Origin of the sequence: Acetobacter malorum (genome assembly GCF_002153605.1) — a bacterium.
Taxonomy (GTDB): Bacteria; Pseudomonadota; Alphaproteobacteria; order Acetobacterales; family Acetobacteraceae; genus Acetobacter; species Acetobacter malorum_A.
Genome location: NZ_JOPG01000005.1, coordinates 230,687 through 288,357, shown reverse-complemented (window position 1 = coordinate 288,357; position 57,671 = coordinate 230,687). Strand labels below are relative to the sequence as shown.

Below are 57,671 nucleotides of genomic sequence, written 5' to 3'. Positions count from 1 at the left end.
CCTGACGCAAGAACCCGGTCCGGCCCTGTGCCTGACCGGGTTTTTTGATGGCCAATGCGCTTCCTCTTTTCAGCACTGTATGAGCGCAGTAGGCTGGAGACCATGACGCGCAAAGCCTCCTCCCCCGCACAGTCTGCGGCCCCTGATCCTGCCATTCTGCGCCGGGCGCTGAGTGAGATCAAAGCCGGGCATTTTGAAAGCACTCTGAAGGCCCTTAGTCCCTACGCCAGCAGTAGGGAGAACTCCGTCGAAATCTTACGTGCCTTCTGTCTGGCAGGAACCGGCAAGCCCGAACAGGCTGCGGAAATTCTGTGCCGCGTTGCGCAGCAAAGCCCCACCTCAGTGCACCCGCTGCAAGACCTGAGTGACATCATGGCCGAACTGGACCGGAGGCCGGACGCTGTTGCAACCTGCCGTGCGGCGATCAAGGTCACCCCGCAGGATGCCCGTATTTATGATGTGCTGGGCGGCGTGCTGACCCAGATGGGCCTGTTTGACGAAGCGGTTGAGACCCTCCGCCACTCCATCGCCCTCCGGCCCAATGCCACCTATTCCTACAACATGCTGGCCATGGCGCTGACGGAGCGCGGGGATATGGCCGAGGCTCTGAGCGTGCTGGAAGGGGTGCTGGCTGAAAACCCGGACCATGCCGGCACTCTCTCCAACATCGGCTGCATTCTAGCTGGTGAAGGCCGATTTGAAGACGCCCTGAATGCCTACCGCCGCGCCATTGTCTACCGCCCCACAGATGCCCAGATCCGCCTGAACCATTCCATCACTCTGCTCAAGGCCGGGCGCTATGCGCAGGGCTGGGCCGAGCATGAATGGCGGCTGAAACTGCCGGGCCATAGCAGCCTGCCGCAGGACCGCCTGCTCCCGTCTCTCGGCCCGGATACAGACCTGACGGGCCAGCGCGTTCTGGTCACGCAGGAAGAAGGTCTGGGCGATACACTGATGTATCTGCGCTATGTCGAGCCGCTGGCCCGCCGGGGGGCGCATGTTCACCTCTGGGTGCCGGATACGCTGGAAGCTCTGTGTCGCCGCCTTGAAGGCGTTGGCACCGTACAGGTGGGTGGCGAGGTGCCGCCCTATGACTGGCATTGCCCCTTTATCAGCCTCCCCCGCGTTTTTGCCGCTACGCCGGACGCCATGGGTGCGCCTGTCCCGTATCTGAAAGCCGACCCTGACAAGGTGAAGGAATTTGCCGAACTCCTGCCGGACAATCACAAGCTGAATGTCGGGGTGATCTGGGGCGGTGCGCCGCGCCCCAATTTGATTGGCCCGCATATGGTGGACCGTAGGCGCTCCATGAGCCTGAAAACACTGGAGCCGCTTAGCGCCATCCCCGGTCTCAATCTCATCAGCCTGCAAAAAGGACCCTATGCGGACCAGATGCTGAACCCGCCGCGCAACATGACGCTGTATGACCCCACGGATGACCTCCACACCATGGACGATACAGCCTCGCTTATGATGTCACTGGATGTCATTGTCTCTGTTGACACCTCGTCCGTCCATCTGGCCGGGGGACTGGGCAAGCCGGTCATCATGATGGATCGGTATGACAATTGCTGGCGCTGGCTGCATGGGCAGGACACCAGCCCGTGGTACCCGACCATGCACATTGTCCGTCAGACAACCCCGCGCAAGTGGGATGATGTGGTGCAGAAAGTCGCTGAACGCCTGCGCGTCATGGCCGCCTACCGCGCCTGACGCAGCGACGAAGCCTGAAACAAAAACGGGGCACCGGGAATTTCTCCCCGGTGCCCCGTTTGCTTTTTCAAGCCGTGTTCAAATCAGCCTGAAACAGCGCTTTTGGTGGTCGCCGGAACCAGCAGTTTTGCACCGCCACCATTTTCCAGAACTTCAAACACACCCAGAGCACGACGCGTGCGCCCATCCGGCAACAGCGTGAAGGGACCATCCACCCCGGCAAACCCTTCCGAACGGGTCAGCACATCAGCCGGGTAACCATTGGGCGCCACGCGCGCAACGGTGGTGGCAACTTTTGCGGCGTCGTAGGACAGATCAGCCAGCGGACGCGGCATATGGTGGTTACGCGCCATAAAGCGGCTGGCAAAGCTCTGGCGGGATGACGGATCCGGCGCTGCATACCAGGCCCCTTTCAGAGCGCCCAGCTTGGTCGCAAACGCAGCCCACAGACCCGGCCCCATAATCCGCACATTTGCGGAAGACACCTGACTGTCTGCCAGCGCGCCAATCACGTTTTTCAGGCCAAGGCCGGTATCACCCAGCAGCAGCGCATCAAACGGCGGCGGCGCAAGTTTGGGCACAGCCGGTGCCTGCGCGGCACCATCAGCCGAAGCGGTTGCAGACGTATCAGACCCACCTTTGAGCGCAGCAGCCAGATCAGACGGCAGCGTCTTATCTGTTGCATCCGCGCTACCCGTAGCAGGCGCTGCAGGCGTGCTTGCAGGAGCCGTCGCATTGCCATCCGGCTGTGCGTCTGCACGGCGCGTGTCATAGGAGGACAGTTCCCGCATCATCTGCGTGATGCTGGCCTGAGAGCCGGTGTGGTACACAATGGTGGGGGACATCAGGCCCTGATCCCGGCAGGATGCCAGCAAACCATTGCCCAGCGCATGGCCCAGAGGGTTATCCGGCAGGAAGGCCGCAAAGCGATGCCGCCCTTCCTGACGCGCCGTGGCGACCAGACGCTCCACCTGATCTTCCGGCGTAATGCCCATCACCCACACGCCATTCCGGGCCTGACCAACATCACTGGTAAACGCCAGAACCGGCATGCTGGCAGACTGCGCGGCGGGGGCTGCGGCAGCGGTGTCCACTGCCGTCAGCGGGCCGAGAATAATACCATCGCCAGCTTCCGCCGCAGCCGTGGCCGCAGCGGAGGCGCCCCCAACGGCTGCTGTATCATGCACATCCATTTGCAGAGCAGAGGCCTGCCCCTGCGCCGTGGACGCACCATTTTCTGAAAGAGCAAGCTGCGCTCCGGCCAGAAGCTCATGCCCAAGGGCTGCATTCGGCCCCGTCAGCGGCAGCAGAACGCCAATCTTGTGGCTGGTCGCGGCCTTTGGTGCCTGCGGGCCTGTGGCTGCACCGGGGCCGGACTGGTCTGCACATCCCGCCATTGCAAGGCCAACTGCACCCAAAACAACCATTCCGGTCTTGCGTCCTGCGCCATTTCCAGCCAGACCTCGCGTGGATGCCTTTGACAGGAAAGAATATGTGCGCGTCATCATCCAGATCGTCCTCCGCAAACAACCGGCCTGATGAAGCTTATGACCGGACTTCCACACTCCATAGCGAAGGAAAGGCCTCTCGTCATGCCTTCTCTTCCTCCGGTGGTGCGGCAGGCCTCACTCTGGTTGCGACTCCCATAGGAAATCTGGGAGATTTCAGCCTGCGTGGCGCGGAAGCTCTGGCCGAAGCCGACCTGATTTTGTGTGAAGATACCCGCATGACAGCCCGCCTGCTGTCTGACCGGAATATTACAACCCGCACGGAAGCCCTGCACGAGCACAACGAACGCCAGCGCGTTCCGGCCCTGATCGAGCGGATGCAGAACGGCACCCGCATGGCGCTGGTGTCCGACGCAGGCATGCCGCTGATGTCTGACCCCGGCTTCCGGCTGGTGCGGGCAGTTATTGAGGCAGATCTGCCACTGACCGTCATCCCCGGCCCTAACGCTGCTTTGACCGCGCTGGTGCTCTCAGGCCTGCCGCCACACCCCTTTATGTTCATCGGCTTCCCGCCCCCGCGCTCCGCAGCCCGCAAGGAGGCCTTCGCCAAACTGCGCGCAGCAGAACGGGCGGGCCTGAGCGCCACTCTGATCTGGCATGAAGCCCCGCACCGTCTGGCGGATACGCTGGCCGACATGGCCGAAGTTTTTGGGGAAGACCGCCCGTGCGCAGTGGGACGGGAACTCACGAAACGCTTTGAAGAAGTCAAACGCGGACCCGTAGGCACCCTCGCTGCATTCTATGCGGAAACAGCGCCGCGAGGGGAAATTACTCTCCTGCTCGGCCCGGCAGAAGCCGAGGAAAGCAGCGCGGATGATCTGGACACCACCCTGCGCTCCCTCCTGAGCACACACTCTGTAAAAGACGCCGCCGCCCTCGCCGCCACCGCCATCGGCTTGCCCCGCCGCACGGTTTATGCCCGTGCGCTGGAACTGGCGGCGGAACTTAAAAACAGCGCGGACTAAATCCGTCCCTCAGGCGGCAGCGCTTTCTCCAAGCGCTTCGCCTGCGGCATGCCCGCTGGCCCATGCCCAGTGGAAGTTATAGCCACCCAGCCAGCCGGTCACGTCCACGGCCTCGCCAATTACATAGAGGTTCGGCACAGTCTGCGCTTCCATGGTTTTGGAAGACAGCTTCCGGGTATCAACCCCGCCGCGCGTCACTTCCGCCTTGGCAAACCCTTCCGTCCCGGTTGGATGCAGGTCCAGACGATGGATGCGGTCAGCCAGTGCGCGCAGCGTGCGGTCCGGCCATTCCACAACGGGGCGTTCCTCCGGCGCACTCTGGCGCGCCAGTTCCTGCGCCAGACGGTGCGGCAACCAGCGGCCAAGTGCCGCCGGGCCTTTCATCTGCCCTTTGGCTTTTTTCAGGCCAGCCAGCAGAGCGTTCAGATCTTCACCGGGCAGCAGATTGATCCGTACCGCCTGCCCCGGTTCCCAGTAAGACGAAATTTGCAGCAACGCCGGGCCGGACAGGCCCCGATGCGTAAACAGCAACGATTCATCAAACCCGACTTTTCCGCAGGACGCCCGCACCGGCAGGGAAACACCCGCCAGAGACTGCACCCAATTCTCGTCCGGCTGGCCAAACACCAGCGGCACAAGCGCAGGCTCAGGGGAGACAACCGACAGGCCAAAATAACGGGCAATATTATAGCTGAAGCTCGTGGCACCCAGTTTGGGGATGGAGAGGCCACCCGTTGCCAGCACCAGCGCTTTGCTGGTGAAGGTTCCGGCAGACGTCTGCACACGGAAATCCTGCGGCTTGGTGACATCCGTAATGCGCACATCCGTCAGAATGGTCACATTGGCGGCGGCACATTCCGCCAGCAGCATCTGCACAATGTCGCGCGCGGAATTGTCACAAAATAACTGCCCCAGCTTTTTCTCGTGCCAGGGGATTTTATGCTTGGCCAGCAGTTCCAGAAACTGCGCAGGCGTGTACCGGCTGAGGGCTGAGCGGGCAAAATGCTTATTTTGCGAAATAAAGCGCTCAGCACGCATTTCAGTATTGGTAAAGTTGCAGCGCCCGCCGCCAGAAATCAGGATTTTACGCCCAACCTCCGGCGCATGATCCAGCACCACAACCCGCCGCCCGCGCCGGGCGGCTGTAAACGCTGCCATCAGTCCGGCAGCACCGGCCCCAATAATCAGCACATCGGGCGCACGACGCGATGCGTCGCCGCCATTATGAAAGGTCACGCTCTTCAGAAATCCAGATTGGCGTAATAATCCGGCGGGGTAATGCCAGACACGCGGTCACCCAGCAGGGGGCGGAAACAGGGGCGAGACTTCATGCGGGCGTACCAGTCCCGCACCGCCGGGGCTTTGGACCAGTCGATATCCCCAATAAAATCGAGGCTGGACAGATGGGCGGCTGCCGCAAAATCCGCCAGAGAGAGGAAGTTGCCAGCCAGCCAGTTGCGGTTTTCCGCAAGGAAATTGATGTATTTCAGGTGCGGCTTCATGGCCGCATAGCCTTCCCGCAGGATGGTGCCGTCGGGATTGCCGCGGCCACTGATGCGCTTCATGACGCGCTCACCAATAAAGCGGCGGGACACATCGCGCGCAAAGCGCTGGTCAAACCACGCCACCAGACGCCGCACTTCCACACGCTCGGCCAGTGTGCGGCCCAGCAGCGGCGTATCGGAATAGGCTTCTTCCAGATACTCGCAGATTACGGAGGAATCCGGCACAACCAGCCCGTTATCTTCCACCAGAACCGGCACTTCACCCGCCGGATTCATGGCGTAGAATTCCGGGCGTTCTTCCCACACCCGTTCCACGATGGCTTCAAACGGCAGACGTTTTTCACCCAGCACAAGCCGGATCTTCCGGCAGTAGGGGGAGAGAGGGAGATGATACAGGGTACGCATGCAAAAGATTTATGACATTGTCTGCCAACGCGCCAGAGGGTAATCGGGCCCGCGAGCATCAAATAATGCACAGGGTCCCTGCACGCTTTGCACAGATGCTCGACAGACCGCCCTTCCAGCGTGTACCACTCTGGTCTTTCCCGTCCGATCCTACGCAAGCGAGATCACACGTCCTTGTCCGCCACGACATCCCCCCTGCCCCGCATCCGTATTTCCGGCCGGTCCTTTCTGGCGCTCACGCTCACACCGGAAGCCCCGCTGGAAGACTGGCTGAGCGCACTGGACCACCAGATCGCCCGCTCCGCCGGGTTCTTTGCCGGCAAGCCGATTATTCTGGATCTCGGGATGCTGGATGCTGAAACGCAGCATCTGGCTGATCTGCTGCCAGCCCTGAAGGAACGTGGCATCCGTGTCATGGGCATAGAGGGCGGGGACCGCACCTGGCCTGCGCTGGCAGACTGGGAGTGGCCGGAAAATTTTGCAGGCGGCCGCGCCTCTGCCGAGATCGCCATACCCGAAGATGACGTGCCCGAAGCCCCCGGCCCGCGCACCCTGATCCTTGAAAACCCCATCCGCTCCGGGCAGCAGGTTGTGTGGCCGGATGGTGATGTGATCATCCTCGGCTCCGTCGCCTCTGGCGCGGAAGTGTCCGCCGGTGGGTCCATCCATGTTTATGGCCCTCTGCGTGGCCGGGCCATTGCGGGCATTGGCGGCAATGGGGAAGCCCGCATCTTCACCCGCGCGCTGGAAGCCGAACTGGTGGCGATTGACGGTTTTTACGCGACCGCGGAAGAAATGAATGCGGACCAGACAAGTAAACCGGCTCAGGTTGCACTTTCCGGGGAAACACTCACCTTCCTTCCTTTAACGTAACATTTTCGCGCAAAAGACTTCGCTTATTGCGAATATTCTGCGTTCCATTTTTGATGACAGATTGTAAGGTTGCTTTCCTACACGGCTGTCGTACTAAGCTGACGGCAAAGCAGCCTTAAAGACCAAAGAGGAATAACACGGATGTCAAAGGTTCTGGTCGTCACGTCCGGCAAAGGTGGCGTGGGTAAGACCACCACCACCGCAGCCTTAGGCGCAGCGCTGGCACAAAATGGTCAGAGCGTTGTGCTGGTTGATTTCGATGTCGGCCTGCGGAACCTTGATCTGGTAATGGGCGCAGAACGCCGCGTGGTGTTTGACCTGATCAACGTCATTCAGGGCGATGCCAATCTTGCACAGGCGCTCATCAAGGATAAGCGCGTTCCCTCCCTCTCCCTGCTGCCGGCCTCCCAGACACGGGACAAGGATGCCCTGACGTCTGAAGGCGTGGCCAAGGTCATTGCGGAACTGCGCAAGAAGTTTGACTGGGTGATCTGTGACAGCCCGGCCGGCATTGAGCGCGGCGCACAGATGGCCATGTACCACGCCGATATGGCCGTGATTGTCACCAACCCGGAAGTCTCTTCCGTGCGTGACAGTGACCGGATTATCGGCATGCTCGACAGCACAACGGAAAAAGCCAAAAAAGGTGAGAAGCTGGAGAAACACCTCCTCCTCACCCGGTATGACCCGCAGCGCGCCTCCCGGGGCGACATGCTGGGGACAGACGATGTGCTGGAGATCCTTTCCATTCCGCTTCTGGGCATCATCCCGGAAAGCGGCGACGTACTGCGGGCCTCAAACGTGGGAGCCCCGGTTACGATAGCTGAGCCTGAAAGTGCAGCGGCGCGCGCCTATAACGATGCAGCGCGGCGTCTGGCAGGTGAGAAGCTGGAAGTCACTATTCCCACGGAACGCAAAGGCCTGTTTGACTGGCTGTTTAAACGGAGAGTCTCATGACCTTCCTCTCCAATATCTTCAAACGCCGCTCCTCCGCACCCGTCGCGCGCGACCGTTTGCAGATTCTCCTCGCTCATGAACGGATTTCCGGTGGGGAAGGCAAAGATGACCTGCTGGCCCAGCTGCACCGCGAAATCATGGAAGTGATCAAACGGCACGTCGCCGTGGATCAGGACAAGGTGCAGATCAAGCTGGATCGTGGCGCTCACTGCTCCACGCTGGAAATTGACGTGGAAGTGCCCGGCCTGACGGACGTCAAACCGGGTGAAAAACCCGCCATTCAGGCAGCCAAGGCAGAACCTCAGGCTAAAAAAGCCTGAGACCTTCGGCCATCACGGCATGAAAAAACCCGGCCCGCTCTTGCAGCGGACCGGGTTTTTCTTTGCCCGGAATATATCCAGCAGGTTCAGGCCGGTAAAAGCGGTTCCAGCCAGCTCCGCGCCTGCTGGAAATCCTGACGAATTGCAGCAACAGCCGCTTCGGCATCGTGCCGCCGGAACGCCTCAAGCAGCAACATATGCGGATGATTGGCCTCCACCGGGCTCGCAGGCGGCAGGCCGTTAGTCCCCGCGTAAAACGGACCAATCCGCGCCCAAAGACGCTGCATGATGCCCGCTGTAATGGTCATGCTGGAAAATTCGGCAATCGCACTATGGAAGGCCGCATTCCCGACCGCAGACTGATGCGGGTCTCCGGCCAGATAGCCATCAATAAAGGACTGATGGCACGCTTCCAGCACTGCAATCTGCTCCGGGGTGATGCACCCGGCAACATTGCGTGTCAGGCGTTCTTCCAGATCCCCGCGCAGCGGATGCACTTCCTGAAAGACCTCCCGCGAGAGTTCGGGCACCCGCGCTGTATTGCGCTCATCCAGCTCCAGAGCCTGCTCAGACACCAGCCGCAGCAGGGCCTCACGCACCGGGGTCGGGCTGAGTTTGAGAGACGCCGCCAGCGGACGCAGCACCAGACGTTCCCCACCCTTATAGGTGCTGAGGATCAGACGCTCTCTGATCTGCTGATAAGCATAAGCGGCGAGAGCCCCTTTGGCTGCCGCCGGACGATCAGAGTCCAGAGCGGGCGCATCGTCATGCAACATCATGGGTATGGGTCACCTGCTGGTTCAAAAAATTCTTGTACGGGCCGTCCTGCTGCTCAAGCAGAGTGGGAGAGCCATCCTCCACAATCCTGCCGTCCTGCATCACAACAATTCTATCAAAGTTACGCAAAGTTGAAAGCCGGTGCGCTACGGCAATCACGGTCCGTCCCACCATTAACCGTTCCAGCGCCTTTTGCACATGCGCTTCACTTTCCGTGTCCAGCGCACTGGTGGCTTCATCCAGAATAAGAATGGGCGCATTGCGCAGAAAGGCCCGAGCAATGGCAATCCGCTGCCTCTGGCCGCCAGACAGCTTGACGCCTCTGTCACCCACCAGCGTCTGGAATCCCTCCGGCATAGCTTCAATAAAATCCGCACAACCGGCTGCCGCTGCTGCGGCGCGCACGGCCTCATCCGTCGCATCAGGGCGGCCATAGCGAATGTTTTCCATGACGGTGCGATGCAGCAGAGAGACATCCTGCGGCACAATGGACAGGCAGGCCCGCAAGCCATCATCCGTCAGGCTGCAAATATCCTCCCCGTCAATCAGAATACGGCCAGCCTGCACAAAGCGCAGACGCTGTAACAGCGCCAGAACCGTACTCTTCCCGGAGCCGGAGCGGCCCACCAGCCCTACGCGGGTGCCGGCAGCAATATGTAGATTAAAGCCATCCAGCACCTTCGCCCCACCGGGATAGGCAAAGCCCACATCCTCAAACACAATCTCGCCATGCACCGGGCCGGGATGCGGCACAGCGTCGTCCCGGTCCGGCATATCGTGCGGCACCAGCAAGGCAGACAGCACTTCAGAAAGACGCGCATTGTGCTGAATGGTCTCCACCAGCGCCATCGCCAGATCCCGCGTGCCATGCAGAATGGCAAAACCGAGAGTGATGACCATCACCACCTCCCCCACGCTGGCCTCACCATGCTGCCAGAGCAGCACCGCCCAGATCAGCAAGCCCGCCGTCAGCACAGCCGTCAGCACGGCATGCACCATGCGCAGCCTTTCCATGTAACGCAGGGAACGCAGGCGTTCGCCCATCTCCTTGCCGGCAAGCGCATTAAAGCGCAGGCGCTCCTGCGTACGCATCCCAAAGGCGCGCACCAGCGCGATATTGCCCATCACATCCAGCGTCTCGCCTTCAAGCCCGGCGGCAGCGGCGGCATAGTCCCCGTGCAATGTGCGGCCACGGACTGCCAGACGGAACATCAGCAGACACAGCGCCGCTGCCAGAACCACCGTCACGCCCCCCATCAGCCAGCTAACAGACAGCATGAGCGTGACGGACAACACCACATTCAGCGCAGGCGGCAGAACACTCCACGCCAGAAGATTTTCAAGGGTGAAGCAGACATTTCCAGCGGTGGTAATCCGTGCGGCCAGAGAGGTTGGCATCCGCTCAGAAAAATATGCCGGGGAATGCCCCGTCAGAAACCGGAACAGATCGCGCCGGATGTCCCCGGTCATCTCAATAAAGGTGCGCGAGGCAAACCAGCCCGCAATGCGCCAGCCCATATTATCTGTGGCAATCAGCACCGCCAGAATGGCCACGGCCTGCCAGACAGCCTCGACCGGCCCATCATGCGCTGTGGCCGTCATCACATCCACCAGATGCCGGATGGCGTAGGAGGCCAGAACCGCACAGCCAATGGCCAGCCCGACCGAGCCAAACACCATCACATGCGCCACGGCCCGGTTACGCATGTAGCGCAGCAGAAAGGCGACGGGCCGCCCGGCATACAGATGCAGCTCCCGGTCTGGCACCACGATGGTTTTATCGGCCTGATTGCTCTGCATGCCAGACTGTGTGACCGTTCCTGCCATTCTGCCCTCTTTGTGATGGTGGAGCCTGCGTTACCCCACACTTTTTGTGTCCTGTCTCTTGGGAAGACGGCGCTATCATGGCAACAGACCACGGAAACGCAGAAAGATTAAAAAAGCTTTTTTGTGCGCTCAGTGCATTGCGGCTCTTGCGTCCTGCGCACAAGACTGCTTGCTGAGGGTGTTATGCAGTCGTCTTCTGAAAAAACCAGCTGGTTTCCCATCATGCTTCGCCTCGACGAAGCCCGTGTCCTCGTCATCGGTGGTGGGAACATCGCCGCCAATAAGGTGCGCCTTCTGGTGCCCACCGGGGCACGGATTGAACTCCTATCCCCCACGCTCTGCCCGGAATTGCAGCAGCTGGCGGATGACGGCATTCTGACGCATGTGCCGGGTCTGGTGTCTGAAGACGATGTGCGCGCCCACCTGCCGGGCTGCCGTCTGGTCTATATCGCCACCAATGATACCACGCTGAACCGCAGCCTCGCCGCCCTGTGCCAGCAGCAGAACGTGCCGGTCTGCGCGGTGGATGACCCCGGCAATTCCAGCTTCATCACTCCGGCCCTCAGCACGCGCGGCGCGGTACAGGTGGCCGTCTCCACAGGGGGGGCTGCGCCCGTGCTTGCCCGCCGCCTGCGCGCCAAGATTGAAGAAATTCTGCCAGCTGGCCTGCATCTGCTGGCCGACTTTATGCAGAACGCCCGCCTGCCGCTGCGTGCACGCCTGCCCGACCCGTCTGACAGGCGGCAGGTCTGGGAACGATTTCTAGACGGGCCCGGCGGCACTCTGGCCATGAGCGGGCAGACAGAAGCCGCCCAACACGAACTGAACAATCTGCTGGAGGGCCACACCCGTCAGGGCGAGGTCTGGCTGGTCGGTGCCGGCCCCGGAGACCCGAACCTGCTCACCCTCGCCGCTCTGCGCCTGATGCAAGACGCGGATACGGTTTTGTATGACAATCTGATTGGCCCGGACATTCTCAATTATGTCCGGCGCGATGCCGAGCTGATTTTTGTTGGCAAGCAACGCAACCGGCACACCCTGCCGCAAGAAGGGATTAACGCCGAACTCGTCCGCCGTGCCAAAGCAGGTGAACGCGTACTGCGCCTGAAAGGCGGAGACCCGTTTATTTTTGGCCGTGGCGGGGAAGAAATTGAAACGCTGACGCAGGCTGGCGTGCCGTTCCGCATTATTCCCGGCATTTCCGCCGCCAATGGTTGCGCAGCCTATGCCGGTATTCCGCTCACGCACCGGGACTGCGCACAGGCCTGCCTGTTTATTACCGGTCACGCCAAGGCCGATGGCACGCTTGATCTGGCATGGGAAACCATCGCCCTGCGCAGCCAGACGGTCGTGATCTACATGGGCCTGACCATGCTGCCCCAGCTCAGCGCGCAACTGACAGCGCATGGCCTGCCTGCCGACTGGCCCGCCGCCCTTGTGGAACGCGGCACGACCCCGCAGCAGCGCGTCATTACCGGCACGCTCGCCACCCTGCCGGAACAGGCCGTTGCTGAAAATGTGACAAGCCCTGCCCTGATCATTATTGGCGAAGTTGTGCGGCATCGGGTGCGCCCAACGCTTCCGGGAGCATAACAAGTTCGTGACCTGAGCGACGTATTCGCTTGGCGTTTTCCGTTATAACACCAGCGGTTTTTACGTTCCCTCTCACCGGACAAGTTCTATTCCAGCATAGCACCCCTCCGCCAGAAGCGTGCGAGAGGGCATGCTCGAGGGATTTCATTGCGCTCTAAAATCGTTCCGCGCTTCAGAATAAATCCGCGTAACAGTTTGAGAACAAACAAAAACCACTAAAATGCCACACAAATCAGCCTGCTTGCGCTGCATAAGAGCCTCCAGAAACGCTCACGGCTCTGCGGTCTGTGATCAGCCGGCCGCCCCTCTGCCTCAGCCCCGTTTCCTTGCTGTTCAGGGCTTTTTACTGGCAGGAATGCCCTCATAACCGGGTGTTGACGGAGGGAAGTCCAATCTCTCAGAGATAGCAAACGACGTGAGGGAGCAGACTTTTATGGCATCGAGAAAACGGGCACTTCTATTACCTGTTGTGGCAACATCTGTTGCCTGTGCGCCATTTATGACTGCGCCATCTGCTCTGGCTGATGATTATAGTGACCTGCTGGATATTCTTCAGCTCAAAGGCAGCCTGACCAAACATGAGCATGATACGCTTCTGGCCAAACATCTGAGCCACACGACCGGAGCAACACAGCACACGGCGCCCGCGCGTACTGCCCGCCCTGTCCGCACCGCCACGGCCTCCGGCGCGCATCATGCCGGACAGGCAGCCCACACCCTCGGTTCAGGCTATGAAGATGGCATCCGGTTTGATCCGGGCGCACCGGATGAAGGCTCATCCCGTGCCGAACTAGCCGCCAACCGGGCCGAGGCCAGCGCCCGCTCCGCGCAGGAAGCTGCCCAGTCCACCCGGGATGCACTGAACAGCAACAGCATTGTCCGGGTTGCCAAGTATGTTCCGGGCAAGGGCCTGACCTTCAAGGCCGGCCCGATCGACATCAACTTCTCCGGCTTTGTGAACGGCTTCTACACCTACAACAGCCCCGCAGGCGGTCGCCCGGTGGCGGGTGGGGTTTCCACCGGCTCCAGCGGGTTTGATTCCTCCTCCGTGCGTAACGGCCTGCTGCCCGCTGGCTTTATCCTCAAGCTCAGCACCACTCAGTCGGGCATTGATATGTCTGCCGTGCTGGGCATGTATCCGGGCGTGGACAACGCCAAGAACGGGGCCTTTAACGCCAATACAGGTGGTAGCCCCGTCGGACTGGGCACGGCCGGCATTGATCTGCGACAGGTTTACGTGACCGTTGGCACCAAGGAAGTCGGGACGTTCAAGTTCGGGCGTGACCTTGCCATCTTTGGCAGTGACGCCATTCTGAATGACGCCACCCTGCTCAGTGTTGGTTCCACCGGCAGCAATGCCGCGCCGGGCAATACGTCGCTTGGTCGTATCGGTGTCGGTTATGTCTATGCGGACTGGATCCCGCAGATTTCCTACGTCTCTCCCAAATATCACGGCCTGCAGGGCTCCGTTGGCGTCTTCCAGCCGCTTGATGAATTCAATTTTGCCGGGGGAGATGCCTCAGGCCGGGCGCTCTCCGCCTCCTCCACCCAGCACTCCTCTCCCATGGTGCAGGGGAAAGGCACCTACGATTTCTCAATCGGCGGCGTTCAGACCCGCATCTGGGCCAGCTTCCTGGTGCAGCATCAGCAGGCTCTGACCAGCCCCGATCTTGATGCAGGCAGCCGCCGGGGCGCGATGGTGGAAGCCGGGGAAGTCGGCACCAAGGTCACCTATAAAGGCTTTCAGGGTGTCGCCTATTACTACCGGGGCAGCGGGCTGGGCACCACAGGGCTGTTCTTTGACGGCATTGCCAATAATGGCCGCAAACGGACCTCGGAAGGCTATTACGTGCAGGCCATGTATAACTTCACCAAGAAGTTCAAGCTGGTCGGCAGTTATGGTGTGAGTAATCTCTATCAGGCTCCGGGGGAAGACAGTCCCCTGCTGGTCCGCCGCAACCAGTCCGAGGTGGGCGCCGCCTTCTACAGCCTGACCGACTGGCTGAACCTTGTGGCCGAATATGCCCATACGGAATCTGCCGCCCATGGTCCGAACAAGGAAAGCGACAACTCTGCCTCCGCAGGTGTGATCCTGCTGTTCTGAGGCGGGCTGGTTTTTCTGAACCATCCCTACCCCGGAACGTTAGGAAAGAAAGCCGCGCCCTGCCTCCCGGCCCAGTCTCGCCTGCTGGCAGGTCAGCGCCTCTGACATTCTGACAAGACTTTCAAGGATTGCGCCCCATGCCCACAGCTCCCCTTCTTACCCTGAACGATGGCCATAAAATTCCCGGCATGGGGTTTGGCACCTACCCCATGAATGATCAGGAAGTGGAAGCCGCCGTGCAGGCTGCCCTGCTAACCGGTTATCGCCTGATTGACACTGCCGCCAGCTACGGGAACGAAACCGGTGTTGGCCTCGCGCTGCAAGATGCTGAAGTTGAAAGAAAAGACATCTTTCTGGCCACCAAACTGCGCGGGGCTGATCAGGGTTATGATGCCGCGTTAAAAGGGCTGGATGGCAGCCTCCAGCGGTTGAATGTGGACTATGTTGACCTCTACCTTATCCACTGGCCTCTGCCGGAAAAAGATCTGTATGTGGAAAGCTGGAAGGCACTGATTGCCGCACAGAAGGACGGCAAGATCCGCTCCATCGGCGTCTCAAACTTCAAGCCCTCCCATCTTGAACGTATCATTCAGGAAACCGGCGTGGTGCCCGCCGTCAACCAGATTGAAATCCATGCGGATTTCCAGCAGGCCGACATGCGCCGCTTCAACGCTCAGCATGGTATTCTGACGGAAGGCTGGAGCCCTCTGGGCAAAGGGCTGATGGATAACCCCGTGATTGTGGAACTGGCGGAAAAACACAACCGCACCCCGGCCCAGATCATGCTGCGCTGGTTTACGCAGAACGACATCATCCCCATCCCCAAATCCAGCAACACCGAGCGAATGCGCGCCAACCTGAACATTTTCAACTTCACGCTGGATGAAGGCGACCTTGCCGCCATTGCCGGGCTGGAAGCCGGAAACCGTCTGGGCGGTGACCCGGATACCCACGTGGAAGAATAATTTTTTATACATGTCAGAGGGGTCCTGTCTGCCCGTCTGACAGGCGTAATCCGGCCTGCGGCGGGCTTCTCTGCCCTCATAAAGCCGTAAGCCGGAACCACTCTCCCTCTTCCGCCTCCATTATTCTGTCACAGGGGGGTGTTGCTCTGAGAGAGGGAGGGGGTAGATAAGACAGATATGACCGTCCGTTCATTTCCATCATGGCTGAAAGCACGCGTTTCCACACTGGATCGCTACGTGTTTCATCAGCTTCTGATAGCCCTGCTGGCCACGACCGGCGGGCTGGCGGCGCTTATCTGGCTGATGCAATCGTTGCGCTTTGTCTCGCTGGTGGTGGATCGCGGGTTGTCCCTGCGGGTCTTTATCGAGCTGACCAGCCTGCTCATTCCCTCCTTTGTCGCCGTTGTGCTGCCCATCACCACCTTTGTGGTCAGCCTGTTTGTCTATCAACGCCTTGCCGGAGACCGGGAACTAACGGTGATGCGCGCCGCTGGGCTTTCGCCCGTGGCTCTGGCCCGTCCCGGCCTGACCTGCGCTCTGATGGCAACGCTGATCGGGTTTTTGCTCAATCTGTGGGTAGTGCCCGTCTCCTATCATCACTTCCGGCAGTTTGAATTCCAGATCCGGAACAAGATGGCCGCCTTCATGTTGCAGGAAGGCGTCTTCACCAAAGTCTCCGATGTGATGACGGTCTATATCCGTGAACGCAGCCATGACGGCACCCTGCATGGGATTGTGGTGGAAGATGACCGCCAGCCCAACAGCCGCGCCACCATTCTGGCCAATCGCGGCACCATGATGATTGTCAACGACACACCCCGCGTCATCCTGTATGACGGCTCCCGTCAGGTGATCGACCATAAAACGGGGCGTCTGGACATGCTGATTTTTCAACAGGATTCCATGGATCTCTCCTCCACCCATCAGGAAGACTCCCGCTTCCGCGATGCGGCGGAAATGTCCCTGCATGAACTGCTGAACCCGGACCCCAAAGAAGTCGCCCCACGGGATACCGGCAAGTTCAAGGTGGAAGGCTGGCGCAGGCTCACCTCCCCTCTCACCTGCTTCTCCTTTGCGATGGTCGGCCTGTTTGCCGTGCTGCGCGGGGTGTTCTCACGCCACGGCAACATTAAACGACCGCTGGCCGCTGTGCTCAGCGTGGTCGGGCTGCTGGCCTTCAACCTGCTGCTGCAAAATCTTGCCAGCCGGAACATGGCGCTTATTCCGCTCATCCCGCTGGTGGCCCTGCTGCCCGGTGTGGTGTGTGCGGCCATCCTGTTTGTGCCGGAGCTGCGCCTCCGCTCCAGCACCCGCACGGTCTGAGGAAGAACGCGCTCCTTATGGTTGTCTCCGTCACACTCTCGCTCTACATCGCGCGCCAGTTCGTCTTTTCCGTACTGGCCATGATCGCGTCGCTGACCGGCATTGTCTGCCTGTTCGACTTTATCGACCTGCTCCGCCGCGTGGCGACCCGGCCTGATGTCTCCACGAACGTGGTGACGGAAATTGCAGCCCTGCACGTTCCCTATTTTTCGGTGGAAATCCTGCCGTTCGGCATTCTGCTGGGCGGCATTATCTGCTTCTGGCGGCTGACACGTTCTTCCGAGCTCATTGTGGCCCGTGCCGCTGGCATCTCCGCATGGCAGTTTCTCGCTGGCCCGCTGGCCTGCGCCATGCTGATCGGCACCATTGCAACGGCACTGATCTCCCCGCTCTCCTCCGCCATGTATCGCCGGGCGGAAGAGCTGGACCAGCAGTATCTGCGCACGGGTGGCGGCCCGCTCAGCCTCTCCAGCGGCTCCCTCTGGCTGCGACAGGCAGATAGCCAGTATGACCCTAAAGGCGTGGCCATTCTGCATGCCCGTGGCGTGCAGTTGCAGGCTGGCATCCTGCACATTCACGATGTCAGCGTTTTCCGGCTGGACCATAATGACAAGCTGGTCATGAGAATCGAATCGCCAGACGGCATTCTGGCTGACCGTGTCTGGGAACTGAAAAACGCCCAGACCGTGCGCCCGAATGAAATTCTTCACCCCATCGGCCAGATGAACCTGCCAACCGATCTGACTGTAGCCCGTGTGCAGGAAAGTTTTTCCTCGCCGGAAACCCTTTCTGTCTGGGCGCTGCCCAGCTTTATCGCACTGCTGGACCGGTCCGGATTTTCTTCCATCCGCCACCGGATTCACTTCCAGTCTCTGCTCGCTCTCCCTATGCTGGCGGGCACTATGGCTCTTGTGGCGGCAGGTTTTTCCATGCGTCCAACACGGCGCGGCGGCGTGGCTCAGATGATCGGGTCTGGCGTTGCGGCAGGATTTCTGCTTTTCACAGTATCAAAAGTTGCGGAGCAGTTTGGTAACTCCGGTGCCCTCCCCCCCGTTCTGGCGGCGTGGGCGCCCACCGTTGCCGGGCTTTGCCTCGCTATTTCACTGCTTCTTCATCTGGAGGATGGCTGATTGACCGTGGCCTCTCGGCCTTCCCGCTTCCGGCTTCTGCACCGCCGGCGCACGCTTGCCGCCGCTACGGCGCTGGGAGGCATGACCGCGTGCATTCTGGTGGCCGCCCCCAAGCAGGCGCATGCCCAGTTCAGGCCGCAGCCTATGCACCTGAACACCGGTGCCAAAACATCCCCTGATGAACCGGCAACCTTCCAGTCTGACAGCGTGGACTATGATGACCACGCTAACACCGTCACCTGGACTGGTAATGTGCAAGTCTGGCAGGGCGACCATGTCCTGCGCGCGGACAAGATTGTTTTTGACCGCGATACCGGCATTGTCGCCGCACGCGGCAACGTGGCGACCATCCAGCCGGACGGCTCGGTCATGTACGCCAACTATGCGGAACTGACGGGCAATATGCGTGACGGCATCATGCTGCACGTCAATGCGCGCCTGCCGGAAAATGCCAAGCTGGCGGCCAACGGCCTGCGCCGCACCGGCGGCAAGGTCAACGTGATGAGCCGCGCGGTCTATACGGCCTGCGAAATCTGCGAAAAAGACAAGACGCGCGCGCCGTTCTGGCAGTTCCGCGCCTATGACGCCACGCAGGATCTGCAACACGAGCGAATTGATTTCCGGGATACGTTTATCGACATCTTCGGTATCCCGGTGATCTACCTGCCCTACTTCTCAATGACGGACCCCTCGTCCAAACGGCACAGCGGCTTCCTCATGCCCGGTATCACCCCGCATGACCGCTATCTGGGCACCTACTTCACCATCCCCTATTACTGGGTACTGGATGACAGCTCAGACATTACCGTGCAGGGGCTGTTCTCGACCAAGACCGGACCGCAGCTCAGCGCCCAGTACAGAAAGCTCTTCAACTTCGGCATGCTGAATGTGCAGGGGGGGATCGCCTATGATACCCACCGCTCCAGCAGCTACACCAACAACTTTGGTGAACCTGTCGGCCGCGGCAACGGCCACGGTATGCAGGGCTATATCTTTGCCAACGGCCAGTTCTCCATCAACAAATACTGGCGCGCCGGGACCAACATCAATCTGGCCACCTCCGCTGACTATATGCGGGATTACCGTGTGCAGGGTTATGGCTCGGACACCCTGAATTCCAACGCCTATCTTGAAGGCTTTGGCACCGGTGCCTACAGCCGTGTGGACGCCCAGTATTATCAGGGCCTGAACCAGGGTGTTATCCGCAACTCGGACCTGCCGTTCGTGCTGCCGCGCTATACCTATAGCTACCTTGGCCAGCCTGATGCGTGGGGCGGCCGGTTTGGCGTCTCCACCACGGACTTCAACGTCCGGCGTGACAACGGCACCTCCGACATGCGCGGCCAGCTTGCACTGAACTGGGATCGCCCCTTCACCAACCGTCTGGGCCAGAAGTTCCTGCTCACCCTGCATCTGGATTCCATGGTCTACCGGGCCCGTAAGCTCTATCAGCAGCCCAATTTCTACAAAACCGGCGCAACATCCGTCAGCGGGCAGGTTCTGCCGACAATTGCGCTGAAGACGAACTGGCCGTTCATCCGCACCTTTGAACATGGCCACGGCACGCAGATTCTCGAACCCATCGTACAGGCCATCTACGCCCCCAACTCCGGTGCCGGCACAAACGACAACATCCCGAACGAAGACAGTCTGGCCTACGAGTTCACGGACTCAACCCTGTTCTCACTCAACCGCTATCAGGGCACGGACAGGCTGGATGGCGGTCTGCGCGCCAATGTGGGCGTGCATGCCAACTGGACGTGGGATGGTCATGAAATCGACCTGCTGGCTGGCAGCAGCTTCCAGGAACATATTACGCATGACCGCCTGCCCTATTCCGGGCTGGACCACCATGTGTCGGATATCGTGGCCCGTGCCCGCGTTGCCCCCAACCAGTATTTTGACTTCACGGCCCGTATGCGGCTGAACCCCTACACCTCCAAGTTTGACTTCGGGGATGCGCTGTTCAGCGCCGGGGTGCCGCACTTCCGGGTCCGGGGCGGGTATATTTATGAGCCGGTGACCCCGTATTACTATTACGCAACCGATTACCGCTCTTCCGGCCCGACGCAGCTCTATTACGTGCGCACCAGCGAACTGAGCGGTGGCTTCTCAACCGACTGGGCCAACTGGCACCTGTCCGGCTTTGCCCGCCGCAGCCTCTCCCGCAAGGAATTTGTCTCTCTGGGCGGTGATGTCGGCTATAACAACGACTGCTTCGGCCTTGATTTCATGTATCTCAAACAATACACGTCCATTGGTGGTCAGCAGCGTAACTCGACCTATCTGTTCACTGTCAGCTTCAAAACGCTTGGGGCGTTTGGTCTCAAATGATCAGTGCTTCAAAAAACCTGTCGTCTCCGGTATTCAAGATTATTCCCGTTCTCCGGCGGAAAGCTGAAAGACTGTCCTGCATGCGTCTGCGCTCTCTTACACTGGCCTGCTCCCTTACGGCTCTGACACTGGCCTCCGTTGCCCATGCGGCCCCTCATCGCGGGCAGACGCAGGAAGCTGCGGCCTCATCAGCGGCCGCCAAAGCCCCTCGCCCGGACGACACCATTATTGCCGTGGTCAACAGCATTCCGCTGACCACGCGTGATGTGGATAATCGTGGCAAGCTGTTCGCTCTCTCAACTGGCCTTCCGGTCAATGACGAGCTGATGCAGCGCCTGCGTCCGCAGATTATCCGCCAGTTGATTGATGAACGCCTGCGCACGCAGGAAATTCTCTCCCGCCATATCAACACGCCGCCTGAGCAGATTGCCGCCGCCATTGCCGGCATTGAGCGCCGCAATGGCATGCCGGAAAACGCCCTGCGGGACCGGCTGGCACAGGATGGCGTCTCCCTGACGACGCTGATCGACCAGATCCGGGTCCAGATTGGCTGGGTGCAGGTGTTGCGGCAGGAGCTGGGGGCGCGTGGCCGCGTTTCCGCCAAAGAAATTGCTCAGCGTGAAGACGCCCTGAAACGGCAGGACGGCCGCACGGAATATAACCTGAGCGAAATCTTCGTGAAGGTAGACGATCCGCGCCATGCGGAAGAAGAACTGGCCTTTACCAACACGGTTATTCAGGAACTGCGTAAAGGTGCGCCTTTCCCGATTGTGGCGGCCCAGTTCTCCCAGAGCCAGACCGCGCTTGATGGTGGCTCCATGGGCTGGGTGCAGGAAGATGAGCTGGACCCGGCTGTGATCGACATGATCAAACAGATGCCAGTCGGCGCTGGTGCCATCTCCAACCCCATCAAAGTGCCCGGCGGGTTTGTGATCATCACCGTTAATGGCAAGCGGATTATCGGCCACCAGCCGGGGCATGTCATTAGCATCCGTCAGGCCTTCCTGCCGTTTGATGCCGAGCTCAACCCGGAGCACATCACGCCCCAGCAGCAGCAGACCCTGCAAAAAGCCGTCAAGATTGCGCAGACCGTGCATTCCTGTGACGAAGTGGCCGCCATCAACCAGCAAAATGGGGAAAGAAGACCGTCCGACCCCGGTGAACTCCAGCTGGAACGTATGAACCCGCAGATGCGCGGTCTTCTGGAATCCCTGCCGCTGAACAAGGTCTCCCGTCCGCTGGTTTCCACGGATGGGATTGACCTGATCATGGTCTGCTCCAAAAAAGAAAAGAACTTTGCTGACCGCTCGCCCAGCGAAATTGCTGACCAGCTGATGAATGAGCGCGTGGAGCAGACAGCCCGCCAGCTGGACAGTGACCTGCACCGCAAAGCCATGATCGACATGCGTATCAAGCTGAAGGGCGTATGACGGCTCTCTCCGGTCTTGAAAGCCTAAAGGACGTTATCAGCCGGCACGGGCTGGACGCCCGCAAGGCGCTTGGTCAGCACTTCCTGCTTGATCCTGACATTACCAACCGCATTGCTGCTCTGGCTGGCTCACTGGACGGGCGGCATGTAGTGGAAGTCGGCCCGGGCCCCGGTGGGCTGACGCGCGCTTTGCTGGGCACCAAGGCCGCCTCGGTCACCGCCGTGGAAGTTGATCCACGTGCCGCCGAAATTATTCGGGAACTCATTGCCTTCTATCCTGACCGCCTCAAACTGGTGGAAGCGGACGCGCTCAAACAGGATCTGACAACCCTGTGCCCTGCCCCTCGGCACATTGTCGCCAACCTCCCCTACAACGTCGCCACCCCTCTTCTGGTTGGCTGGCTACGACAGGGAAATGCGTGGGAACGGCTGACCCTCATGTTCCAGCTTGAGGTTGTCGAGCGGATCTGTGCACAGCCGGGCTCATCTCATTACGGGCGGCTCGGTGTTCTGGCGCAGTGGTGCGCACAGTGTGCGATTGTCATGAAGCTGCCACCGGGAGCATTCTCCCCCCCGCCTGCGGTCTGGTCTGCTGTTGTCAGCATCACCCCGCACGCCCAGCAGCCTGAACCTGCTCTGTTCAAAGCCATGGAACGGGTCACCGCCGCCGCCTTCGGGCAGCGTCGCAAAATGCTGCGCGGTTCTCTGAAAGGCCTGCACGGCGAACGCCTGCTGGCCGAGACCGGCATTGACGGCACCCGCCGGGCCGAAACGCTTACCATCGCGGAATTTGACAGCCTCGCCCGCACGCATCTGGCTCTTTCCGCCAAAGGCTGATCAGTCCGCCCCGAACAGAATTTTCTGCTCCAGAACCAAAAAAAAGCGTCTGCCCTACAGAGGGACAGATGCTTTTCTTTTTTGGGCTGGATGAGCCTGCAAATAAGATCTGACCGTCAGGCCGGACCTTCCGCCTCCGCCATGTAATCCCGCGTCAACGGCACGGCATCAATGGAGCGGGCAATCTGCATCTGGAAGTTCATGTGGCCCTGCACGCGGAAAGACAGTTCTGCGGCGTCCAGATAGAACTCGAACATCCGCGCAAACTGCTCATCATACAGTGCCACTGCTTTGGCACGGTTCGCAGCAAACCGCTCCCGCCAGATAGCAATGGTCTTGGCGTAATGCAGACGCAGGATTTCACAATCCGTCACCCACAGGCCAGACCGCTCTACGGCAGCAAATGCTTCACTTAGAGACGGTGAATACCCACCGGGGAAAATATATTTGTTGATCCACGGATTGGTCGTGCCGGGACCGTCATTCCGCCCGATGGAATGCAGCAGCGCCACACCATCATCCGTCAGGCTGTTTTTGAGAATCTCGAAAAACTGGTGGTAGTGATGCACGCCCACATGCTCGAACATGCCAACGGAGACAATCCGGTCAAACCGACGCTGAAGGTTGCGGTAATCGAGCATTTCAAAGCGCACGCGGCCTTCCAGCCCTTCTTCCTGCGCCCTGCGGCGGGCAATGGTTAGCTGCTCTTCCGAAAGGGTGATGCCGGTAACAATCGCACCGTAATCCCGCGCCAGTGTCAGCGCCATACCGCCCCAGCCACAGCCGATATCCAGCACTTCCAGCCCCGGTTTGTTCAGCAGCAGCTTGGAAGCAATATGCTTTTTCTTGGCTTCCTGCGCCTCATCCAGCGTCTCATCGCCCCGCCGGAAATACGCACAGGAATATTGCCGGTCCTTGTCCAGAAACAGATCATACAGGCGGCTATCCAGATCATAATGATGCGCCACATTCTGGCGGGCACGTTTGATCGGGTTGAACTGGATCCAGTTCCGGCAGGCATAGCGGAACGTGCTGGCAATCTGCTCCGGCAGGTGACCGGGTGACATGGCATTGAGCATCAGCAGGTCCAGCAGCTGATATAGCGTGCAGTCCATCGGCTGGATGCCGCCATTCATGTAGCCTTCACCAAAACCCAGACCGGGGTTCATGGCCAGAGCACGTGCGCTGGCGTTATCCAGCAGCTTCATGCCCGCCTCAGGGCCCGGCTTGCTGCCGCTATAATGCGTCTGGCTTCCATCGGGCCAGGCAACATGCAGCCGCCCCGAGGAAATAAAGTGCCGTAATATCCGGTCCAGAATGCGGTTCATGCACTTACTCCGTCATGGCCATGAAAATACCTGATAATAAAGCACAAAAAAGGGCCCGGAAATACTTTCCGGACCCTTTTGAAAGCATAGCAGAAAAAAGACGACGATCAGGCGTCGGCTTTGTTTTCTTCTGCTGCCGGTGCTTCCGCGTCGTCAGCGACGATGTCGCCTTCGATCACGGCTTCATCACCAGCCATTTCTGCTTCTTCTTCAACGCTCACGGCTTCACCGCGTGCCTGACGCTCAGCTTCTTCAGCAGAACGGGCAACGTTGACCACAACCGGCACAACAACTTCCGGGTGCAGAGCAACCTTGACTTCATACAGACCAAGAGACTTGATCGGATGAGCCAGGAAGACCTGCTGACGGGAGATGGTGAAACCAGCTTCGGTCACAACCTGAGCAACGTCACGGGTGGACACGGAGCCATACAGGCTGCCGCTGTCACCAGCCTGGCGGATCAGCACAACGGCCAGACCTTCCATGCGCTCGGAGAGACGCTCGGCTTCTTCACGACGTTTGATGTTCTGTGCCTCAAGCTGGGCGCGTTCACGGTCGAAGCGTGAACGGTTGGCTTCGTTTGCACGAATAGCCTTGCCCTGCGGCAGCAGGAAGTTACGGGCATAACCCGGACGAACCTTCACCACATCGCCCATCTGACCCAGATGTTCAACGCGCTGAAGCAGGATCACTTCTGTAGCAGCCATGATCGCCCTCTCAGCTCATCACGTAGGGAAGCAGAGCAAGGAAGCGGGCGCGCTTGATAGCCTGGGCCAGCTCACGCTGCTTCTTTGCGGAAACCGCCGTAATACGGCTCGGCACGATCTTGCCACGTTCGGACAGGAAACGGCTCAGCAGACGTACGTCCTTGTAGTCGATCTTCGGCGCATTCGGGCCGGAGAACGGGCAGGACTTACGACGACGGTAGAACGGACGACGGGCACCTACAGCAGGGCGACGTGCGGCGGGATTGATTTCGGTCGTTTCAGACATGCTGCTCACTCCGCTTCGGTGCTGGCTGCTTCAGCCGGCTTTTCATCACGGGCGCGATATTCTTCACGATCTTCGGAAGAACGACGGCCACCACGGCCGCTTTCAAAGCGTCCGGCCGGCTTCGGGCCACGGAAACCACGGTCGCCGCGGTCATCACCCTTGCGGGACAGAACCGGGGACGGAGCTTCATCAATTTCATCAACGCGCAGCGCCAGCAGACGCAGAACGTCTTCATTGATGGCGAGCTGACGCTCGATTTCCTTGAGCATCTCGGCTTTCATTTCAAGACCCAGCAGGACGTAGTGGCCCTTGCGGTTTTTCTTGATACGGTAAGCGAGCGTGCGCAGACCCCAGTATTCGCGCTTCTTGACGGAGCCGCCGTCGGCTTCGACCTGAGCAATGATGCCGTCGATGATAGCATCGACCTGCTGCTGGGAAATGTCATTACGTGCAATAAGCACGGTCTCGTAAAGTGGCATGGGTACTCCCTTCGGATCGTATCAACCCGACTGCGCCAGACCGTTCCGGCAAACAGCGCCCTGCACAGGCAGAGCAATGGGTATAGCCGGAGCGATGCCGCGCACCCGGCAGGGAAGATGGCGTGTCAACCACATTTCCGGCCAGAAAGCAAGAGTTCAGACCAGAAATCTCTCAGGAATTGTCAAACCGAGCCTGTTGGGCACATCCCACGTTTCTTCCACCGTGCGCACAGGCTCAAACCCAACCTGCTTATACAGCGGCAAAGCGCGGGGATGGTCGGCCGTGCAGGTATTGACCCGCACACAGAGCGGCCCAAGCGACCAGGCATGACGAACCGCCCTGTCCAGAAAGGCGCGCCCTACCCTGTGCCCGATAGCTTCCGGGAACAGGCCAAAATAGGACAGATTGATATCCTGCGGGTTGGACAGATTGAGCTCATAAAAGCCGCGGATTGCCTGCCCATGACGGAGCAGAGCAATGCTGGCAGGTCCTTCTTCCAGAAAATGCTGCAAATCGCGATCAGACGCAGCCTGACGCATCCACCAGCAATAATCCCGGCCCACCTTGTCTTGCAGCAGACGATATCCGGCCACATCAGGCCGGACATTGGTCTCGACTGACCAGCCTTCCGGCAGAGCCAGACCTTCCCCTACAGGAGGGCGCAGCATCCGCATGAAGGTCACATCAACCTTCATGCGCGTCACAGGCTCAGCCTGCCGGATGAGAACCTCAGTTATCATCCAGGAAGGACCGGAGCTTGCGGCTGCGGCTGGGGTGTTTGAGTTTACGCAGAGCCTTGGCTTCAATCTGACGGATACGTTCACGCGTCACGTTGAACTGCTGGCCAACTTCTTCCAGCGTGTGGTCCGTGTTCATGCCGATACCAAAGCGCATGCGCAGCACGCGTTCTTCACGCGGGGTGAGCGAGGCCAGCACGCGGGTTGTGGCTTCACGCAGGTTGGTCTGAATAGCAGCATCCAGCGGGATAATCGCCGTTTTATCCTCAATGAAGTCACCCAGATGGCTGTCTTCCTCATCCCCGATCGGGGTTTCCAGAGAAATCGGCTCTTTGGCGATCTTGAGGACTTTCCGCACTTTTTCCAGCGGCATCCCCAGCTTTTCAGCCAGTTCTTCCGGTGCCGGTTCCCGACCAATCTCATGCAGCATCTGGCGGGAGGTCCGCACCAGCTTGTTGATGGTCTCGATCATGTGGACGGGGATACGAATGGTCCGCGCCTGATCCGCAATGGAGCGGGTAATCGCCTGCCGGATCCACCATGTTGCATAGGTGGAGAACTTGTAGCCACGGCGATATTCAAACTTATCCACGGCCTTCATCAGGCCGATATTGCCTTCCTGAATCAGATCGAGGAACTGCAACCCACGGTTGGTGTATTTCTTGGCAATAGAAATCACCAGACGCAGGTTGGCCTCAATCATTTCCTTCTTGGCGCGCGCGGAATCGCGCTCACCCCGCGCAACGGTGGCGTAAACGCGGCGGAACTCGCCAATCGGCAAACCAGTATCCTGAGCCAGCTCAGCCACCTGATTCCGCAGGCCGATCACGGTTTCAGAATGTTTGGCGACAAAGTTCTTCCAGGACTTGCCCGGCAGGGCTGAGACCATGTCCATCCATGCCGGGTCCAGCTCGCGGCCACGGTATTTCAGGAGGAAGTCTTCACGCGATACGCGGCAGCTTTCCGCCAGACGCAGCATACGGCCTTCCAGCACGTTCAGGCTACGGAACAGCTCTTTCAGCTGGATGACCAGATCTTCAATCCGGTTATTGTGCAGATGCACCTGCTCAACCTTACCCACCAGCTCATCGCGCAGCGCGGCATAGATCTTCTCAGAGCGATCCTGCACTTCCTCACCCGTGGTCAGCACATCAATGCGCTTGACCTGAAGCTTGCGCAGCTTTTCGTACAGCGGCTCAATTTCTTCAAAATGGGCGAGAATTTCCGGCTTCAGCTTTTCTTCCAGCGCGGAAAGAGACAGGCCACTGCCTTCTCCCTCAACTTCGCCTTCAGCTTCGTTTTCCGGCTCGTCGCCCTCTTCGCTCTCGCCTTCTGCGTTTTCAAACGCATCGCCGGTGCCTTCTTCCCCCATGGGGTTGGTCGCGGCCTGCATGGCTTCCAGATCCACAATGTCACGCAGCAGCATTTCATTGTTACGGATCTTCTCGTGCCAGGAGATGATGGCGCGGAAGGTCAGCGGGCTTTCGCACAGCCCGCCGATCATTTCATCCCGGCCAGCCTCAATGCGCTTGGCAATGGCAATCTCACCCTCGCGGGAGAGCAGTTCCACCGTGCCCATTTCGCGCAGATACATGCGCACCGGGTCATCCGTGCGGCCAAGATTTTCTGCGTTGACGTTGCCGGACGCGGTTTCGGTTTCAGCCTCTTCGGCTTCCTCCGCCTCTTCGCCCTCGGCTTTCTCAGTCTTCTGAGACTCGGCCTCTTCGTTCTCTTCGTTCTCGACGACCTGAATACCCATTTCGGACAACATCGCCATGATGTCCTCAATCTGCTCGGAGGACATCTTGTCCTGAGGCAGCACAGCATTCAGCTCGTCAAACGTGATGTACCCGCGCTCACGCCCCTTCGCGATCAGCTTTTTGACCGCGGCAGACTGCGTATCCAGGGTGGTTGTATCACCATCCTGCTCCGCTGAGTGCGCTCCGTTACCCGATGCTGTCTTTGTTGCCATGCCAGACCTGCTCCTCCCCCCGCTGCATTCTGACAAGTTGCAGAACGACCAGCTCAACACAAATTGTTCAGTTTTCCAGGGCGGGCAGGACGTGGGATATACTGCCCCCGAAGTCAAGAGGAACGCGGGCCGAACATTCCCCACGCCTCGTAAAAACTACTCGTCTATCTCCCCACGCCGCAGCGCCGCCAAAGCCTCCAGCCTCGGCTGTAGCCGCTTCCATTCCGCCATATCTGCCCCATCCTGTGCGAAGCGCGCAACCTCCTGCTCCACTTCTTTTCGAAACTGACTAAAATTTAGCAATCCGTAAAAATGCCACCACTGTGTTCTTATAGCCACAGCCAGTGAGGTGTCTTTTTCTTCCAGATTCAAGGGCAAAGGCCCTTCTGTGAGTACAGAACGCACCAGAGCTTCCTCTTCCCGTCCGGCCAGTTCCTCCAGCAGCGTCTTGCCATCTTCGGGCAGCAGCCCTTCTGCGGACATATCCAGCAGCAGGGCACGCAGCTCGGAATAATCCTCCGGCAGACTCAGGCGGCACAGCGCCTCCTCCACCTCTGGCACCAGTTCCGGGTAACGCAACAGGAGGGCAAGAAGGATACGCTGCCGCTCGCGCACAGGATCCACACGGGAGGGCTGCATATCCTGTGGCACACGGCTACCACTGCCGCCCGGGGAAGAATTTCCCTTCCCAAAAGACCCGCCGCCTTTCTTCCGCCGGAAGGTTTCAAAAAACCGATCCAGCAGCGTGGAGCGATATTCTGCCGCCAGAGTCTTCTCAGGAATGAGCGCCGCGGCTTCCACCAGCTTGCGGCGCAGCGCCGCCCGCTCTTCCGGCCCCGGATTACTCACCCCTCCGGCCAGCAGATCAAACAGCACATCAGACAGCGGACTGGCCGAAGCGAACAGATCCCCCACCGCCTGCGCACCCCGTGAGCGCACCAGACTATCTGGGTCTTCCCCTTCCGGCAGGAGGCAGAGACGAAGCGAGCGCTCCTCTTTTAACAGCGGCAGAGCGGTTTCCGCCGCCCGTGCTGCGGCACGACGGCCAGCAGCGTCCCCGTCAAAGCACAGCACAGGTGCGCGATCGACCTGCCACAGCACTTCAAGCTGCTCCGGCGTCAGCGCGGTGCCCAGCGGAGCGACTGCCCCACCAAACCCGGCCTGATGCAGGGCGATGACGTCCATATAGCCTTCGACCACAACCAGATCCGTCGCAGGCGTTCCCTTAGGTCGGGGCGCCCGCACCGCCGCCCGCGCCCGATCCAGCCCGAACAGCAAGCGTCGCTTGGAAAACAGGGCCGTTTCCGGGCCATTCAGATATTTAGGCTGACCATCCCCCAGAATACGGCCCCCAAAGGACACCAGCCGCCCTTTCCGGTCCCGGATGGGGAATGTCACGCGCCCCCAGAACAACTCACCCTTGGGGCGACCATCCTCGTCCAGACGCATCAGCCCGGCTTCTGCCATCATCTGCGGCGTCACACCTTTGGCCGCCAGCGCCGTCGTCAGGTTCCCGCGCCCATCTCCGGCCCAGCCCAGCCCGAAGGTCTCAATCGTCTCACGGGTCAGTCCCCGCCCCAGCAGATAGTCCAGCCCTGCACGACCTGAAGGCGAATACAGCGCGGAAGACCAGATCTCCTGCACAAGTTCCAGCACCTCACCCAGAGACCGGGTATGCGCCACCTCTTCCTGAGAGCGTCGATTGTCTTTGGGAACATCCAGCCCGGCCGCAGATGCCAGTTCTTCCACCGCTTCCGGAAAGCTTTTGCCTTCCATCTGCATGACAAAGGAGATGACATCCCCATGCACACCGCAGCCAAAGCAGTGGAAGTGATCATCATACACATAGAAAGACGGCGTTTTCTCACCGTGGAACGGACAACAGCCCTTCCAGTTCCTGCCGGACCGGGCGAGCTTAACCCTCCGCCCCACCACTGAAAACAGCGGCGTGCGGGCGCGGAGTTCATCCAGAAAGCCTGCCTCAATTGCCATAGGCGCGTGATATCATTTGCGGATCAAGAACACACCATATCGCCGACATGGTTTTGAGAGCGAGAGCGCCCACACCAGAAGAGTCACCGGTAGCTGTCAGGATTTTTACTGACTGTATGGGAGGACTTCGAAACGAAAGCACCCCGCACTGCCTGCCTAAATATTTTTTAGGATGACGCTTTGCGCCCTGCCGGAGACGCTGGCGAAGCTTCCTCCAGCATACCCGGGGCGCTGACAGAGCCAAACTCCACCAGCGATAGTCTCAACGCGGACCGCCGCCACACGGAACAGCAGTCCGCATAGAGAGCCTCAGCTCAGGCTGGCTTTCACCACCGCATTGGCACGCCCCATATCGAGGCCTGCACCGAATTTAGCTTTCAGCGCGCCCATGACCTTGCCCATGTCTTTCATGGTTTCGGCTCCCGTCCCGGCAATAGCTTCCTTCACGGCAGCTTCCAGCGCGGCATCGTCCATTTCCGGCGGCAGGTAGCCACGGATCACGGCGATTTCCGCCTCTTCCTTCTCGGCCAGTTCCGGGCGCCCAGCATCCCGATACATGGTGGCCGATTCGGTACGGGTCTTGACCATACCGCGCAGCGCGGACAGGCCTTCATCCTCGCTCAGCCCTTCGCCACCCTTGGCGCGGCCCGCAATCTCAACATCCTTGAGTTTGGCCGTAATCATGCGGATCGTGCCCACACGCGCACTTTCTCCGGCTTTCATTGCCGTCTTGAGATCAGCCATCAGGCGTTCACGCAGGGACATAACCACTCATACTCCATATCATGTACATCAGAGGCCACAGCACGCAGGCGTGGCATAAAATCATCAGGTGGGAAGAAATTTCCCACCCCACCTCAAAACCAGCATAAGCTGGTGGGAAATTTCTTCCCACCCACTCCGCAGACTGCTAAACCATGCAGAACGGGAGGCACAGTCTTACCTTATGCCCATTTCAATCGATACCATCATTGCCCGACTTGGCGGGCCGGACGCAACAGCACGCCTGACCGGCGTTGGCACAGAAGCTATCCGCAAATGGCGGCAGGCTCAGGCCATTCCATCCCGCCACTGGCCCGTCATAGCACGGGCTACAGGTCTTTCGCTGACAGATCTGGACCCCGCAAGCCCCACATCCCCAGACCAATCCTCCCCGGTGTCGGGAGGCAGCACAACAGGAATATCCATGCCCGATGCCCGCCCGGACGGCGCAACAGCCGCCCTTGTTCTTGCAGACGGAACCATTCTGTGGGGGAAAGGCTTTGGCGCCTTTACACAGAAGCCTGCGCTTGGTGAAATCTGTTTTTCCACCGGCATGTCCGGCTATCAGGAAACGCTGACGGACCCGTCCTTCGCGGGCCAGATCATCACCTTCACCTTCCCGCATATCGGGAACGTGGGCACTACCCCGGAAGATGATGAAGCCTCACGCATTGCTGCCCTTGGCCTTGTAACCAAGGAAGACCTGACGGAACCGGCTAACTGGCGCGCTACGGAAAGTCTGGACGCATGGCTGAAGGCGCAGGGCGTTCCGGGCATTGCCGGGATTGATACCCGCTCCCTCACCCTGAAGATCCGTGACCACGGCGCGCAGACCGCTGCTCTGTATTTCCCGGAAAACGGGCAGTTTGATCTGGCCGCCCTGCAGGAGGCCACCCGCGCATGGCCGGGGCTGGAAGGCATGGATCTGGCGAAGACCGTGACCTGCAAAGCGCCTTACACCTGGAGTGAGAGCGTGTGGGAATGGCCGAAAGGCACCCGCCCCGCCCCGGAAAACCGCCGCAAGGTTGTGGCAGTGGATTACGGCGCGAAACGCAACATCCTGCGCTGTCTGGTTGCTGCGGGCTGTGACGTAACTGTTGTGCCCGCTACGACCACGGCAGAAGAAATTCTGGCGCTCAAGCCCGCCGGCGTTTTCCTCTCCAACGGCCCCGGTGACCCGGCCGCAACGGCTGAGTATGCCGTGCCTGCCATTCAGGGCGTGCTGAATGCCGGCCTGCCGCTGTTTGGCATCTGCCTTGGGCATCAGCTTCTGGCCCGCGCTCTGGGCGGCAAGACCTACAAGCTGGCCCGTGGCCACCGTGGCGCGAACCAGCCGGTGAAGGATCTGGACACAGGCCGCGTGGAAATCACCAGCCAGAACCACGGTTTTGCGGTGGATGCGGACAGCCTCCCGGACGACGCCCATGTGACGCATGTCAGCCTGTTTGATGGCTCGAACGAAGGTCTGGCGTCTGACCGCTTCCCGGCATTTTCCGTGCAGTATCACCCGGAAGCCAGCCCCGGCCCGTCTGACAGCTTCTATCTTTTTGAACGGTTTGTCGCGCTGATTGATGCGCACGGCAGCAAGGACTAACGCATCATGCCAAAACGGACAGATATCCGCTCCATCCTCATTATTGGCGCTGGTCCCATTGTCATCGGGCAGGCCTGCGAGTTCGACTATTCCGGCGCACAGGCCTGTAAGGCCCTGCGGGAAGAAGGCTACCGGGTTATTCTGGTGAACTCCAACCCCGCCACCATCATGACGGACCCCGGCCTTGCGGACGCCACCTACGTGGAGCCCATCACGCCGGACTGCGTTGAACGCATTATTCTGAAAGAAAAGCCGGACGCCATTCTGCCCACCATGGGCGGCCAGACAGCACTGAACACCGCCATGGCGCTGGATGCCTCCGGCTTCCTGCAAAAGCATGGCGTGGAACTGATTGGCGCGAAGGCCGACGTGATCGACCGTGCGGAAGACCGCCAGAAGTTCCGTGAAGCCATGGATGCCATTGGCATTGAAAGCCCCCGCAGCTTCATTGCGCACAGCATGGAAGAAGCACGGGAAGCCTTCAAGAAAATCGGCTTCCCCACCATCATCCGTCCGTCCTTCACCATGGGCGGCTCCGGCGGTGGCATTGCGTACAATCGTGAAGAGTTTGAGCAGATTGTTGCATCCGGTCTGGATGCCTCCCCCACCACGGAAGTGCTGATTGAAGAATCTCTGCTGGGGTGGAAAGAGTACGAAATGGAAGTTGTGCGCGACAAAGCGGACAACTGCATCATCGTCTGCTCCATCGAAAATATTGACCCGATGGGTGTGCACACCGGGGACTCTATCACTGTCGCGCCGTCTCTGACGCTGACGGATAAAGAGTTCCAGCGGATGCGTGACGCCTCCATTGCCTGCCTGCGCGCCATTGGCGTGGAAACGGGCGGCTCGAACGTACAGTTCGGCGTGAACCCGAAAGACGGGCGCATGGTGGTCATTGAAATGAACCCCCGCGTGTCCCGCTCTTCCGCGCTGGCCTCCAAGGCAACCGGCTTCCCGATCGCCAAGATCGCCGCCAAGCTGGCTGTGGGCTACACGCTGGATGAACTGAAGAACGACATTACCGGCTCCACCCCGGCGTCCTTCGAGCCGACCATTGACTATGTGGTCGTCAAAATCCCGCGCTTTACGTTCGAGAAGTTCCCCGGCGCCCCGGCTCTGCTTTCCACCTCCATGAAGTCCGTTGGTGAGGCGATGGCCATTGGCCGCTCCTTCACGGAAGCTTTGCAGAAGGGCCTGCGCTCCATGGAAACCGGCCTGCACGGGCTGGACCCGGTGGACGTACCCGGCGATGGCGGCGAGGACGCTTTCCGCGCAGCACTCTCCCAGCCGCGTCCCGAGCGTATTCTGATGGCCGCTCAGGCTCTGCGTGCCGGTCTGTCTGTTGAAGACGTTAACGAAGCCTGCCGTTTTGAGCCGTGGTTCCTGCGGGAACTGGAAAAAATCGTCCACGCGGAACGCGCGATCCAGAACCACGGTCTGCCGCGTGATGCACAAGGCCTGCGCCGCCTGAAAGCCATGGGCTTTTCTGATATCCAGCTGGCCCGCCTGTCCGGCCTGCAGGCAGACGAAGTGTCTGCCCTGCGGGATCAGGTTGGCGTCAATGCCGTCTACAAGCGCATTGATACCTGCGCCGGTGAGTTCGCCTCCAGCACGCCCTATATGTATTCCACGTATGAAGGCGTGTTTGCCCCTCCGGCCTGTGAATCCGACCCGACCGACCGCGAGAAGATTATCATTCTCGGCGGCGGCCCGAACCGGATTGGTCAGGGCATCGAGTTCGATTACTGCTGCGTGCACGCTGCCTACGCGCTGCGTGAGGCCGGGTTTGAGACCATCATGGTCAACTGTAACCCGGAGACGGTCTCCACCGATTATGACACGTCCGACCGTCTGTATTTCGAGCCGCTGACGGCAGAAGACGTAGTGGCGCTGATCCGTCGGGAACAGCAGAACGGCACCGTTAAAGGCTGCATTGTGCAGTATGGTGGCCAGACGCCGCTCAAGCTGTCTCACGCGCTGGAAAAAGCGGGTATCCCGCTGCTGGGCACCCCAGCTGATGCTATTGACCGCGCGGAAGACCGGGAACGCTTCCAGGCGCTGCTGCATAAGCTTGGCCTGCTTCAGCCTGCCAACGGCATTGCCCGCTCCCCGGCAGAAGCTGAGGATATTGCAGAACGCATTGGCTACCCGGTTGTGGTGCGTCCGTCCTACGTGCTGGGCGGCCGGGCCATGGAAATTGTGTATGACCGTGCAGGCCTCCAGCGCTATATGCGTGGCGCGCTTCAGTTGGCCGGGCATGACATTGCCTCCGGCCCGGTGCTGATTGACCACTACCTGAACGAAGCCATTGAAGCGGACGTGGACTGCATTGCAGACGGCACGGACGTGTATGTGGCCGGTGTGATGGAGCATATTGAGGAAGCTGGCATTCACTCCGGTGACAGCGCCTGCGCCCTGCCGCCCTACACCCTCTCCCCTGCCATTGTGACGGAACTGAAAGCACAGACCGAAGCCATGGCGCGTGAGCTGGGCATCGTCGGGCTGATGAACGTGCAGTACGCCATCAAGGATCAGGAAATCTTCGTCCTTGAGGTCAACCCGCGTGCCTCCCGCACCGTACCGTTCGTCGCCAAAGCAACGGGCGTTCCGGTGGCCAAGATTGGTGCCCGCGTCATGGCTGGTGCCAAGCTGAGCAGCTTCAATCTGGATGACCGTGCCGTGGTGCCGCATGTGGCCGTGAAGGAAGCCGTCTTCCCCTTCAACCGCTTTGCGGAAGTGGACATCATTCTGGGGCCGGAAATGCGGTCCACGGGTGAAGTCATGGGGCTGGATACGTCTTTCGAGCGGGCTTTTGCCAAGTCTCAGCTGGGTGCCGGTGTGCGCCTGCCCACCTCCGGCACGGTCTTCCTGTCCGTGCGGGAAAGCGACAAGCCGCACCTCCCCGCCCTTGGCCGCCAGCTGGCCAGCATGGGTCTCAAAATTCTGGCCACCCGCGGCACAGCCAAAAAGCTGCGCGACGCCGGGATTGAGGTCGATGTGGTAAACAAGGTGCTCGAAGGCCGCCCGCATTGTGTGGACGCCATCCGCTCGGGTGAAGTGCAGATGGTCATCAACACCGCCCGTGGCGCACAGTCCGTGGCGGACAGTTTTGACATCCGCCGCTCTGCCCTTGTGCTGGGCATTCCGCACTACACCACCATGGCTGGCGCACGGGCTGCAACCTATGCAATTGCGGCAATGCGTGAAGGACCGCTTGAAGTTGCGCCACTTCAGTCATACTTTAGTGGATCGTTCTGAACAGGAGGGCGGGCCTTCGGGCCTGCCTTCCACGTTCCGCGGGGCAAGCGGCCTGCCTGAGGGCATGGCCGCCTGTACCCGTGTTTTTTTATAACTTCCATGCCGGCCTGATCGTCCGGCAGATTTATTCTGGGGACATGTCTTGCAGAAAACTCCGATGACGGAAAAAGGTTTACGGCGGCTCGAAGACGAACTGCGTAATCTGAAATCTGTAGAGCGTCCGGCCATCATCCGCGCCATTGCGGAAGCCCGCAGCCACGGCGATCTTTCGGAAAACGCGGAATACCACGCTGCGCGTGAACGGCAGTCCTTTACCGAAGGTCGCGTTCTTGAGCTGGAGAGCATCATCTCCACGGCTGAGGTGATTGACCCCACAACCCTGTCTGGTGATCAGGTCAAGTTCGGTGCAACCGTCACCGTGGTTGATGAAGATACCGACAAGGAAGCTACCTACCAGATTGTTGGTGTGCATGAAGCGGACATCAAGCTGAACCTGCTGTCCATCTCCTCCCCGCTCGCCAAATCCCTGATTGGCAAGCATGAAGGCGATACCGTTTCAGTCCCCGCGCCAGGTGGTGACCGGACGTATGAGATCCTGTCTGTGAAATTCATCTGAGATGCTGAAGTTTGAGGATATCACCGCCGCAGCGGCGCGGATCAACGGGAGTGTACTCCGCACCCCCACGATTTCCTCTCAGTCTCTCTCGAAAGCGACCGGCGCTGAGATTACCCTGAAGCTGGAAAATCTTCAGGCTGTCGGCTCGTTCAAGGAGCGCGGAGCGGCCAACAAACTCGCACTGCTGTCCGAGGATGAGCGCAAGCGCGGCGTAATTGCCGTCTCGGCTGGCAACCATGCGCAGGGCGTTGCCCGCCATGCCAGCCTGCTGGGCATTGATGCCGTGATCGTCATGCCCAAATTCACGCCGGCCGCCAAAGTGGTGCGTACCCGCAACTGGGGCGCACGGGTTATTCTGGAAGGCGAAAGCTTTGCAGAAGCCCTGCTGTTTGCACAGGACCTTCAGGCGCGTGAAGGCCGCACCTTCATCCATCCGTATGATGATCCCGCTATCATGGCTGGTCAGGGCACCTGTGCGCTGGAACTGTTTGAGGATGCTGGTCCGCTGGACATGCTGGTTGCCCCCATTGGCGGCGGCGGACTGCTGGGCGGTTGCTCCGTTGCAGCCAAAGCCATGCGCCCGGATGTGGAGCTGATTGGCGTACAGGTGGAAAGCTACAACTCGCTCTCCGCCTTCCCCGGCCCGGCCACCCATCCTTCGGGCGGCTCCACCATTGCCGAGGGCATTGCCGTCATGCAGATCGGCCAGCGCCCGGATGAAATTATCCGCAAGCTGGTGTCCCGCGTGCTGGTCGTGCCGGAATGCGCGGTGGAAACCGCCATTACCCTGCTGGCTGAAGGCGCCAAGCAGGTGAGTGAAGGGGCTGGCGCAGCTGGCCTTGCTGCCGTCATGACCTACCCGGAACTGTTCCGGGACAAGAAAGTCGCCCTGCCCGTCTCCGGCGGGAATATCGACAGCCGCATTCTGGCCAACACCCTGCTGCGCGCCATGCTGCGTGATGGCCGCATCCTGCGCCTGATTATGGAAATTCCCGACCGCCCCGGCGTGCTGGCTGATATTTCCAGAAGCATTGGGGAAGCAGGCGGCAATATCATTGAAGTCTCTCATCAGCGCCTGTTTGCAGCCCCCTCCGTGCAGGCTGCTGAACTTGAAGTGATGATTGAAGCACGGGACCCGGAACACGCGGCCCTGATTACCAAAGCACTGGGCGAACACTACATCGTTCGCCGCGCTTAACACTTAGGAACCATGCCTGCCCGGCTCTTTGTGTCCGGCTGTTTTAGTGGCATAGTCACGCCATAAAACAATAAGAAGGCATGGTTCTATGAGTGCTTCCGCACCTTCCCAGACGAAACGCCCTGTTATGCTGGTTATTCTTGATGGCTTCGGCTGGAGAGAAGACTCGTCAGATAACGCAGTCCGGCAGGCCCACACCCCGGTTTTTGATGCGCTTTGGAAAAATGGTCCCCGTAGCTTTCTGCGCACGAGCGGGGAAGATGTTGGCCTTCCCAATGGCCAGATGGGCAATTCCGAAGTCGGGCATCTGAATATCGGCGCAGGCCGCGTCGTCATGCAGGAGCTGCCGCGTATCACCACCGCCATTCAGGATGGCAGCGTGGCCCGCAGCACCGCCATGACCAGCTTTATCGACACCCTAAAGAAAACCGGCGGCACCTGCCATCTGCTCGGCCTTGTCTCACCCGGTGGTGTGCATGCGCATCAGGACCACGCCGCAGCCCTTGCTCGCATGGTGGCGGAAGCAGGCGTGCCGGTCGCGTTCCATGTGTTCACCGATGGGCGAGACACCCCGCCCCGCTCCGCTCAGGGCTATCTGGAAACCCTGCGCGCCGCACTGCCCGACAGCGTGAAGATCGCCACCGTGTCTGGCCGCTATTACGCCATGGACCGCGATAAACGCTGGGACCGGGTGGAAAAAGCCTACAACGTGATGGTCAGCGCGGAAGGCCCGAAAGCCGCCACGGCGCAGGATGTCATCACCAAAGCCTATCAGGCCGACATCTCAGACGAATTTATCGAGCCAACCGTGCTGGAAGGTTATACCGGCATGAAGGATGGAGACGGCCTGCTCTCCTTCAACTTCCGGGCAGATCGCATCCGCCAGCTTCTGGACGCCATGCTGGAACCGGGTTTTGACGGCTTTGCCCGCCATAAGGTGGTGCACTTCGCCTCCGTTCTGGGCATGACGCACTATAGCGACACGCTGGCCGAGCGCCTGACAGTGCTGTTCCCGCCGGACTCGCTGGAAAACATTCTGGGGGAAGTCGTCTCCCGCGCCGGGCGCACCCAGCTGCGCATGGCCGAGACGGAAAAATATCCGCACGTTACGTACTTCCTGAATGGCGGACGCGAAAAACTGTTTGAAGGGGAGGACCGCATCATGGTGTCGTCCCCCAAGGTCGCTACCTATGATCTTCAGCCGGAAATGTCCGCGCCGGAACTGACGGACAAAGCCGTCGCCGCGATTGAGAGCGGGCAGTACGACCTGATCGTCCTGAACTTCGCCAATCCGGATATGGTCGGCCATACAGGCGTGCTGAAAGCAGCCATCAAGGCGGTTGAAACGGTAGACGCAGGCACGGGCCGCATTATCGACGCCCTTGAAAAACAGAATGGCGCCCTGTTGGTCACCGCCGACCACGGCAACTGTGAGACCATGAAGGACCCGGAAACGGGCGTGCCACACACAGCCCACACCCTGAACGTGGTCCCGCTGGTGGCCTTTGGGGTTGGCAACAAAAAGCTGAAGGACGGTCGTCTGGCCGACCTTGCCCCCACCCTGCTGGACATGATGGGTTTACCCAAACCTGATGACATGACAGGGACTTCCCTGCTAACGGACTGAATGCTTTTCGCCCCGCCTCCCGCACCGTTTCCCCCTTCTCTGCCCGCTCATTATGGGCAGGGAGGTCGAGGCTATGGGAGGCGGGGTTTGAGCATCCTGCCTATCGGGATCTTCGCCTGTCTCACCTGTATCCCGCCAGCACAGGCCGCCACCGCTAAGAAAAACACAACACACACGACGCATAGTGCGTCAAAAAGCACGAGCCGTCGCTCGTCCACGCACACAAGCGGTGCACACACGTCCACTTCAGCCAAACGGTCCGCGTCATCCTCAGCCGGCTCGGCCTCTACCCGCGCAGAGGCCGAAGCAGAGCGCTCCGTCCGGCAGGCGCAGGCAGCCCTTGCCGCCACGCAGGCGCAACGGGCCGCCATGGATAAGCAGAAAGCTGCACAGGCCGCCGCCGTCACCGCCTCGCGCGCTAAAAATGAGGCTGCTCAGGCCGTCGCTGTGCAGAGTGCCGCCAAGGCATCGGCGCTGTCTGCCGCCACCGTCTCGGCCACAGCGCAGCTTCAGACCACGGAACAGCAGGTCTCGGACCTCGATTCCCGCATTGCCGATCTCCGTAAGGAACAGGCCAGCCTGCGTGACGCGCTGACGGCGGATGCCAAAGCCCTTGCCCCGGTTCTGCCGCTGGCCGAACGCTTGTCCCTTTATCCTTCCGACACATTGCTGGCTGCCCCTGTGCCGCAGGGGGAGGCTGTTACCGGCTTTCTGGTGCTGCGGGGGCTGTCTCGCGGGCTGGAACATCAGGCGGAGGACATGCGCGCCCGGCAGGAAAAGCTGACGGCGCTGGATGCAGACCTCACCGCTAAACTCGCCACACTCGGCCAGTTGCAGGAAACCCAGAGCCGCCAGCGTGATCAGGTCCGGCAGCAGGCCTTAAAAGCGCGTGCAGCCCAGCAGCAGGCCAATGCCGCCGCCCGGGCCGCCGCCGTGCGCCTGCAAAATGCCACGCAACGCGCATCCAGTCTCCAGGATGCCGTCTCCCGGCTGGATGCGCTGCAAGCTGATGCAGAATCCGCACTGCAAAAAGAAATTGCCGCCGCCGAAAAAGCTCATCAGGCCGCACGGGATGAAGCTGCCAGACGCCGCGCGCAGGAACGGGCCGACGCCGCCCGGCGCAAAATGGCGGCCATGGCGTCTGCCGCAGGTCCGGGCCTGTCCGACCACCCGCCAGCAGGCGGCGGGACGCGCCCCGTGGTGGGCACGCTTGTCAGCACATGGGGCTCCGCGACCGAATCTGGCCCCGCCACCGGCATCACCTACCGCACCGCGCCCGGCGCCAGTGTGCGTACCCCCTGTTCTGGCCGCGTTGATTTTGCAGGGCCGTTCCGCACCTACGGGCAGATGGTCATTCTGAATTGCGGGCAGCATTATCGTTTTGTGATGGCAGGATTTTCCGGGCTGGATGTGGCGACGGGGCAAGGCTTATCCAAAGGCGCGCCCATCGGGCACATGGGTTCCTCCGGCAGCTCCGGCACACTGTTCATTCAGCTCCGCCACGGGCAAAAACCCGTCAACCCGGCGCCTTTCCTGTAAGGAAAAGCGGACAGACAGTTTGCCTGCCCGGCGGAAGCGGCTAATCTCGCCCTACTGCATGGCGGACACAGGCAGAGCTTTGCGCTACAAGGCAAAGTTAGCCATACGCTGTAACATTCGACAGGACACGACCGCACGGGTTTTACACCCGGCGACAGGAGACGAGATCGCATGAAGTTCCGCACAGGTCTGATGCTTGGCGCCACTTTCCTGGCAGGCCTTGCCCTGGCCTCCCACCCCGGAGTGCTGCCCGGCGCAGGCATGCTCGCCTCCCCCGCCATGGCGGAAAAGGCTCCAGACGCCTCTCCCACCAGCAACCATGCCGAAACCTATCGCCTGCTCACGCTGTTCGGCACCGTGCTGGACCTTGTGCGCGCAGATTATGTCGAGCCGGTTTCGGACAAAGACCTCATCACCAATGCCCTCAACGGCATGCTGACAGGCCTTGACCCCCACAGCTCCTACATGACCGAAAAACAGTATGCGGACATGATGGTGCAGATGAAGGGTGAGTTCGGCGGCCTTGGTCTGGAACTGCAACAGCAGGACGGGCACATCCGCGTGGTCTCCCCGGTGGATGGCACGCCGGGCTTCCGCGCTGGCATCAAGCCGGGTGATTACATTATTGCCGTGGATGGCCACCCCGTGGATGGCACCCCGCTGGATGAAGCCGTGAAGAAAATGCGCGGCAAGCCCAACACCAAAATCACCCTCACGCTGGTGCGCGAGAAAACGCCAAAGCCGATTATCCTGACGCTGACGCGTGAGAACATCCATATCGAGGTGATCAAATCCGCGCTGTATGACCGGATTGGCTATATCCGCATTGCACAGTTCAATGAGGAAACGGAAAAAGGTCTGCTCAAGGCCTATAACCAGCTCAAGCAGCAGGCTGGCGGCAAGCTGGCCGGGCTGGTGCTGGACCTGCGCAATGACCCCGGCGGGCTGCTCAATCAGGCCATTGATGTCTCCTCCAGCTTTATCCGCTCGGGCGAGATTGTCTCCACCCGAGCCCGTCACCCCAAGGACAGCCAGCGCTGGGATGCCCACGGCACAGACATTACCGATGGTCTGCCGGTTGTGGTGCTAATCAACGGTGGCTCTGCCTCCGCATCTGAAATTGTTTCTGGCGCATTGCAGGACCACCACCGCGCTGTGCTGCTGGGCACAAAATCCTTTGGTAAGGGGTCTGTGCAGTCCATCATGCCTATTCCGGGCAACGGGGCGATCCGCCTGACGACAGCGCGGTATTACACCCCCTCCGGCCGTTCCATTCAGGGGCTGGGCATCACGCCCGATATCGCCGTGAAAGAAACGCGGGAAGACCCCGGCTTCAGCCTGCATGAAGCAGACCTTGAACATATCCTGAAAAATCAGGGCGGGAACCAGACCAAGTCCTCTCCCCGGACGGACCTGCCGGCCATTGCCAAGGATATTCCGGGTGAACCGCCGGCAAACTGGCCGGAGTTTGACTACACCAAGCCTGCCACGGACTTCCAGCTCCAGCAGGGTCTGCGGGTTGTGCGCTCCATGGCCGGACTGCCTGCGCCGGATCCGTCAGCCTCCCTGCCCGCCGCCAAGCCTCCGGCACCGGCGGCGAAGGATGACCACGCGCACCACTAACCCAAACCGGAGCCAACGCCCTTATGTCCAGCCCATCTCCTGGCACGCCCGGGAAGCCCTCCGGGGCTTCTCTGTGGCAGAAGATGCCTGCATCTGGCCGCGCCTTTTTCTACTTCTGGGGCGGATGCACGGCGCTGGCGGGGGTTGTCGTCCTCACCCTGCAAATCATGGGGCCGCCCTATGCTGAGGTGAGCGGGGAAGATATTGATGTTGGCACCACCTCCCCTGCCGCCATTGCGGCGCTGGCCGGCAAGACAGAAATTCCTGCCCCTATGGGGGATCTGCTGACAAGCGACCTTGGCCCCGGTGGTTTTGCTCTGCCCAAGGTGGGCCCACATGGCCTCCTGCCCCGGCAGGTTTATGCCGCACCGGTCGTGCCTGTTCCCGCAGGCAATGCACAGGTTGCCCTGCTGATTGATGGTATCGGGCAGTCGGATGATGAACTGAGCAATCAGGCTATCGATGCTCTGCCCGGCCCGGTTTCTCTGGCCATTTCGCCTTATGCATCAGACCCGAGCAGCCTGATGGACCGCGCCAGAGCGCATAACCATGAAACACTGCTCTCTCTGCCGATGCAGGACCGCCCTGCCGATGGCAAGGCAACGGGTGAAGAGGCTTTGCCAAATGCTCTGCAAGCCTCTCTCTCTGAGCGAAAAAACATTGAGAACCTGAACGAGACGCTTTCCCATCTGGCCGGTTATGCCGGGGTGACAAATGCGTTTTCCGGCGAGAATGGCGGTGAATATCCGCATTCTGCGGCATTCAAACCCATTCTCTCGGCCCTGCATCAGCGTGGCCTGTTCTATCTGAATGCCACCCCCGCCACGGCCTCCGACGGACCGGGGGCAATTGGGACGGCTGATGTCGCCATTAATACGGATGCGGATATCGTCACGATCGACATCCAGCTTCTCAAGCTCCAGCAGCTTGCCCGTAAAAACGGACACGCCATTGGCGTTATCGGCCCGTTGCGCCCTGTGGCCCTCTCCTGCCTCAAGGCATGGATTCCGCATCTGGCCAATGTCGGCATTACGCTGGTGCCTGTCAGTATGCTGGCAGCTCCCGTGCCTGCGCCGCCACCGGCTCCTGCCCCCGCACAACCGCCTGCACCACCGGTGCCCACAGCCTCAGCGGGTGCCATGCATGTGAATGTTCACAACGCCACACCCCACGCCCAGAACACCCCCACATCCCTCGGACTTCCACAATGAGCACCAGCCCTAAAGCAGAAAGCCTGCCCTACCGCCCGAATGTCGCCGCCATGATTTTTCGGGGCGATGGCCGGATCCTTATCGCACGCCGCACGGACCAGCCTGGCGCAGGTGGCCCGCTTTCCGAGGGCGTCTGGCAATGCCCGCAAGGCGGGATTGACGAGGGGGAAGACCCGACAACAGCCGTCTTTCGGGAAGTGCAGGAAGAACTGGGGCTGGATGCCAGCACGCTGCGTATCCTGCAGGAACACCCAGACTGGATTACGTATGATCTGCCCGACTATCTGATTGGCAAGGCGCTGGGTGGCCGCTTCCGCGGGCAGACACAAAAGTGGTTTGCCTTGGCCTTTACCGGCACGGACGCCGATATCCGTCTGGACGCTCAGACACCTCCGGAATTTGACGCTTTTCAGTGGATTGAACTGGCCGACCTGCCCTCTGGCAATGTCGGCTTCAAAAAGCCGATTTATGAGCGTCTGGTGCAGGATTTTGGACCGCTCGCAACGCCTGCCTGAGCCTCATTTCCCGCTAAACACATATCTCCCCTGCCAGCACCGCCCGAGAGTTTTTCGGAACTCCCGGCGGTGCTGTGCGTCCCTTTAAGCAACGGGGCTGTGCCGCTTCAGACGATTATCCTGAATGCGGACGCAGGCAAAAACAGCCGAGCCTCACTCTTAAGCTTAAAGGAAAACACCATGACGACAGTCCTGATTACAGGCGCAGGCACGGGTTTTGGCCGTGAAGTTGCATTCCGTCTTGCTGCCGAAGGCTTTGACGTCATCGCTGGTGTGGAAATTGCCGCGCAGGTTTATGAGGTGTCTGAAGAAGCCCGCAACCGCAATGTCACACTTCAGGTTGAAAAACTTGATGTCACGCATGATGGCGACCGCCGGAAAGCCGAAGGCTGGGATGTCGATATTCTGTTGAATAACGCTGGCATTTCCGAAGGCGGGGCTGTGGCCGATATCCCGGCTGAAAACCTGCGCCGCCAGTATGAAGTTAATATTATCGGACCGGTCCTGCTGACGCAGATTGTCCTGCGAAAAATGGTGGCGAAGAAAAAGGGTAAGGTCGTCTTCATGTCCTCCGTGGCAGGTCTCACGGCAGATCCCTTTACCGGGGCTTATTCCTCTTCCAAGCATGGCGTTGAGGCTATTGCCGCAGCGCTAAGTCAGGAAGTGCGCGAGTTCGGTATTGAGGTGGCCACCGTTAACCCCGGCCCGTTCCTCACCGGCTTTAATGATCGCATGTTTGAAACATGGAAAAGCTGGGAAGATGATCCCTCAAAACGCCTGTTCGATTACAGCAAAATTGCTTTCCCGCACGAGCAGTATGATCCGGAGCCGGTTTTCAAAACCACAGTCGGGGTCATCAACGGGAGCATCAAGACCTATCGGAACGTGGAGCCGAAAGAGATCATCCCGCAGCAGCGTGAACAGATGGATGCCGCCTGGACCCAGAAAGTCACAGATGGTCTGGGCACACGCCCCGAGATTGTCCAGAAGGCCTATGACATTAAACCCGGCACACCGGTCTGACTGACTAATGCCGGTCTACAAAACCGGTTTCTATCTCAAAAGTTTTAGAGATATCCACGCCGCATCATGTGACCACAGAAAAGGGGGAAAGAGTGCATCTCTTTCCCCCCTTTCCATATCTCCTGCCTGAAGCAGCTTTAATACACGCCCCCAAGCGGGCTGGATGAGGCTTCATAGCCCTTCTAACAGAAATGTTATGATATAACATTTGAGTCTTCTGAGAAGACCGATAGGCTATGAAAAAATCAATAAAATCCGATAAAAAGTCTGACCAGCATGCCGCGCGCCTCCTCTTCTTTTCCCGACAGCACTCTTGTCTCCATGCTGATGCTGGCCACGGCATTATCCAGCTTGTGCGGCACGCCTGAAGCAGATGCCGCGACGGAAACAGCCAGCACAACAACGGAAGAAACAACACGCGAGCAGAAAAAGAAAAGCTCAGCGCCGGCACACCCGGAATACATTACCGTCAAAAGCCATACCACCGCAGATGGCACCACGGGCCGCACTGCCGGCGGTGGCCTGATGCCGCAGCAGCGTACGCCCCACGCGCAGAGCGGCCTGACGCGAGACTACATTGCCCGCCAGAGCCCCACCGAGAGCCCTACTGCCATGATTGCGGCCCTGCCCGGTGTGATTTATTCCGCCAATGACCCGCTCGGCACGAATGATGACCAGCAGGGGCTGTCCATCCGCGGGCTGGACCAGACGGAAATCGGGTATCTGTTTGAAGGCGTACCCGCTGCCCCGCCACTTTTCCTGATGCCTTACACCTCCGCCACGGCAGATACGGAAAACATCAGTTCCGTTACCCTCACGCAGGGCGCAGCAGATGCGACGGCACCACTTTACAACGCGGTAGGCGGCCAGCTGAGTGTGCATATGATCAAACCGCGCAAAACAGCAGGCGGTTTTATGGATCTTTCTTACGGGTCCTATGCGCTCAACCGTGAATTTCTGCGGCTGGACAGTGGAGAAATCGGCCATACAGGGGTAACTGGTTTTGCCTCTTTTTCCTACCGCAACGCCAACCAGTGGCGCGGGGCCGGAGACAGCCCACGCTACCATGTGGACAGCCGCCTGCTGCGGGAATGGGGCAAGGGCAGTTCGGCCTCACTCATTTTCTCCTTCAACCGGCAGCGGCAATATTACCTGCGCGCGCCCACGCGTACGCAATGGCATGCCAGTGGTACCCATTTCAATTATTCATCCCATTATACCGAGGGTGACAGTGCCTATTACCTGTTGCAGGAAAACGCCCGCGCCCAGACCTTGCTGACAGCCCCCTTGGAATTCAGACTAAACCGGCATTTCCATCTCTCGCTCACACCCTATTTCATTTATGTCTCGGGGTATGACGGGTTTGGCACTACGCTTGACCCGCAGCACAGCTATCAGGGCAACCAGCCCGCCGGGCTACTCCAGGCCAGTGCTGACTCCCAGACAGGTCTGATTACCGCTGTTGCAACGGATACCTTCAAACAGGCCCATTCCGGTATCACGGCATCCCTGCGCTGGGATGCAGATCGCAACAGCCTGACAGGAGGCGCGTGGTATTCCTATTATGATTATTCAAACCCCTCTCGTTATGCCGCCGTGGATGCAACTGGCGGGGTTTCAAACATGCGGGGGTATTACCCTATTCTGACGGCATCAGGAGACCCGCTGACCTCCTACAACTCGCATCTTGTGCAGCAGGTGAATGCCCTGTTTGTGCAGGACCGCTTTCATGCTCTGTCCAACCGGCTGACGCTTTCCGCCACGTTTCGCGCTATTATGGTCACGCGCACCATCAGCAACCAGCTTGCGGGCGCACGCTACCGCAACGGAGCCAGCTATTTCTCGCCCCAGCCTCAGCTTTCCGCCAGTTATGACCTGACGCCGAGGGACCAGATCTTCCTGAACGGGACAACAGGGTTCCGCGCCCCCTCCGGCATTTCCAGCTATAATGACCGTTTCAGCGTTGCTACCGGGGCACAGACCCGCAGCGCCACCAGTGACACACGCCCCGAATATTCCATTGGCGAAGAACTAGGCTACCGCCATACCGGGCAAATCAACGTCTCGGCCGCTCTCTTCAATTACAATTTTACAAATCGCCAGATCAGCACAACAAGCAACCTGAATGGTGCGCTGGTGACGGAATCTCTCAATGGAGGGGGGCAGACAGCCCGCGGCGCACAGCTTGAGGTCGGCCTCAAGCCTTGGCACCATTTCAGCCCTTACCTCTCGGCCCAGTATATTCACGCCACCATCGACAATAATCTGAAATCAGGCATGGACTACCTGCCCACACGGGGCAAAAAGGCCATTCGCACCCCCGATTTTTCCGGCAGTCTTGGCCTGTCCTATGATGACACGCATCTGTTTGGTCAGTTCACGCTCAATTACGTGGGGCCAACCTATTCCACCTTCATGAATGATGAGCGTATTCCCGGCTTTATGACGGCCAATCTCAGCATGGGCTACCGGCTGCGGCAGGTGGGCTTTGCGCGCTCTCCACAGATCCAGCTCAACCTGATCAATCTTTGTCAGTCGGGTTATCTGTCCGGGGTTAACAGTGTTTCCGCAAACGCTCGCACTACACAGGGGGTTTACGGCACCAACATTGCGGGAAAAGCTCCCACCTATTTTGTGGGTGGGGGCTTTGCCGGGGTTGTTTCCGTCTCAACCGGCTTTTAGAGCCGGTACGTTTCCCTGCTGCCCTGATGGCTTACATGGCCAGCAAGTGGCATCGCCCTTGCGGCCACTGAGGCCGACGAGCGTGCTTTAGTGCGCGCCCGTGGGCTTGCCGCCACTTTTGATGCTGGACAGCAGGAAGCAGAACGGCACGCACAGGAACGCGCCAATCCCGAGGATCATGAAGACCTCATTATAGGTCAGCATGGCGACCTGACGGGAGAACTCCAGATACTGCACATGCTGGGCCACAGCCTGCGCGTTCTCCGGCGTCAGCCCCCGGTTGATGCCGGCATTCTGGGCCTGCGTCAGATACTCATTATACGGCTGGTTATAAGGCGTCATCCAGTGGACCATATGCGCCTGATGCGCCTGCTTCCGCTCCATCAGCAGCGCTGTGGCCCCGGAAATAGCCAGAGACCCCAGCACGTTACGCGCCATGCTGAACAGCGCCGACGCATCCGCATTCAGGTGTCCCGGAATAGTGGAATACGCAATGGTGGAAAGTGGCACAAACAGGAACGCAAGACATGCCGTCTGGCTCATACGGAAGAAGACCAGATGCTTAAAATCCAGCAGCGGCGTCAGTTGTGCTGAGAAGAACAGCGAGAGCCCCATCAGCGTAAAACCTAACGCGATGACGCTGCGGACGCTGAAAATGCTCATCAGCTTTCCCACAATCGGGATGAGGATAATGACTGCAATCCCACCCGGAGAAAGAACCAGCCCGGCCAGCGTAGCCGTATAGCCCATCACCTGCTGGGCAAACTGCGGGACGATAATTGCGGAGGAATAAAGCAGTGCGCCCATCGCCCCCATCATCGCCGTGCCCACAGCAAAGTTGCGATCCTTGAACACCCGCAGATCCACCGCAGGTTTATCCGTATGCAGCAGCCACATCACAGCGCCACCCAGCCCCAGCACGGCAAGCACACACATCACGCGGATAAAGGTGGAGCCAAACCAGTCGGCATCCTCACCACGGTCCACCATCACTTCCAGACAGCTAAACCCGATGGTGATGAGGCTGATACCGATCAAATCAACCGGGGCTTTTCGCTTTCTGGCCCACGGCGGATCTTCCACCAGCGCAGCCACACCCAGCGTTGTGAGAATACCGAACGGCACGTTGATGAAGAAGATCCAGCGCCATGAGAAGTTATCGGTAATCCAGCCGCCCAGCGTCGGGCCAATCACCGGCCCGACGACTGCCGCAATCGCCGTCAGCCCAAAGGCTGCCGCGCGTTTTTCCGGCGGAAAACTATCCAGAATAATGGACTGCTGGTTGGGTTGCAGGCCGCCCCCAAAGAAGCCCTGCATCATGCGGAACACAATCAGCTCCCCCAGACTGGTGGCCATGCCACACAGGAAGGAGGAAACCGTAAACATCACAATACAGATCAGAAAGTATCGTTTTCGGCCAAAAACCTTGCCCAGCCACCCGGAGATGGTGAGCACAATACCATTTGCGACGAGGTACGCCGTCAGCGTCCATGTCGCATCATCGTAGGTGCTGGATAAGCTCCCGGCGATGTGCGGCAGGGACACGTTGACGATTGTCGTATCAAGAATTTCCATGAACGCCGCCATCGTCACAATGAAGGCGACGGACCATGGATTATGCTTGGGCTTCCACCCTCCGGCGACGACCTCGTCCTGAGCACTCATTGCGCGGCGGTCTCATGGCCAGCTGTGGAGGCTGCTTTCTGGCGCTGCGCCACGGCCTGCTGCACATCCTGCGGCGCGGCGTCGGAATGGCCCTGCGTATCTACATGCACAACGGGGATCACGGACATGCCCAGAGCAAGCTGCTGGTTGGGGTCCAGACCGTCATCAATCAGGATTTTTACCGGCACACGCTGCACGATCTTCACGTAGTTGCCGGTCGCGTTTTCAGGCGGGAAGGCGCTGAAAGTTGCCCCTGTGCCCTTCTGCAGAGAATCGACATGCCCGTGCAGTTTGAGAGACGGATAGGCATCCACCTTGATATCCACCGTCTGACCGGGGCGGATGCGGGTGATCTGCGTTTCCTTGTAGTTCGCCATAACCCAGACTTCCGGCTCTACAATGGACAGCACAACCTGCCCGGCGCGGACATAGTTGCCCTGCTCCAGATTACGCTGGGAGATCCAGCCATCACACGGAGCGCGGATCACCGTCCATTCCAGATTGAGGTTTGCGTTATCCAGTTCGGCCTGATCAGCTTTTGCCTGACCTTCCTGCTGGCTAACCGAAATCTGGGCGTTCTTGATGTTCGGCTGCACCGGGGTGGCAATCTGTACGGCACCCTGCGCTTCCTGCACCTGCGCTTTTGCGGCTTCCAGCGCAGCGCGGGCGTAATCAATATCCTGCTGCGAGGTTGCGGCGCGTTCTACAGAATGCTGCCGTTTATAATCGGTTTCCGCTTTAAAAAGCTGCGCCTTGGCGGAAGCCAGGTTCCCCTGTGCCCGGACCAGCTGGCCCGGATAGCTCTGCAGAGCAACCAGGTGCATCATGTCACTCGCCTGCATCCCGGCCTGAGATTTTTCCAGCAGACCCGCAGCTTTATCGCGCGCGGCCTGCCAGTCTCTGGGGTCAATGCGGGCCAGAACCTGCCCTTTGCGGACAAACTGGTTATCGTTCACCAGCAGTTCCGTCACATAACCACCCACATGCGGGGCGATAGAGACGGCGCGGCCTGCGGTAAAGGCATCGTCCGTTTCTACTTCATTGCGCGTCAGGAACCAGTAAACCCCGGCCGCCACCGCCAGCACAATGACAACGCATGTCAGAATAATCTTGCCACGCCCGCTTTTCTTCTTCTCTGGCGGGGCGCTCCCGTTATCAGACGTTGCATCAGACTGCTCGTTATGGTCGTCGGCCATTCTGTTTCCCGTCCCTGAAACACACTTCATACACAAAGCCAGTCACGGAAGCGCTCGCTCCCGCTTCGCTGACCGATCGGTTCGGTCAGTATGTGGCATGATCGGAAAAAGGCTTCAAGCGGGCATACGACCCGCCGCGCCAGTTCCGGCTAAAAAGCGTTTCAGATGTGGGGAAAAAGACCCGCCTTAGCGGTCCAGCCCCTGCGTGCGAACCAGCCGGGCATACAGGCCATCCTGAGCAATCAGCTCGTCATGCGTGCCATATTCCACCGCACGCCCTTCCCGCATAACCACCACAAGATCGGCAGAGCGGATGGTGGAAAGCCGGTGCGCGACCACAATGGTGGTACGGGAATGGCGCAATGTGCCCAGCGCTTCCTGCACGGCGGCCTCGTTCTCGCTATCCAGCGCGCTGGTTGCTTCATCCAGCAGCAGCAGGCGCGGATTCCGCAGCAGAGCGCGCGCCAGCGCCACGCGCTGCCGCTGGCCGCCAGACAGACGCTGGCCACCGGGACCAACCACCGTGTCATACCCATCCGGCAGCGCCAGAATGAACGGCTCCGCTGCCGCCGCACGGGCTGCTTCCCGCACGGCCTCATCGGACGCATCTTCCTGCCCGATCAGAATATTATCGCGGATGGAAAGATCGAACAGCAGCGGGTCCTGACTGACATAGGCAATGGCATGCCGCAGGCTGGAGAGCGTGAGATCCCGCAGGTCCACCCCGTCCAGCATGATCCGGCCAGACGTTACGTCATGCAGACGGGGCACCAGAGAAAGCGCCGTGGACTTACCCGCGCCAGACGGCCCGACCAGTGCAACGGTAAAGCCGGGGGCCGCTTCCAGACTCAACCCTTCCAGCCCCACGCGCCCATCCGGGTAGATAAAGCCAACATCTTCAAACGCCAGATGCCCCTGCCCCGACGGCAGCGTTATGGCCCCGGCCCGTTCCAGAACAGCCGGTTTTTCATCAATCACATCAAAGACACGCACAAGGCCCGCCAGACCTTCCTGCAAGGCGGCATTCAGCGCGCCCAGTGCCCGCAGCGGCCTTGCTGCCAGCAGCAGAGCCGCCACAAAGCCGGAGAAATCCCCCAGCGTTGCCCCGCCCATCGCGGCACGCCAGCCTGCAAACCCCAGCACAGCCGCCACGGCAGACCCGCCCAGCGCTTCCAGCAGAGGGTCCACACGGGCGCGACCACGGGTAATACGCAGCATCGCGCTATAAAGATGGTCAAAGGACAGAGCAGCCCGCGCACTTTCTTTCTGCTCCATGCCGTACACGCGCACCGTGCGGGCCTGGGAGAAGCTTTCGGTCAGGAAGGCTGCTGTCTCACCGATTCTCTCCTGCATGCCACCAGAGGCCCGGCGCACACGTTTGCCGAGCTTCTGAATCGGCACGGCGGCGATTGGGTAAAGCAGACCGGCAATCAGGCTCAGTTCCCAGTCCATATAGAACATGGAGGCAATCAGCCCGACCACTGTCACCACGTCGCCCAGCGAGTTAACCGCGCGAATCATTGCCTCGCGGATGGAGACTGCATCCGTCGTAAAGCGGGCAGCAAGTTTGGCGGGTGGTTCACGCTCAATGCGGGTGACATCAGTTTGTACCAGATGGTCAAACATCTCGCCCTGCAAGCCGCGAATCACCACCAGCACCAGCCCCTGCGCTGCCAGAGTCTGCGCATATTGGGAGGCCGCCTTGGAAATGGTGATGAGCACCACCAGCAGCGGCACCTGATACAGAATGCGGGAATCATGCGTGGCAAACATGTCCAGCGCCCGCTGAATGACCAGCGGATACAGAGCCGTCAGAGCGGCAGTCAGCACCGTCAGCACAATTACCGCGGCAATCCGCGCAGGGTGCTGACGCACCTGCTCCCGCCAGAGGCGTTGCAGCAAAACGCGCGAGTCATCGGGCAGCAGGGAACGGCGGCTGGCAGCAGCCGCACCATCAGGCTTTGCAGAAGTCATGCGAGACCTCTACCAGCCTCATGCCTCGCTATGCAAAGGGGCACCCTAGCTTTGTGGTTTTAAAACCTTTTTCAGGAACGCCAGACACGCGTCCCGCGGCGGCGTGCAGCCCTCCGCCAGCCACCATGCACGCACCTGTTCCAGCACGGCCCCAACCTGCGGCCCCGGCGGGTGCCCTGCGGCCAGAACATCACGCCCGGCCAGAGGGAAAGCCGGCGGTGACATCGCGGAGAGCGCGCTTCTCAGCGCAAGCCAGTCGTTCGGTGTTGCACTGTCCGGCTTTTCTGCCTGCCGCAGCCATGTGCGCCCGAGCAGCACTTCGGGCGGGTCCTTCACCAGCAGGCGGCGCAGATCAGCGTCTGTCATGCCGGGCTCCGGTACAGGCCCATCGGACACGCCAATCAGAAACGCGCCCTCTGCCTTTGAAAGTTTCAGGCGACGAGCCAGCCCGGCTTTCTCTTCAGGCACCAGAGCCGCCAGACGCAGGACCGCATCCGCAGGCCCACCAGCATCCAGCATGCGCACCAGACGCGCACATGTCACACCCCCGGGGAACAGCACTGTCAGCACGCCTGTCCGATCCATCAGCGTCAGCACATCCGGCACATTCGGCCCGATCAGAATCCGTTTGAGTTCGGACCAGATTCGCTCAACAGAAAGCCCGCACAACAAATCCGCCTGCTGCGTAATGGCCTGCATGGCCTCGGGGTCAGGCTGATTGCTGCCATACCGCGCCTGAAAACGGAAAAAGCGGAGAATCCGCAGCGCGTCTTCCTCAATGCGGGTCGCGGCTTCTCCCACAAAGCGCACCCGGCCCTGCGCCAGATCATCCCGCCCGCCAAAATAATCATGCAGAACGCCATCCCGCCCGCGTGACATGGCGTTGATGGTAAAATCACGCCGGGCGGCGTCTTCCCGCCAGTCGGCAGTCCACGCCACGACGGCATGCCGCCCATCCGTTTCCACATCCCGCCGGAGGGTGGTGATTTCATACGGGGCGGCGTCAATCACCGCCGTCACCGTCCCATGCGCCAGACCTGTGGGCACGACCTTGATCCCGGCCTTTTTCAACGTCGCCAGCACCTGCTCCGGCGGCTCCGGGGTCGCCATATCAATATCGGCAACGGCCCGCCCCACCAGCAGATCCCGCACAACACCGCCTACCAGACGCGCCTCCGGCAGGACCTGCCAGATCAGCGCAAGCGCTTGGTTTTGCTGCGGAGAAAGGTGTGTTTCCGCGGCCTGCTGTTGCGTCGTCATATATCGGAGTTTTCGACAGGCATCCGGGCCAGCGGGAAGAAGCAATCACAACTCCACACGCCCATGCAAGGCACGCCATGACACATGCCGGGTTCTGCCAGCGCCGCCAGTTCATACCAGACCGGGCGAGACAGCCGCGCTTCTATCGGAAACTGCCCTTCTCCTGTGCGTACAAGCAGATAGGGCGGACACCCACCGTCGCCACAGGCCTCGCTCGGCACATTCCAGACAGCCCGAATCGGATGCTCACGGCTGGCGACCACGGGTTCATCCACATTGGTGCGGAAACACAGCTTCTGCATGCGGCCACAGCCTTTCCAGTCCAGCTCAACAGCCAGAAAGGGCACGTCCTCTACGTCAATATATCCCGTCTCAAACGGGGAGCGCAGCAGATAGCCGCCGGCCTCATCCCGCGTTAGCAAGGAGCCGAACAGACAGACCATTTCCTTCCGCTTGATGGGTGACCCGCGATAAAGCCAGACACCATCACGACGAATAAGAAACGGCAACTTCCCCGGCGCCTCGCCCGTTGCGGCTTTTTCCGTGCAGGCGGTGTGGTGAGACACCGCATTCTTCTGGGTTTGGCCTTCAGCATTCACCGGTGGAGCATCCTGTTCGTGACTGTTTCACTGCTTTGAGCATGATATAGGGATGATACCCCGCTTGATGTAAGCCCTGTATCTGTCAGACTGGACCCATGACCTCATCAGACACATCGCCCCTCGCCAGCCAGCCTGCCACCATGCCCGACGTGCGTGAAGCGGATATGATCTGTGAACGCCTCCAGCGCGCCCGGCAGGAAACGTCCCGTATCATCTTTGGTCAGGACAAAGTGATCAGCCAGACGCTGACCGCCATTCTGGCCGGCGGCCATGCGCTGCTGGTGGGTGCGCCGGGTCTGGGCAAGACATTGCTGGTGACAACGCTTGGCACCGTGCTGGGGCTGGATGCCCGCCGCGTCCAGTTTACGCCGGACCTGATGCCCTCTGACATTACCGGCAGTGAAATTCTGGATGAGGACGCCTCAGGCCGCCGCAGCTTCCGCTTTGTGCCCGGCCCTGTGTTCTGCCAGTTGCTGATGGCGGATGAAATCAACCGCGCCAGCCCGCGCACGCAGTCCGCCCTGCTTCAGGCCATGCAGGAACGTCGCGTTGCCATTGCCGGGGCAGAACATCCGCTCCCGCGCCCCTTCCATGTGCTCGCCACCCAGAATCCGCTGGAGCAGGAAGGCACCTACCCGCTGCCGGAAGCCCAGCTTGACCGCTTCATGCTGCAAATCCCGCTGACCTTCCCGGATGAGCAGGCCGAACGCACCATGCTGCTGGCTACCACCGGCACGCAGGACGCACAGGCCCAGCCGATTATGGACACCACTGGGCTGATGGACGCACAGGCTCTGGTCCGCCGCCTGCCGGTTGGTGAAAAAATTGTGGATGCCATTCTGGCTCTGGTCCGCTCAGCGCGGCCGGAGACCTCACCGGATGAAACCCTCCGCAGCCAGATTGCGTGGGGTCCCGGCCCGCGTGCCGCACAGGCGCTGATGCTCGCTACCCGCGCCCGCGCCCTGCTGGACGGACGCCTCTCCCCCAGTCTGGATGACGTAATTGCCCTTGCCCGCCCTGTGCTGGCGCACCGTATGGCGCTGACCTTTGCCGCCCGGGCAGACGGCGTGCAGCTGGACGATGTGCTGACACGGCTCGTCAACCGGCTGGGCTAACCCTTTGGCACGGCCTGTTTTTTCTCCATCCGGTCTGTTCCGTCGCCTGTTCACTCAGGGAGCGCCGTCTGCTGCACGCTCCTCCGCAGAGCGTGAAGGCAGGGCCAACGCCAGCACGGCTGAATCCTCTGGCGGCCTGTTCGGAGCATTCCACACCCGCGCCCGACGGCCTGATTCGTCTCCGGCTCTGACCGCAAACACCACCAACACGGCCGCCGCTCTGGCGGCACGCCTGCCGGGGCTGGTGCTTCAGGCCGACCATATTGCCGCAACCCTGTTTGCCGGGCAGCACGGTCAGCGGCGCTCCGGCGGCGGAGAAACCTTCTGGCAATACCGCCAGGCTTTGCCGGGAGAGCCGGCCAACCATATCGACTGGCGGCAGTCTGCCCGCAGCACACACGCCTATGTGCGTGAAACGGAAGCCGAATCCGCCCAGACCGTTTTCATCTGGTGTGACCTGTCCCCCTCCATGGCGTGGCGTTCCAGCCCGTCCCTGCCGGAAAAGCAGGACAGCGCCATTCTGATCGCCCTCGCAACCGCAGCCCTTCTGCTGCGGAAGGGGGAACGTGTTCAGCTCCTCACCCCCTCCGGCCCCGCCATTCTGCCCCCCGGAGGCAGCCCGCTGGAACGACTGGCCCTGGGGCTGGCCCAGCTTGCGAGCACACCTGATACCAAACGTCCGGCCCTGCCTCCCTCCGCCGTGCTGCCGCGTTATGCCCAGTTGCTGGTCGTCAGTGATTTTCTGTGTGCAGAAGAAGCCTTTCAGACCTGCCTGCATCATCTCGCCGGTCGCCCCGTCCGCACTCATCTGGTGCAGGTCACGGACCCGGCGGAACGCACTCTGCCGTATCAGGGCCGCGTGCGGTTTGAGGGGCTGGAAGGTGAAGCGGAAATCGACCTCCCCAACGTGCAAAGCCTGCAACAGGACTACGTGCATCTGGTCGAAGCACGAAACGCACAGCTGACCACCCTCGCCACCCGTTACGGGCATGACCTTGTTCTGCACAGCACGGAAGCTCCGCCCATGCCCACACTGCTGGCGCTCCATGCTCTTCTGTCCGGCCACTCCGGGGTGCGCTCATGATTTTTCTTGCCCCGCTGGCTCTGTTTGGCCTGCTGACACTCCCGGTTGTCTGGTGGCTGCTCCGCGCCACGCCCCCTGCTCCGCGTGCCCAGATTTTTCCGGCAGTCGCCCTGCTGCGCACTTTGCGCCCACATCAGAATGATGCCGTCCGTTCTCCTTTATGGCTCCTGCTGGTCCGGCTTGCTGCTGTGGCTTGTCTGGTTCTCGGGCTGGCTCAACCTGTCATGCAGGGAGACCGCCTGCCCAGCACCGGCCACGGCCCGCTACTGCTGGTGATGGATGATGGCCTGTTCTCCGCCTCAGACTGGGGCCGTCGCATCGCCACGGCCCAGGGGCTGGTAGAGGATGCCGACCACGCCGGTCGCAGCATTCTGTTTGTCCGCACGACTCCCGCTGCTGACGGCCACGAGGTCCAGCCCCCTACTCCGCGCGCCGCTGTGGCTGTACGGCAGGAACTGGACAGCATGCGCCCGGCCCCCTGGCGCACGGATCGCGCTGCCGTGGCTCAGGCGTTAAATAAACTGCCCCACACCAATGGCACCGTACTGTATCTGGCAGATGGCGTTACCTCCCCGGGTGATGAGGCCTTTGCCCGCGCCCTGCGCGCTTTTGGCCCCGTGCAGGAAATCCACTTCCCGGACGCCTCTGTTCTGGCCCTTGCTCCGGCTGCTGAGCGTAACAGCACTCAGATGGCCCGCCTTCTGGCGCTCCCCCAGCCCGCCCCACGCTCCCTGTCCGTACGCGTTCATGCGCAGGATGGCGGGACGCTCGCTGTTTTGCCGCTGGTTCTACCTGCCGGAGCCGCGCAGATGGATGTGCCCGTCACGCTGCCGACCGCCGTGCGCAACCGGATTGACCAGCTTTCTCTGGCTGGTCAGGCCAGTGCTGTAACCACGCTCCTATTTGATGAAGGCGACCGCCTGCGCCCTGTGGGACTGATGACCTCCGGCGCAGCGGATACCCCGCTTATCGGCCCGCTATTCTATCTGCGCCGTGCCCTCGCCCCCACGGCAGACCTGCATGAGGGCACGCCTGCTACCCTGCTGGCTCAGCCGCT

The 57,671-nt window shown here is 60.2% G+C and carries 45 protein-coding genes (1 of these 45 cut by a window edge); 27 read left to right on the top strand and 18 right to left on the bottom strand.

The genetic code is table 11. The annotated features are described in order from the left end of the window. The first annotated feature begins 102 nt into the window (after positions 1-102). Positions 103-1,713, top strand: a complete 1,611-nt coding sequence (locus HK23_RS03045; protein ID WP_086652804.1) for a tetratricopeptide repeat protein — start codon at positions 103-105, stop codon at positions 1,711-1,713. An 83-nt stretch (positions 1,714-1,796) separates the two neighbouring features. On the opposite strand, the gene HK23_RS03040 is transcribed toward HK23_RS03045, so the two are convergent. Then, a complete protein-coding gene (locus tag HK23_RS03040) occupies positions 1,797-3,218 on the bottom strand; it encodes a penicillin-binding protein activator (protein WP_086652835.1) in 1,422 nt (473 codons plus the stop codon). On the opposite strand from HK23_RS03040, the gene rsmI reads away from it, so the two are divergent. Then, positions 3,206-4,186, top strand: coding sequence for a 16S rRNA (cytidine(1402)-2'-O)-methyltransferase (gene rsmI, locus HK23_RS03035; protein ID WP_086652803.1), 981 nt, complete (start codon positions 3,206-3,208; stop codon positions 4,184-4,186). The two genes, HK23_RS03040 and rsmI, sit on opposite strands and share 13 nt — an antisense overlap. A 9-nt stretch (positions 4,187-4,195) precedes the next feature. Here rsmI and HK23_RS03030 read toward each other — a convergent pair whose 3' ends face one another. Next, on the bottom strand, positions 4,196-5,422 hold the full coding sequence (locus HK23_RS03030; protein ID WP_256940031.1) for a BaiN/RdsA family NAD(P)/FAD-dependent oxidoreductase: 1,227 nt from the start codon (positions 5,420-5,422) through the stop codon (positions 4,196-4,198). A gap of 5 nt (positions 5,423-5,427) precedes the next feature. Next, positions 5,428-6,096, bottom strand: coding sequence for a glutathione S-transferase family protein (locus HK23_RS03025; protein ID WP_061507063.1), 669 nt, complete (start codon positions 6,094-6,096; stop codon positions 5,428-5,430). A 174-nt stretch (positions 6,097-6,270) separates the two neighbouring features. Here HK23_RS03025 and minC point away from each other — a divergent pair, with 174 nt between their 5' ends. The 3 genes from minC (at position 6,271) to minE (ending at position 8,246) form a co-directional block, all read left to right on the top strand. Further along, positions 6,271-6,969 carry a septum site-determining protein MinC gene (gene minC, locus HK23_RS03020; RefSeq protein WP_063908126.1) on the top strand — a complete coding sequence of 233 codons (699 nt, stop codon included), beginning with the start codon at positions 6,271-6,273 and terminating at the stop codon, positions 6,967-6,969. A 141-nt stretch (positions 6,970-7,110) separates the two neighbouring features. Continuing rightward, positions 7,111-7,926 (top strand): septum site-determining protein MinD, encoded by an 816-nt coding sequence (gene minD / locus HK23_RS03015; protein WP_062251008.1) that lies wholly within the window; start codon positions 7,111-7,113, stop codon positions 7,924-7,926. Next, positions 7,923-8,246 (top strand): cell division topological specificity factor MinE, encoded by a 324-nt coding sequence (gene minE, locus HK23_RS03010; protein WP_086652802.1) that lies wholly within the window; start codon positions 7,923-7,925, stop codon positions 8,244-8,246. The genes minD and minE overlap by 4 nt, the downstream gene beginning before the upstream one ends. Positions 8,247-8,332: 86 nt before the next feature. Here the strand turns inward: minE and HK23_RS03005 are convergent, their stop codons facing one another. Together HK23_RS03005 and HK23_RS03000 are read right to left on the bottom strand one after the other, a co-directional pair. Next, entirely contained in the window at positions 8,333-9,025 is a 693-nt protein-coding gene (locus HK23_RS03005; protein WP_086652801.1) for a GntR family transcriptional regulator, read from the bottom strand. After that, positions 9,012-10,850: an ABC transporter ATP-binding protein gene (locus HK23_RS03000; RefSeq protein ID WP_086652800.1), complete on the bottom strand. Its 1,839-nt coding sequence runs from the start codon at positions 10,848-10,850 to the stop codon at positions 9,012-9,014. Before HK23_RS03000 ends, HK23_RS03005 begins: the two co-directional genes overlap by 14 nt. Before the next feature lie 183 nt (positions 10,851-11,033). Here HK23_RS03000 and cysG point away from each other — a divergent pair, with 183 nt between their 5' ends. The 8 genes from cysG (at position 11,034) to rsmA (ending at position 22,565) form a co-directional block, all read left to right on the top strand. Further along, on the top strand, positions 11,034-12,443 hold the full coding sequence (gene cysG / locus HK23_RS02995) for a siroheme synthase CysG (RefSeq protein WP_086652799.1): 1,410 nt from the start codon (positions 11,034-11,036) through the stop codon (positions 12,441-12,443). A gap of 433 nt (positions 12,444-12,876) precedes the next feature. After that, positions 12,877-14,547 carry a porin family protein gene (locus HK23_RS02990; RefSeq protein WP_086652798.1) on the top strand — a complete coding sequence of 557 codons (1,671 nt, stop codon included), beginning with the start codon at positions 12,877-12,879 and terminating at the stop codon, positions 14,545-14,547. A gap of 137 nt (positions 14,548-14,684) precedes the next feature. Continuing rightward, on the top strand, positions 14,685-15,512 hold the full coding sequence (locus tag HK23_RS02985; protein WP_086652797.1) for an aldo/keto reductase: 828 nt from the start codon (positions 14,685-14,687) through the stop codon (positions 15,510-15,512). A 177-nt stretch (positions 15,513-15,689) separates the two neighbouring features. Then, entirely contained in the window at positions 15,690-16,835 is a 1,146-nt protein-coding gene (gene lptF / locus HK23_RS02980; protein ID WP_086652796.1) for an LPS export ABC transporter permease LptF, read from the top strand. A 17-nt stretch (positions 16,836-16,852) separates the two neighbouring features. Continuing rightward, positions 16,853-17,965: an LPS export ABC transporter permease LptG gene (gene lptG, locus HK23_RS02975; RefSeq protein ID WP_063908120.1), complete on the top strand. Its 1,113-nt coding sequence runs from the start codon at positions 16,853-16,855 to the stop codon at positions 17,963-17,965. Between the two features lie 6 nt (positions 17,966-17,971). Beyond that, on the top strand, positions 17,972-20,299 hold the full coding sequence (locus tag HK23_RS02970; protein ID WP_086652833.1) for an LPS-assembly protein LptD: 2,328 nt from the start codon (positions 17,972-17,974) through the stop codon (positions 20,297-20,299). A gap of 80 nt (positions 20,300-20,379) precedes the next feature. After that, complete coding sequence (locus HK23_RS02965) at positions 20,380-21,729, top strand: peptidylprolyl isomerase (RefSeq protein WP_063908380.1); 1,350 nt, start codon at positions 20,380-20,382, stop codon at positions 21,727-21,729. Continuing rightward, positions 21,726-22,565 carry a 16S rRNA (adenine(1518)-N(6)/adenine(1519)-N(6))-dimethyltransferase RsmA gene (gene rsmA / locus HK23_RS02960; RefSeq protein ID WP_086652795.1) on the top strand — a complete coding sequence of 280 codons (840 nt, stop codon included), beginning with the start codon at positions 21,726-21,728 and terminating at the stop codon, positions 22,563-22,565. Before HK23_RS02965 ends, rsmA begins: the two co-directional genes overlap by 4 nt. A gap of 116 nt (positions 22,566-22,681) precedes the next feature. On the opposite strand, the gene HK23_RS02955 is transcribed toward rsmA, so the two are convergent. From HK23_RS02955 to HK23_RS02920, 8 genes are all read right to left on the bottom strand, one after another. Further along, a complete protein-coding gene (locus HK23_RS02955; RefSeq protein WP_086652794.1) occupies positions 22,682-23,893 on the bottom strand; it encodes an SAM-dependent methyltransferase in 1,212 nt (403 codons plus the stop codon). 107 nt (positions 23,894-24,000) lie between these two features. Further along, positions 24,001-24,600 (bottom strand): 50S ribosomal protein L9, encoded by a 600-nt coding sequence (rplI, locus tag HK23_RS02950; protein WP_086652793.1) that lies wholly within the window; start codon positions 24,598-24,600, stop codon positions 24,001-24,003. Between the two features lie 10 nt (positions 24,601-24,610). Continuing rightward, a complete protein-coding gene (rpsR, locus tag HK23_RS02945) occupies positions 24,611-24,886 on the bottom strand; it encodes a 30S ribosomal protein S18 (RefSeq protein WP_025827993.1) in 276 nt (91 codons plus the stop codon). A 5-nt stretch (positions 24,887-24,891) separates the two neighbouring features. Beyond that, complete coding sequence (gene rpsF / locus HK23_RS02940) at positions 24,892-25,365, bottom strand: 30S ribosomal protein S6 (RefSeq protein WP_062272604.1); 474 nt, start codon at positions 25,363-25,365, stop codon at positions 24,892-24,894. A 156-nt stretch (positions 25,366-25,521) separates the two neighbouring features. Beyond that, the gene (locus tag HK23_RS02935; protein WP_086652792.1) at positions 25,522-26,106 is read right to left on the bottom strand and encodes a GNAT family N-acetyltransferase; all 585 of its coding nucleotides are present in this window, start codon (positions 26,104-26,106) and stop codon (positions 25,522-25,524) included. Next, positions 26,096-28,075, bottom strand: a complete 1,980-nt coding sequence (rpoD, locus tag HK23_RS02930; protein WP_063908116.1) for an RNA polymerase sigma factor RpoD — start codon at positions 28,073-28,075, stop codon at positions 26,096-26,098. Before rpoD ends, HK23_RS02935 begins: the two co-directional genes overlap by 11 nt. 156 nt (positions 28,076-28,231) lie before the next feature. Beyond that, complete coding sequence (gene dnaG / locus HK23_RS02925) at positions 28,232-30,067, bottom strand: DNA primase (RefSeq protein ID WP_086652791.1); 1,836 nt, start codon at positions 30,065-30,067, stop codon at positions 28,232-28,234. Between the two features lie 309 nt (positions 30,068-30,376). After that, on the bottom strand, positions 30,377-30,832 hold the full coding sequence (locus HK23_RS02920; RefSeq protein ID WP_086652790.1) for a GatB/YqeY domain-containing protein: 456 nt from the start codon (positions 30,830-30,832) through the stop codon (positions 30,377-30,379). 181 nt (positions 30,833-31,013) lie between these two features. Between HK23_RS02920 and carA the strand changes: the two genes are divergently transcribed. The 11 genes from carA (at position 31,014) to HK23_RS02865 (ending at position 47,718) form a co-directional block, all read left to right on the top strand. Further along, a complete protein-coding gene (gene carA, locus HK23_RS02915; protein ID WP_086652789.1) occupies positions 31,014-32,423 on the top strand; it encodes a glutamine-hydrolyzing carbamoyl-phosphate synthase small subunit in 1,410 nt (469 codons plus the stop codon). 6 nt (positions 32,424-32,429) lie between these two features. After that, positions 32,430-35,684 carry a carbamoyl-phosphate synthase large subunit gene (gene carB, locus HK23_RS02910; RefSeq protein WP_086652788.1) on the top strand — a complete coding sequence of 1,085 codons (3,255 nt, stop codon included), beginning with the start codon at positions 32,430-32,432 and terminating at the stop codon, positions 35,682-35,684. 142 nt (positions 35,685-35,826) lie between these two features. After that, positions 35,827-36,300, top strand: coding sequence for a transcription elongation factor GreA (gene greA / locus HK23_RS02905; protein ID WP_062142243.1), 474 nt, complete (start codon positions 35,827-35,829; stop codon positions 36,298-36,300). 1 nt (position 36,301) lies between these two features. Then, a complete protein-coding gene (locus HK23_RS02900) occupies positions 36,302-37,498 on the top strand; it encodes a threonine ammonia-lyase (protein WP_086652787.1) in 1,197 nt (398 codons plus the stop codon). Positions 37,499-37,586: 88 nt separating this feature from the next. Next, positions 37,587-39,125, top strand: a complete 1,539-nt coding sequence (gene gpmI, locus HK23_RS02895; protein WP_086652786.1) for a 2,3-bisphosphoglycerate-independent phosphoglycerate mutase — start codon at positions 37,587-37,589, stop codon at positions 39,123-39,125. Positions 39,126-39,212: 87 nt separating this feature from the next. Beyond that, positions 39,213-40,664 carry a murein hydrolase activator EnvC family protein gene (locus tag HK23_RS02890; protein WP_256940030.1) on the top strand — a complete coding sequence of 484 codons (1,452 nt, stop codon included), beginning with the start codon at positions 39,213-39,215 and terminating at the stop codon, positions 40,662-40,664. A gap of 171 nt (positions 40,665-40,835) precedes the next feature. Beyond that, positions 40,836-42,287, top strand: a complete 1,452-nt coding sequence (locus HK23_RS02885; protein WP_086652784.1) for a S41 family peptidase — start codon at positions 40,836-40,838, stop codon at positions 42,285-42,287. Positions 42,288-42,310: 23 nt separating this feature from the next. Beyond that, positions 42,311-43,498: a divergent polysaccharide deacetylase family protein gene (locus HK23_RS02880; RefSeq protein ID WP_086652783.1), complete on the top strand. Its 1,188-nt coding sequence runs from the start codon at positions 42,311-42,313 to the stop codon at positions 43,496-43,498. After that, on the top strand, positions 43,495-44,013 hold the full coding sequence (locus tag HK23_RS02875) for an RNA pyrophosphohydrolase (RefSeq protein WP_086652782.1): 519 nt from the start codon (positions 43,495-43,497) through the stop codon (positions 44,011-44,013). Before HK23_RS02880 ends, HK23_RS02875 begins: the two co-directional genes overlap by 4 nt. 180 nt (positions 44,014-44,193) lie before the next feature. Continuing rightward, positions 44,194-45,036, top strand: a complete 843-nt coding sequence (locus HK23_RS02870) for an SDR family oxidoreductase (protein ID WP_086652781.1) — start codon at positions 44,194-44,196, stop codon at positions 45,034-45,036. Between the two features lie 276 nt (positions 45,037-45,312). Further along, entirely contained in the window at positions 45,313-47,718 is a 2,406-nt protein-coding gene (locus HK23_RS02865; RefSeq protein ID WP_256940029.1) for a TonB-dependent receptor, read from the top strand. 87 nt (positions 47,719-47,805) lie between these two features. On the opposite strand, the gene HK23_RS02860 is transcribed toward HK23_RS02865, so the two are convergent. The 5 genes from HK23_RS02860 to HK23_RS02840 form a co-directional block, all read right to left on the bottom strand. After that, a complete protein-coding gene (locus HK23_RS02860; protein WP_086652779.1) occupies positions 47,806-49,383 on the bottom strand; it encodes a DHA2 family efflux MFS transporter permease subunit in 1,578 nt (525 codons plus the stop codon). Beyond that, positions 49,380-50,579: an HlyD family secretion protein gene (locus HK23_RS02855; protein WP_086652778.1), complete on the bottom strand. Its 1,200-nt coding sequence runs from the start codon at positions 50,577-50,579 to the stop codon at positions 49,380-49,382. Before HK23_RS02855 ends, HK23_RS02860 begins: the two co-directional genes overlap by 4 nt. Before the next feature lie 186 nt (positions 50,580-50,765). Next, complete coding sequence (locus HK23_RS02850; protein ID WP_086652777.1) at positions 50,766-52,553, bottom strand: ABC transporter ATP-binding protein; 1,788 nt, start codon at positions 52,551-52,553, stop codon at positions 50,766-50,768. Positions 52,554-52,598: 45 nt separating this feature from the next. Continuing rightward, on the bottom strand, positions 52,599-53,813 hold the full coding sequence (locus HK23_RS02845; protein ID WP_086652776.1) for a CCA tRNA nucleotidyltransferase: 1,215 nt from the start codon (positions 53,811-53,813) through the stop codon (positions 52,599-52,601). Next, positions 53,810-54,379: a DUF1285 domain-containing protein gene (locus tag HK23_RS02840; protein ID WP_256940033.1), complete on the bottom strand. Its 570-nt coding sequence runs from the start codon at positions 54,377-54,379 to the stop codon at positions 53,810-53,812. The genes HK23_RS02845 and HK23_RS02840 overlap by 4 nt, the downstream gene beginning before the upstream one ends. Before the next feature lie 131 nt (positions 54,380-54,510). Here HK23_RS02840 and HK23_RS02835 point away from each other — a divergent pair, with 131 nt between their 5' ends. The 3 genes in view from HK23_RS02835 to HK23_RS02825 are tightly spaced (at most 4 nt apart) and all read left to right on the top strand, a layout consistent with a single transcriptional unit that may run on beyond the window. Further along, the gene (locus HK23_RS02835; RefSeq protein WP_086652774.1) at positions 54,511-55,530 is read left to right on the top strand and encodes an AAA family ATPase; all 1,020 of its coding nucleotides are present in this window, start codon (positions 54,511-54,513) and stop codon (positions 55,528-55,530) included. A gap of 4 nt (positions 55,531-55,534) precedes the next feature. After that, a complete protein-coding gene (locus tag HK23_RS02830; protein WP_256940028.1) occupies positions 55,535-56,614 on the top strand; it encodes a DUF58 domain-containing protein in 1,080 nt (359 codons plus the stop codon). Further along, a protein-coding gene (locus HK23_RS02825; protein ID WP_086652773.1) for a DUF4159 domain-containing protein crosses the window boundary here: on the top strand, positions 56,611-57,671 show its 5' end (the start). The gene runs 1,879 nt beyond the window's last position; the window shows 1,061 of its 2,940 coding nt (coding positions 1-1,061); the start codon lies at positions 56,611-56,613; its stop codon lies beyond the right edge, outside the window. The genes HK23_RS02830 and HK23_RS02825 overlap by 4 nt, the downstream gene beginning before the upstream one ends.

Bases quoted from the DNA above. Each gene is read 5' to 3' on its own strand.
- HK23_RS03045 (WP_086652804.1), top strand. From the start codon at position 103: ATGACGCGCAAAGCCTCCTCCCCCGCACAGTCTGCGGCCCCTGATCCT.
- rsmI (WP_086652803.1), top strand. From the start codon at position 3,206: ATGTGCGCGTCATCATCCAGATCGTCCTCCGCAAACAACCGGCCTGAT.
- HK23_RS03040 (WP_086652835.1), bottom strand. From the start codon at position 3,218: ATGACGCGCACATATTCTTTCCTGTCAAAGGCATCCACGCGAGGTCTG.
- HK23_RS03025 (WP_061507063.1), bottom strand. From the start codon at position 6,096: ATGCGTACCCTGTATCATCTCCCTCTCTCCCCCTACTGCCGGAAGATC.
- minD (WP_062251008.1), top strand. From the start codon at position 7,111: ATGTCAAAGGTTCTGGTCGTCACGTCCGGCAAAGGTGGCGTGGGTAAG.
- minE (WP_086652802.1), top strand. From the start codon at position 7,923: ATGACCTTCCTCTCCAATATCTTCAAACGCCGCTCCTCCGCACCCGTC.
- HK23_RS03005 (WP_086652801.1), bottom strand. From the start codon at position 9,025: ATGATGTTGCATGACGATGCGCCCGCTCTGGACTCTGATCGTCCGGCG.
- HK23_RS03000 (WP_086652800.1), bottom strand. From the start codon at position 10,850: ATGGCAGGAACGGTCACACAGTCTGGCATGCAGAGCAATCAGGCCGAT.
- cysG (WP_086652799.1), top strand. From the start codon at position 11,034: ATGCAGTCGTCTTCTGAAAAAACCAGCTGGTTTCCCATCATGCTTCGC.
- HK23_RS02990 (WP_086652798.1), top strand. From the start codon at position 12,877: ATGGCATCGAGAAAACGGGCACTTCTATTACCTGTTGTGGCAACATCT.
- HK23_RS02985 (WP_086652797.1), top strand. From the start codon at position 14,685: ATGCCCACAGCTCCCCTTCTTACCCTGAACGATGGCCATAAAATTCCC.
- lptF (WP_086652796.1), top strand. From the start codon at position 15,690: ATGACCGTCCGTTCATTTCCATCATGGCTGAAAGCACGCGTTTCCACA.
- lptG (WP_063908120.1), top strand. From the start codon at position 16,853: ATGGTTGTCTCCGTCACACTCTCGCTCTACATCGCGCGCCAGTTCGTC.
- HK23_RS02965 (WP_063908380.1), top strand. From the start codon at position 20,380: ATGCGTCTGCGCTCTCTTACACTGGCCTGCTCCCTTACGGCTCTGACA.
- rsmA (WP_086652795.1), top strand. From the start codon at position 21,726: ATGACGGCTCTCTCCGGTCTTGAAAGCCTAAAGGACGTTATCAGCCGG.
- HK23_RS02955 (WP_086652794.1), bottom strand. From the start codon at position 23,893: ATGAACCGCATTCTGGACCGGATATTACGGCACTTTATTTCCTCGGGG.
- rplI (WP_086652793.1), bottom strand. From the start codon at position 24,600: ATGGCTGCTACAGAAGTGATCCTGCTTCAGCGCGTTGAACATCTGGGT.
- rpsR (WP_025827993.1), bottom strand. From the start codon at position 24,886: ATGTCTGAAACGACCGAAATCAATCCCGCCGCACGTCGCCCTGCTGTA.
- rpsF (WP_062272604.1), bottom strand. From the start codon at position 25,365: ATGCCACTTTACGAGACCGTGCTTATTGCACGTAATGACATTTCCCAG.
- HK23_RS02935 (WP_086652792.1), bottom strand. From the start codon at position 26,106: ATGATAACTGAGGTTCTCATCCGGCAGGCTGAGCCTGTGACGCGCATG.
- rpoD (WP_063908116.1), bottom strand. From the start codon at position 28,075: ATGGCAACAAAGACAGCATCGGGTAACGGAGCGCACTCAGCGGAGCAG.
- dnaG (WP_086652791.1), bottom strand. From the start codon at position 30,067: ATGGCAATTGAGGCAGGCTTTCTGGATGAACTCCGCGCCCGCACGCCG.
- HK23_RS02920 (WP_086652790.1), bottom strand. From the start codon at position 30,832: ATGTCCCTGCGTGAACGCCTGATGGCTGATCTCAAGACGGCAATGAAA.
- carA (WP_086652789.1), top strand. From the start codon at position 31,014: ATGCCCATTTCAATCGATACCATCATTGCCCGACTTGGCGGGCCGGAC.
- carB (WP_086652788.1), top strand. From the start codon at position 32,430: ATGCCAAAACGGACAGATATCCGCTCCATCCTCATTATTGGCGCTGGT.
- HK23_RS02900 (WP_086652787.1), top strand. From the start codon at position 36,302: ATGCTGAAGTTTGAGGATATCACCGCCGCAGCGGCGCGGATCAACGGG.
- gpmI (WP_086652786.1), top strand. From the start codon at position 37,587: ATGAGTGCTTCCGCACCTTCCCAGACGAAACGCCCTGTTATGCTGGTT.
- HK23_RS02885 (WP_086652784.1), top strand. From the start codon at position 40,836: ATGAAGTTCCGCACAGGTCTGATGCTTGGCGCCACTTTCCTGGCAGGC.
- HK23_RS02880 (WP_086652783.1), top strand. From the start codon at position 42,311: ATGTCCAGCCCATCTCCTGGCACGCCCGGGAAGCCCTCCGGGGCTTCT.
- HK23_RS02875 (WP_086652782.1), top strand. From the start codon at position 43,495: ATGAGCACCAGCCCTAAAGCAGAAAGCCTGCCCTACCGCCCGAATGTC.
- HK23_RS02870 (WP_086652781.1), top strand. From the start codon at position 44,194: ATGACGACAGTCCTGATTACAGGCGCAGGCACGGGTTTTGGCCGTGAA.
- HK23_RS02865 (WP_256940029.1), top strand. From the start codon at position 45,313: ATGCCGCGCGCCTCCTCTTCTTTTCCCGACAGCACTCTTGTCTCCATG.
- HK23_RS02860 (WP_086652779.1), bottom strand. From the start codon at position 49,383: ATGAGTGCTCAGGACGAGGTCGTCGCCGGAGGGTGGAAGCCCAAGCAT.
- HK23_RS02855 (WP_086652778.1), bottom strand. From the start codon at position 50,579: ATGGCCGACGACCATAACGAGCAGTCTGATGCAACGTCTGATAACGGG.
- HK23_RS02850 (WP_086652777.1), bottom strand. From the start codon at position 52,553: ATGACTTCTGCAAAGCCTGATGGTGCGGCTGCTGCCAGCCGCCGTTCC.
- HK23_RS02845 (WP_086652776.1), bottom strand. From the start codon at position 53,813: ATGACGACGCAACAGCAGGCCGCGGAAACACACCTTTCTCCGCAGCAA.
- HK23_RS02835 (WP_086652774.1), top strand. From the start codon at position 54,511: ATGACCTCATCAGACACATCGCCCCTCGCCAGCCAGCCTGCCACCATG.